We start from the raw sequence: 48311 nt of genomic DNA, 5'->3' as shown, positions 1-48311 counted from the left end.
GGTCCCAAGGTTTTCAAAAAAGCGGTCGGCGCGCAGGTGCGCCGACCGCCGATATATGGGGTCTGATATTTTCTACCAGCTAGGGCCTCTTACTCGTCTAGGAGATCCTCTGGCATGTCGTTGCCGTCGCCTAGGTCGACTGGGGCCTCTTCGGCGTCGGTTGCGGCCTCGGCGCCTTCGCCTTCGGGCTTCTCCTTGGCGGCCGTCATGCGGGCTACGGCGCAGATGCGGTCGTTGTCGTCGACGGTCATCATCTTGACGCCCTGGGTAGCGCGGCCAGTCTGGCTGATCTCGTCGGTCTTGACGCGAATGACCGTCGCGCCCTCCGTCACGATGAACAACTCGTGCTGCGGGCCCACCGTCTTCATGGCCGCGAGGTTGCCCTTACGCTCGGTCATTTGGATGGTGTAGACGCCCTGGCCGCCGCGATTCTGCTCCGGGTAGTCCGCGACCGGCGTGCGCTTGCCGTAGCCGCGCTCGGTGATGACGAATAGATCGCCGTTGCCGTTAGTGACTTCCATGCCCAGAACGCTCACGCCGTCCTTCATACCGATACCGCGAACGCCGCTAGTATCGCGGCCGGTGGCGCGCACCTGCTCCTCGGAGAACATGATCGCCTTGCCCGCGGTGGTGGCCAGGATAATCTTGTCGCCCTCGCGCACGCGGCGCACGTTCAGCAGCGCGTCGTCGTCACGCAGGTTGATAGCGATCAGGCCGTCGCGGCGGCTGCGGTCATATGCGCTCATTACGGTCTTCTTGACCATGCCGCTCTTGGTGGCAAACATCAGGTACTCGTCGGCAGGGAACTCGCGGCAGCTGATGACGCTCGCGATCTTCTCGCCCTCCTCGAAGGGCAGCAGGTTGACGATTGCGGTACCGCGCGCCTGGCGCGTACCCACCGGCAGCTCGTGCACCTTCAGGCGATAGACCTTACCCTTGCTCGAGAAGAACAGCACGTACTCGTGCGTGGACGCGATGAACATCTCGTCGATGACGTCGTCCTCTTTGAGGTTGACGCCCGACACGCCCTTGCCGCCGCGCTTCTGGGCGCGGTAGGCGGCCACCGGGATGCGCTTGACATAGCCGGTGTGGGTGATGGTCACGACCATGTCCTCATCGGCAATGAGGTCCTCGACGTCCAGGTCCTTCTCGACATGGCTGATCTCGGTGCGGCGCTTATCGCCGAACTTCTTGGAGATCTCGCGCATCTCTTCCTTAATGACGCCCAGGATCTTCTCCTCGTGCGCCAGCAGGTCCTCGTAGTAGGCGATGGCGCGGCGCAGGCCGTCCAGCTCTTCCTGGATCTTGTCGCGCTCCAGGCCGGTCAGGCGGCGCAGCTTCATCTCGAGAATGGCCGTGGTCTGCTCGGGCGTAAAGCCAAAACGCTCGATCAGGCGGCTGCTGGCCTCAGAATCGGTCTGCGAGGAGCGGATGATGCTGATGACCTCGTCGATATGGTCGAGAGCCATCAGATAGCCCTCGAGGATATGGGCACGCGCCTGGGCCTTCTTGAGGTCAAAGCGGGTGCGGCGGGTGACGACGTCGACCTGGTGGTCGATGTAGTGCTGCAGCATCTCGCGCAGGCTCAGGCATTTGGGAACGCCGTTGACAAGCGCCAGGTTGTTGGCGCCAAAGGTCGTCTGCAGCGAGGTGTACTTGTACAGGTTGTTGAGCACGACCTGCGGGATGACGCCCTTCTTGAGTTCGATGACCAGACGGATACCCTTCTGGTTGGACTCATCGCGCATATCCGAGATGCCCTCGATGCGCTTATCGTTGACGAGCTGGGCGATCTTCTCCTGCAGGGTGCCCTTGTTGACCATGTAGGGAATCTCGGTAAAGACCAAGCGGCTGCGACCGGTCTTGGTGGACTCCACATGAGCCTTGGCGCGCACGGTAATGGAACCGCGGCCGGTCTCGTAGCTCTGCTTAATGCCGGCACTGCCCATGATGGTGGCACCGGTGGGGAAGTCCGGACCGGGCATGATCTGCATGAGCTCGTCGACGGTGGCGTCGGGGTTGTCGATCAGGTAGCACGTGGCTTCGATCGCCTCGGTAAGGTTGTGCGGGGCGATGTTGGTGGCCATGCCGACGGCGATGCCCTGGCTGCCGTTGACCAGTAGGTTGGGGAAACGCGCGGGCAGCGCCTGGGGCTCGGCGAGCGACTCGTCGTAGTTGGGCTGCCAGTCGACGGTGTCCTTCTGCAGGTCGCGCAGGAGCTCCATGGCGGGCTTTGCCAGGCGGCTCTCGGTGTAACGCATGGCGGCGGCGCCGTCGCCGTCGATATTGCCGAAGTTGCCGTGACCGTCAATGAGCGGCGTGCGCATGGAGAACCACTGCGCCAGGCGGACCATGGCCTCGTAGACCGCGAAGTCACCGTGCGGATGGTACTTACCGATAACTTCGCCGACCGTCCAGGCCGACTTCTTGTGCGGACGGTTGGGGTAGATGCCGCTCTCGTTCATCGCGTACAGGATGCGACGGTGCACCGGCTTTAAGCCATCGCGCACGTCCGGCAGGGCGCGCGCCGTGATGACCGACATCGAGTACTCGATGAACGACTGCTTCATCTCGCGGCCGAACTCCGAAATCTGGAGCTGACCGCCGTTGATATCCTCGCCGGCCGAGGCGCCACGGTCGACTTCGCCAAAGCTCTCCTCGAGCTCGGCGTCGTCGTCCTCTTCCTCATCATCGGCATCGGGGTTATAGGCGTCCGGATCGCCGTCCTCGCCCTGCTCAGCACGGGCAAGCAGGCGCTTCAGATCATCGGGCATGCCGGCGTCGCCGGCCTCGTCCATACCCTCGTTATTGTTGATATCGTCTGCCACGTTACCTCCTCATGGTTTGCGTGGTCCAAATCAGATAGTCCCCGTCCCCGTCACTAGGACGGAGACGGCTTTTCCAGGTGCCGCAGATTCGCTCGAAAGAGGAGGGAAGCGTACTTGGGTACGCGACCGACGATTGAGAGCGGAGGTGCGATGGCTGGGAAAGCCGAACAGGTTAGGCATCTAAGAATCGTGCATCATGCGCGTGCTTCTCGATGTACTCGCGGCGATAGCCGACCTCGGAACCCATCAGCTCGCGCACGGCGCGGTCTGCCACCACGGCATCCTCGATCGACACGCGCTGCAGGATGCGGGTCTTGGGATCCATCGTCGTCGAGGCGAGCTGCTTGGGGTCCATCTCGCCCAGACCCTTGTAGCGCTGGACGGTATAGCCCTTGCGCTTCTTGGTGATCTTGCCATCCTTGGCCTTGCCGTCTTCGTCGTTATCGTCGGGGTTCAGGCCCAGACTCTGGATGGTGTCGCGCAGGATCTCGTCTTCGGGCTGGCGGCCGTTGGGATACACGTAGTGGATCTTGTTGCGCACCTTAATGCCAAAGATGGGCGGGCAGGCAACATAGACGTAGCCGGCATCGATCAGCGGACGCATGTACTTGTAGAAGAACGTCAGCAGCAGGATGCGGATATGCGCACCGTCGACGTCTGCATCGGTCATGATGATGATCTTGTGGTAGCGCGCCTTGGTGATATCGAAGTCGCCGCCGTCGCCGGCACTCGTCGTGACGCCGCAGCCGATCGCGGTAATCAGCGACTGGATGGTGTCGCTCGAGAACGCGCGATGGTCACCAACGCGTTCGACGTTCAGAATCTTGCCGCGCAGGGGCAGAATCGCCTGGATGTCTCGGCGACGGCCGTCCTTGGCCGAACCGCCTGCCGAGTCGCCCTCTACGATGAAGAGCTCGGTCAGCTCGGCATCGCGCACTGAGCAGTCAGCGAGCTTACCGGGCAGGGACGCCGTCTCGAGCAGGCTCTTGCGGCGGGTCGCCTCGCGCGCCTTGCGGGCGGCGTTGCGCGCCTTGCAGGCCTGTTGCGCCTTCTTGACGATCTCGCGGGCGGGCTTGGGATGCTCCTCCAAGTAATCGGCGAGGCCGTCGGTCACGATCTTGAGCGTGAGCGCGCGCATATAGGAGCTACCGAGCTTGGCCTTGGTCTGCCCCTCAAACTGCGGATCGGGCAGCTTGACCGAGATAACGGCCGAAAGGCCCTCGCGCACATCGTCGCCGGTCAGGTTGGCGTCTTTTTCCTTGAGCAGGTTCTGTTTGCGCGCGTAGTCGTTGATCACGCGGGTGAGCGCGGTGCGGAAGCCCTCAAGGTGCATGCCGCCCTCGGGAGTGTAGATGTCGTTGGCAAACGACATGACGTTCTCGCCGTAGCCGCTATTCCACTGCAGGGAAACCTCGACCTCGCCCATCTTGGCCACGGGAGCGTCCGGGTCCGATTTGCCCTCGATGTAGATGGGCTCCTTAAAGGCCTCGGGGACGTCCTTGCCCTCGTTGAGGAACTTGACGAAGTCGATGATGCCGCCCTCGTAGCAAAACTCCTCCACGTGGGGAGTCGCCTCGCGCTCGTCGGTCAGCACGATCTTGAGGTTCTTATTGAGGAACGCTGTCTCCTGCAGACGGTTGTGCAGCGTATCGAAATCGTAGATGCAGGTCTCGAAGATCTCGTCGTCGGGCCAGAAGGTGACGGTGGTGCCCGTCGAATCCGAGGTGCCCACGACCTCCATCTTCTTGACGGTCTTGCCGCGCGAGAACTCCATCTCGTAGGTGTTGCCATCGCGACGAACCTGAACGACCACGCGCTTGGACAGTGCGTTGACGACGGAGATGCCTACGCCGTGCAGGCCGCCCGAGACCTTATAGGCCGAGTTATCGAACTTACCGCCGGCGTGCAAGATCGTCATAACGACCTCGAGCGTCGGGATCTTTTTAACAGGGTGCTCGTCGACGGGGATGCCGCGCCCGTTGTCGACGACCGTGATGGAGTTGTCGGCGTGGACCGTCACCTGGATCTCGGTGCAGAAACCGGCCATGGCCTCGTCGACGGAGTTGTCAACGATCTCCCACACCAGGTGATGCAGACCGCTGGCGCTCGTCGAGCCGATATACATGCCCGGGCGCTTACGAACGGCCTCGAGACCTTCGAGAATCTTAATCTCGCCGCCATCGTAATCGTTTTCGTTTGCCACACGTCCTCCTTCAGTCAAGAAAATGTGTACAGCCTTACTAGTTTATCGTAAAAAAATACCCTCGGGACCGAGGGTATTTGGCTCTACAAGGCCACCAGATGCGATTTAAGGCTCTTTTTTGCTTTGCACGCCCTTGGCCCACTCGGCACTGGCTCTCATGGCATTCTCGAGGGCCTCGCGCAGTTTTTGGTCTTCGATGGGCGCCACCTGGCGCTCGATCTCGGTGCACTCGGCCTCACTTAGGTCGGCGTGCGGGGCCGGCGGGCGCTCGGTCGTCGCCGGGCGCAGGCGCTCCTTGGCGGCGGGCGGCGTGTGACCGGGCGCGGTGGTTTTGAACACCAGGCCGTCCACATGCGCACCGGCGCGCTCCATGCGCGCGCGGATGATCTCGCGCAACAACGTCATTTCCTGCGTCCACGAGGGCGAGTCGAGATACACCAGCAGCTCATTGGACTCGGGCAGGTAGCGCAGTCCCGTCACATGCCGCCCCTCGCGCGTGCCCGAGCACACCGCGTTCCATGCGCGATAGACCGTGCGCGACTCCTCGGCGGCCTCCATCTGCGCACGGCGCTTAGGCGTTGCAGCCGCCAGGATGCGCTGGCGCTCTGCGTTCAAAAACCCGCTGAAGGCGACTGTCTCGCTCTCGCGCTCGTAATTAGCACGTCTCACCCATGCTCACCACCTTGGCTCGATCAAGCAGGTCATCGGTAAAGTACCCCAGGTTGGTCGTAGTTATGACCGTCTGGATATCATCGCCAATCAGCCGCAGGAAAGCGCCGCGACGCTCGCCGTCGAGCTCGCTCATCACGTCGTCCAAAAGCAGCAGTGGGGCGGTGCCCAGGACATCGCGAGCCACGGCAACCTCGGCCACCTTCCAGGACAGCACCAGCGTGCGCTGCTGTCCTTGGCTGGCAAATGAACGGGCGGAGCGACCCGCCACGGTAAACTCGATCTCGTCGCGATGCGGTCCCACCAACGTCACGCCGCGGCGAATTTCCTCGTCGGCATGCTCGTCAAGGGCGGCCAGCATGCGCTCGTACGCCCAACCCTTCAGCTCTTCGCGATCCTCGACCTGGGGCAAAGCCCCCAGCGTGGACGCATAGGTCACGTTGGCGGCCTCACCTGACGCTACTTGCCCGTAGGCAGTGTGCACATGGCCCGCCAGCCGGTCGAGCAGAGCCAACCGGTGCACGAGCAGGGCCGAGCCCGCGCGGGCAATCGAATCGTTCCACGCGCCGAGCATCTCGCGGCAGCACCAGGTCTCCTTGAGCAAGGCGTTACGCTGGGTCACGCAGCGCCCATAGGTGCTCGCAAGATCGGCATAGCGTGCGCTCAGTTGCATGCCAAAGTCATCAAGGGCGGCGCGGCGCACACTGGCGCCACGCTTAACCATGTCCAGATGGTCGGGGCAAAACAGCACGCTCGGAAGAACCCCGCGCACACCGGCGGCAGAGCATCTCTTGCCGTTGCGGCTAAACGAGCGCTTACCGTCCTCCGCGCTCAATCCCATATCAAGCACGCGGCCGTCGCCCTCGAGCCTCAGCTCGATCTTGCACGAGCCCACGCCGTCATGGACGAGCTCGGCTGCGGTCGGATGCCTAAACGAGGCGCCGCTCGTCAGCAGCTGCAGCGCCTCTATGAGATTGGTCTTTCCCGCCGCGTTGGGTCCCGCAAGTATCGTCACGCCCTCGTCCAGGGCAAGGTGATAGCTATCGAAGCTGCGGTAGTGCGCGACGGAAAGATCGCGGGCGAACATGGTCATGGCGCAGCGCTAGATGCGGACCGGCATGACCAGGTACAGGTAGTTGATCTTGTCGTAGGACTTAAAGATGCCCGCCTGCGAGTAGCTCTTGAGCTCCAGCGTGATCTCCTTCTCCTTGGACAGGGCATTGAGGCAGCCGAAGATGTAGTGGTAGTTGAAGGCGATGGTACCCGACTCGCCCTCGGCCTCGACATCGATCGTCTCCTGCGCAAGGTCCTGGTCATTGGAAATGGAGGACAGGCCCATCTGCCCGTTCTCGACATCGATCTCGAACTTGACGGCGGGGTTGGCGCTCGCGATAACGGCCACGCGCTTGAGGGCGGCGTTAAAGGCGGCGACGTCGATCTTGACGCTCGTCACGCAAGAATCGGGGATGAGCTGCTTGTAGTTGGGGTACACGCCCTCGATGCGGCGCGAAACGTAGGTGGTGTTGCCGGCCTCGAAGACGACCTGGGTGTCGGTAGCCCCGATCATGATGGTCGCCTGGCTGGCCATGATGTTCAGCGCGTCGTTAAAGGCGTCAGCCGGAACGTTGAGCTCAAAGGATCCCTCGAGGGTCGAGGTCTCGACCTGCGTGTCGCACACGGCCAAGCGGAAGGAATCGGTCGCCACCAGGCGTACGGTGTTGTTCTCGACCTTCATGTGCACGCCGCCCAGGATGGGGCGAGCCTTGTCGGTCGAGGTGACGCGCCACACGCGGCCGACCATTTCGGACAAGACATCGGTCGGCAGCTCCACGGCACTCTCGATGGCATAGGCCGGAAACTCGGGGAAGTCATTGGCATCGAGCGTGTTCAGCCTAAAAGAGCTCTTCTCGCAACCAATCAGCACCTGGCGCTCGGACAGCTCAAAGGTGACCGGGGCATCGGGGAGGGTCTTGGTGATATTGGAGAGCATCTTACAGGGGATAACCATCTCGCCCTCTTCTTCGACATGCGCCGCGATGCGATGACGGATCGAGATGGTGTAGTTAGAGGTCTGGAATTCCAAGATGCCGTCTTGGGCCTTAACGAGCACGCCCGACAGGATGGGGAGGGTGGATGCCGAAGCGACACCCTTCATAACGACGCCGATGGCTTGTGTAAGCGAGCTCTGGCTGACGGTGAACTTCATCTTTTAATACCTTTCTATAGATATAAATATCTTAATAATAGTAATAGCACTGACGAAACTGTTGATTACTCCCAAAGACGCAGGTCAGACCCAGAAAGAGAATCGACAGCAACCTGTGTGCAACAGGGGTGGTTTTCCACGTTCAAAACCTGCGCAAAACTTTTCATCACCGCGGGTTGGGTTTTAGACACCTTATGCCCGTGGTTTCGACAAGTTTTCAACAGGTGTCTCTATTTCCCTACGAGCGCAGTGTAATTTTATCGCGCAGCGACTTGAGGTCTTCGGTGACGGTGCGGTCTTCCTGGATCATCTTCTGGACCTTTTTGTAGCTCGTGCTGACGGTCGAGTGGTTGCGGTTGCCAAATTCGGCGCCCACCGCCGTGGTCGTCATCTCGCACATCTCGATGGCCAGATAGATGGCAATATGGCGTGCCTTGGCGATATTGGCGTTGCGACGCGGGCCGATGAGCTCCTCGTGCGTCACGCCGTACTGCTCTTCGATGACGGACTGAACCGTCTGGACGTTGATCTTTTTGGCCGATGTGTCGAAGTACTGGCTGGCGATGGCGTCGATATCGTCAAAGGTGAGCTCCCCGCCCTCGCGCTCGCGGTCGCCCGCCTCGCCGGCGCAGCGCTCGCAAAAGCTCTCGAGTTCGCGGATGTTGGTGCCCGAGACCTCGGCCATGTGTTTAAAGTGGTCGTCGGTCAGGTGCCCGCTGTCGCCCCCATAGGCCGCCAGCAGCGAGTCGTCGCCTGCCTCGGGAGCGGCGACGATGGTGTTCTCGTAATAGCGCTGCAAGATCTTGTATTTCATCTCGTAGCTGGGCTCTGCGACCAGGCAGAGCATGCCGGCGTTGAAGCGGCTGGTCAGACGCTCGTCCATGCTCAGGTCCTTGGGGGCGCGGTCTGCCGCGATGACGACCTTCTTGTTGTTGCGGATGAACTCGTCCATGAGCTGGAAAAAGTAGTCCACGCTCGCGCGCTTGCCGATGATGTTTTGGATGTCATCGATGATGAGCACGTCCACGCCGTGGTATGCCTGCATGATAGGGGCGTTGCTCTTCTTTTGGCGGTCGAACTCGGTCATCAGGTCGTCCAGATATGCCTGGGAGTTGGCATACTTGACCTTGATCTCGGGCGACTTCTCGGCGAGCTCGTTTTTGATGGCAAGCAGCAGGTGCGTCTTGCCCAGGCCCGATTTGCCGTAGATGAACAGCGATGTGCACGTGCCGCGCTCGTCCGCGAGGGCGGCAAACTTGAGTGCCGAGCGATAGGCATGGCTGTTCTCGGGGCCGTAGACAAAGTTCTCAAAGGTAAATTTTGAGTTCGCGGCGAGTGGGGCTCCATCCGTATTCTGCTCGGCCGGCACGGTCGGTGCTGGCATGGGTGAAGCGGGGGTCGCGGCTTGCGTGGACTTAGTCGGCGCTCCGCCCTTCATCTGGTTCATCATGCGACGAAAATCATCGGCCGAGAGCGTGTTCTTGATTGCAATGCCCGAATCCGCGCCCGCCGCTGCGTCATGAGCGATGGGCATGTGCGTGACGGGTGCGTTCGTTGACGTCGCAGCGGCGGTCGGCAACGGTGCCATGGTTTCACGGGAAACATCGCTGTGCTGGTGCTCGATTGTCGGCACGTCGCCTGCGGAGGCTGGCGCCGCAGGGGAAGCAGCGGGAGCCGTGGCGGGCGCCGTCGCGGCAGCGGATTCGGCCGTTGCGCCTTGCGGTGCCACGATGTCGAGCGCGATCGGAGCAAAGGCGATTTCTTCCAGATAGGCCTCAATAGTCGGCTGATGCTTTTTGAGCTGCGCGATGGCAAAGCGCGAGGGGGCCTCGATCGTGAGCGTATCTTCGGTCAGGCTTATGGCGCGCGATTGCCCCAGCATGTTGATGAGGCGTGCATCTTGGCCGTCGCGCTGGCAAAAGGCGATGGCATCCCCCAGGATGATGCTTGCTTCCTCGTCCACTGTCTCTCCCGTTCTTTAGCTCTGAGCTCGCACACGAGCGGCGCCGAGTTCGGTCAGATGGTATTTCTGGCCATGCTTGATGACCAAGCCGGCCTGCGCCAAGTCATTGAGCGTGCGTGACCAAGTGGGGGCCGAGTTTCCAAACGCCCTCGCCAGATCGGTTGCACCGCACGCTTGATTTTGCGCCAGATAGCCCAGCGCGGCGTTGCCGCGATCGCTTACGAACACGTCCGGCTGTGGCTGCGCATACTGATTTGCTGCATTAGGATACATCATTTGAGCTGCTGGTTGTTGAGAACTCTGCATCGGCGGCATTTGCTGTTGAAAACTTTGAGGCCACTGTTGGTAAGGCTGCGGAGTCATCTGCTGGGCCCAGGGGTTGTACTGCTGCTGCGGCATCTGCTGGTACGGCTGCTGATATCCCTGCTGGTACTGCTGCGGGAACTGCTGGCCATACCCCAGTGGCGGCATCTGCTGATATGGATATCCCTGTTGGTACGGCTGATAGCCCATTTGCTGGCCACCCGGTGCCCCCGTCGCCTGCTGCATTGCTGCTGCATCCTGATCCGCCAGCGGCATGGCCTCTGGCGCGTTTGGCGGCATCGACATCGATGCCGCCTGGGGCTCTTGTGTAGGAAGCATTCCGGGCTGCTGCATCTGTCCCACGGGGGGCTGCATCTGTTGCGTTGCCATGGGCTGCTGCGCAAAAGCTCCCGGCAGGGGATATGCGGGCTGCTCCGTCTCGGGCCGCACGGCAGCACCGCGCCCGCCGGCGCGTTCGATTTCCTGCACGCGTTTAGGGTCCAGGCTTACCGTAACCACGGTGCCGTTGCCCATATTGTCCTCGATGGACACGGCCCCGCCGGCGTTTTCCAAATACTCCTGCACCATGGGAAACCCTGCTCCTGTTCCACGGATATAGCGCTTCATCTTGCTGTTTGCGCTGGTAACGCCAAAGTCGAAAGCGCGCTCCTTGTCGTCGATGCCGGGTCCTTGATCAGCAAAGCGGATGGTGTCTCCGCCGTCCAGAATCGAGATGATGGGCTCGGCAAAGTGTGCGTGGATAAAGTTTTCGACAATCTCGCGGATGACCATGAGCGAGATGTGGCCACCTTGCTCTTTCATACACTGGTAGACGGTGTTGGTCGTCTCTTCCAAATACGTGCGGACATCTTGCGGATCAATGACGATCACACGCGGTGTCGACAGCATGTCGTCATAGACGGCGATGCGCGCGGCGTACATGGCTTTTGGCGCCTGCGTGGTCGTCTGCTCGCCTTCCTTACGCTCTTCGCGCACGCCGGTGATGTGCTCGTTGTCGGGTGCCGGGTCTCCGGAATCGACCATGGTGTAAAAGTCGTCAGACATGCCGCTCGCAATCTTTCAAAAGGTTTCGAACAAATAGTAGCTCACCGTGCAATGTTTCTCATCTTTCGACAACTTTTCAAAACCTGTTGAAAACTTTGGAAAACGGACGAAAAGTTCTCAACATTGCCAACATGACCTGTTGAAAACTCGATGAAATATCGTGAAAAGTTGCCATGTACCGCTAAATCGAGCTCGGCTTATGGGGGAACCGTGTGAACTGCGCAACCTTTTACCTTTGATTTCTTGACATTTGAACATTGATTTCCCTACAATCTTCAAGCTCACGTGTCTATATCTGCGTCCGCGCCCCCGCGGACACTCGAAATGCAGCAGGAGGAACTTAAGATGAAGCGTACGTATCAGCCTAATAAGCGTAAGCGTGCCAAGACCCATGGCTTCCGTGCCCGTATGGCCACCAAGGGTGGTCGTGCCGTGCTCGCCCGTCGTCGCGCCAAGGGCCGCAAGCGTCTCACTGTCTAGCAGCGATACACACATCTCGCATGAAGACTATTAAGTCTCGGCAAGATTTCGAGCATGTGTTCAGTCAGGGGCGTCGTTTCAATCACCCTCTGATTCGAATGACCATATGTGAATCGGTTGGCGAAGGCGACTCCGGAAGGGTCGCCTTCGTTGGTGCTAAACGGCTCGGTTGTGCTGTCGTGCGCAACCGTTCTAAGCGTGTGATGCGCGAGGCCGCCCGCAGCTGTGGATTTCCCGTTGCGGGTTATGACATCATCTTGTTCGCAACTCCCAAGACGAGGGTTTCCTCGCCGCAGGAGATGGACAATGCATTGCGTTCGCTTATGAAACGCGCCGGCGTTGCCGGGGAGGAGCGATGAGCAATCACGTTTTGCGACGTGTTGCCATCGCTCCTATTCGCATATATCAACAGGTTATTTCGCCCTTATTGCCTGACGCCTGCATTTATTACCCAACGTGCTCGCAATACGCCGTCCAGGCGATTGAGAAGTACGGTGTTTTGAGAGGCTGCTGGCTTGCCGTGAGGCGCATCGCTCGCTGCAATCCCCTGCACGTCGGCGGTTATGACCCTGTGCCCTAGCGGGCACTCGCTATCGGAGGAAAACTTACATGTGGGATTGGATCGTTAACATCCTTTTCGAGCTGCTCAAGCTCATCCAGACCTTTGCGGTCGACTGGGGCCTGTCCATTATCATCCTGGTGGTCATCATCCGTCTGCTGCTGACGCCGCTTATGCTCAAGTCGACTAAGTCGACGGCACGCATGCAGGTGCTGCAGCCCAAGATGCTCGAGATCCAGGAGCGCTATGCCGACGATCCCCAGCGTCAGGCCGAGGAAATGCAGAAGTTCTACAGCGAGAACAAGTTCAACCCGATGGCTGGTTGTCTGCCGCTGTTGATTCAGATGCCTGTCCTGTTCGCCCTATTTACGCTGCTGCGTAACCTGCCGGACTACTTTAACGACGGCACGTTCTCGTTCTTTAATATTCTGCCCGACCTGACCACCACGCCGAGTGCCTCCTTTGCCGATGGCTTTATGGTCGCGCTGCCTGCGCTGGTCTGCCTGATCCTGTTCGCTGTCCTGACCCTGATTCCGCAGCTCTATATGTCGCGCAACCAGACCGGCCAGCAGGCTCAGAGCATGCGTATGATGGCCGTTGTCATGACGGTCATGATGCTTTGGATGGGCTGGAGCCTTCCCGTTGGTGTTCTGCTGTACTACGACGTCTCGTCTGCTTGGCAGGTTATCCAGCAGATTTTTGTGACGCAGAAGGTCATCGACAAGGCGAAGGCCGATGAGGAGGAGCGCCTTAAGAACGCGCCGCTGCAGGTTGAGGTCACTCGTCGCGAGAAGAAGCCGCGCCCGCACAAGAAGAAGTAGTGGGATATCAATCTTATTTAGGTACCTAACTTTTGGAGTACGTTATGTCTGAAGAGATCATCGAGGATATGCTTGAGGAGGTTGCCCCGCAGGTCGCGGGCGATTATCCCGAGATTGCACAGCGCTACAAGGCTGGTGAAGAGCTGACTGATGAGGAACTCGACACCATTGCCGATGTTGCGATTTCTATTCTGCGTTCCATCCTTTCGCACTTCGATGCCGCCAACTCTCCTATCGATGAATATGAAGGCGATGAGGGCGAGTTGATTCTGGATGTAACTGCTCCTGATCTTGCTGTTCTCATTGGTCGCCATGGACGTACGCTTGATGCCCTTCAGGTTATGTTCTCTCTGCTGGTTAGCCGTAAGCTCGGCTTTAGGTATCCGGTTGTAGTGGACGTCGAGGGATACAAGAGCCGCCGTCAGGACAAGGTTGCCTCCATGGCTCAGTCTGCTGCCGAGCGTGCCATCCGCACTCATAAGAGTGTTTCGCTTCCGCCCATGAATGCCTACGAGCGCCGACTGGTTCACATTGCACTTCGTGGCAATGACGCCGTCGATACTCATTCTGAGGGTTCTGACCCCGATCGCCATGTGGTAATTGTTGCTCGTTAATCCACTCGAGCTTATGCTAAGGGGACGTGGTTTCCACGTCCCCTTTTTTTGTCAAAAGTTCTCGATACACTGATTTTTGTCAGAAAGGAGCTTTCGTTGTTAGTACTTACTGATCAGCAGGCTGACAAGATGTTGAGTCGTCTAACTTCCTATTGCAAAGAGTATTCCTTGAGCGTAACTGATACTGAGCTGAGGAAATGTATTCAACATTTGGATTTGGTTCTGGAAACAAATAAGACAACCAATCTCACCCGTATTCTTAACATAGAAGATGCTGCGGTACTTCATATCCTCGACTCACTTGTTTTGCTCCCCTATATCAATAAGGCTCCTGAGGGAGCTTTGCTCGATATGGGAACAGGTGCGGGCTTCCCTGGTATTCCGTTAACCATAACCACGCATCGTAAAGCTACTTATATTGACTCTGTTGGTAAGAAGGTTGATGCTGTCAATTCTTTTGTTGATGTTCTTGGATTGAAACATGCTCATGCGGTTCATGATCGCCTTGAAGAATATGCTCGAAGCCATAAGAAGCAGTTTTCTGTCGTAACCGCCCGCGCACTTGCCCCTCTACCGATTCTTGTTGAGTATGCTGCTCCGTTCCTCAAAGACGGAGGGCTATTTGTTATCACCAAGGGTAATCCTTCCGATGAGGAGCTTGCTTCCGGCATGTCAGCAGCTAAGATTTGCGGCTTCACTTTGCTTCTGAATGACGCAATCGATTTGCCTGAGGGCTTGGGCCACAGGGAGTTCATTGTTCTTAAAAAGAGTCATCCGGCATCCGTTTCATTGCCTCGTGCAAATGGCATGGCAAAGAAGAATCCGCTTGCCTAGATGTTTCACGTGAAACATAATGGATACTAACAACATGCAGTGTTTCACGTGAAACATGGCGGTTGATATCGAATCGGAATGTTTCACGTGAAACATCCTCCGTTTGACAGCTTTAATACACACCAGGAGGGACCGTGGGATTTCGCGACGTTAAGCGTTCTAAGAGCGCAAAAGACACGCGTATCATTGCAATCATCAATCAAAAAGGCGGCGTCGGTAAGTCAACGACGGCTGTGAACCTTGCAGCAGCACTGGGTGAGCAGGGTCGTAAGACACTGATTGTCGATTTTGATCCGCAGGGAAACAGCACCAGTGGATTTGGAATTGAAAAAGAAGACCTTGATCGCTGCATCTATGATGCATTGTTGAATGATGTGCCGGCAGAATCGCTTGTTCTTGATACAAATTGCAAAAAGGTATTCGTAATTCCAGCTACGATTCAGCTTGCAGGTGCCGAAATTGAGCTCGTAAGCGCAATTGCTCGTGAAACCCGCCTCAAAGATTTGCTTGAGCCGATTCAGGACGAGTTCGATTTTATTTTCATTGACTGTCCTCCTTCACTCGGCCTGCTTACTATCAATGCCTTGACCGCAGCAGACAGCGTTTTGATTCCGATCCAGTGCGAGTACTACGCACTCGAGGGCGTTACGAAGCTGCTAGAGTCAATGAAGATGGTCAAATCACGTCTGAACAAGGGCTTAGACACCTATGGTGTGCTTATGACCATGTATGACTCGCGTACTTCTCTATCGAATCAGGTTGTTGAGGAGGTTCAATCGTACTTTGGTGATAAGGCATTTAAGACGCTAATCCCCCGTACGGTTAAAATCTCCGAAGCTCCGTCTTTTGGAGAACCGGTAATTACCTATGCACCTCAAAATAAGGGTGCAAAAGCGTATATGAACCTTGCAAAAGAGGTGATCAAGCGTGCCTAGTGTAAAGAAACGTGGCGGATTGGGACGTGGACTCAATGCTTTGGTCTCAGAGGCCGAGTATGAGACCGGTGGTTCTGCTGTATCTGCTTCAAATGCCGCATCTGTAACAAAACTACCTATTGAGGATATCGTTCCCAACCCTAATCAACCGCGAATTCATTTTAATGAAACTGAACTTCGCGAGTTGAGCGAGTCAATCCAAGAGCATGGCGTTTTGCAGCCGCTCTTGGTTCGCAAGCATGGAAACGGCTATGAGATCATCGCTGGTGAGCGTCGGTATCAGGCATCAAAGCTTGCTGGTCTTGAGGAACTGCCTGTCATCATTAAAGATGTTAATGATGAAGAGATGCTGGCTCTTGCTCTTATCGAAAACCTTCAGCGTTCTGATCTGAATCCCGTCGAAGAGGCTAAGGGCTATCGCCAGCTTATCGATGCCAGCGGTATGACCCAGGAGGCATTGTCGAAAGCAGTAAGCAAGTCACGCTCTGCAATTACAAACTCGCTGCGCCTTCTCGATCTCCCCGAAGTAGTTCAGCAGATGATTTTTGAGGGTAAACTTACTGCTGGACATGCACGTGCGATTCTTGCAGTTCCCTATGAGGACGCGCGAATTCGACTTGCAGAGAAGGTTGTTGCGGAGGGCCTTTCCGTAAGAGCGACAGAAAATCTTGCTCCATTGTTTTCTGCCGGAGAGACAACTAAGACGCCACGGCCTGCAACGCCTCAGTCTTTTAAAAAGGCTGCGCGTGTACTTCGTCAGGTATTTAATACCAACGTTCGTGTGAAGAGCTCGCGTGGAAAGAATAAGATTGAGATTGAGTTTAAAGACGAGGAAGAGCTCTCTCGTATTCTTGGTGAAATGATTCAGTTTGATCAAGGAGGCCAAGATGAGGAATAAGATTTTTACTGCGATTGCATTGGCGACGACTGTCGCGGCTGGTGCCTTTGCTGGCTATAAGATCGCGACAGACGATGAACTTCGAGGTCGTTTGCTTCGTGGCGCGCAAGATATCGTTGATACGTCAAAGAAGAAAATGGATGTTATGACAGAAGATGTTGCCATGCGCACTGCTCAGGTAACGAAAAATCCTAAGATTAATCAAGGTTGGGTTAGCAACCAATGGGAAAATGTAGGCTATTAGGTACCTAACAATTACCCTGCATATTTTAAGGGGTCCTTGTCTGATTCATGAGACAAGGGCCCCTTATTTTGTCCGTAAATAATGGGAAAGGTAGCAGCTGGTCCAAAATTGATGTCAATAATGAAACGGCCCCGGTTGCATATCCTGCAACCGGGGCCGTTCGATGTTTCACATGAAACGTTTTGGAGTAAGACTCCCCTATGCGTTCTTCTGAACTTTGAAGCGCTGTTTCAGCTGTCCGCAAGCGGCGTCAATATCGTTACCACGGGAGTTACGAATCGTGGTCTCGATGCCACGGGACTCAAGACGACGCTGAAGATCCTCAACCTTATGAATCGGCGACGGCTTGAGCGGGCTGCCCTCGATGTCGTTTAGTTGAATCAGGTTAACGTGGCACAGCGTTCCCTCGCAGAAGTCGCAGAGTGCCTGCATCTCGGGATTCGTATCGTTGACGCCTTCGATCATGGCATACTCATAGGTCGGGCGGCGGCCAGTCTTCTCGGTGTAGAGCTGAAGCGCTTCGTGAAGGCGAAGCAGCGTGTACTTCTTAACACCGGGCATGAGCTTATTGCGCGTCGACTGGATGGCGGAATGCAGGGAAACGGCAAGCGTGAACTGCTCGGGGATGTCGGCAAATTTGCGAATACCGGGAATAACGCCGCTGGTAGAGACGGTGAGGTGACGAGCGCCGATACCGATACCATCGGGGTCGTTGAGGATACGCAATGCCTTGAGAACCTCGTCGTAGTTGGCAAACGGCTCGCCCTGGCCCATGAAGACAACGCTTGTGGCACGCTCGCCAAAGTCGTTGGATACATGAAGCACCTGGTCGACGATCTCTTGAGCGGTCAGAGAGCGCTTGAGGCCGTTGAGACCGGTAGCGCAAAACGCGCAGCCCATGCCGCAGCCTGCCTGGGTGGAAACGCAGACGGAAAGTTTGTTACGACGGGGCATGCCGACAGTCTCGACGGAAATGCCATCGTGGTACTCGAGCAGATACTTGCGCGAGCCATCTTTGGAAACCTGCTTGGTGAGTTCAGTCGGCGTATCAAAGGCAAAAGCCTCTTTAAGCTGCTCACGGAAAGCCTTGGGAAGGTTGGTCATATCGTCAAACGAACAAACGTTCTTCTCAAAGACCCATTCGATGAGCTGCTTCGCGCGGAAGGCGGGCTGGCCAAGTTCGGCCACGAGCTCGCGAATATCGTTTTGGCTCAAGTCGCGAATGTCCTGAGATTTAGTCTTGGGATTCATGGAAGCCTTTCGATTTTGGGGAAACGTAGAGGGTATCGCTACAATATGGTATCAGCTGCAGAAATTATAGAGGAGGAGTCTGCCCATGCCGGGTAAAAGCCTAGAGAACATGCACGTAGCGGTCTTGGCGGGCGGTCATTCCGCCGAGCGCGAGATCTCGCTCGATTCGGGAAAGAACGTTGTGGTGGCACTGAAGGAAGCCGGCTACACCTCGGTGGAGCTGCTTGACACGGCCGCTGATGACTTTATGGTAACCATGGCGACCGGCGGATTCGATGTGGCATTTATCGCCATGCACGGCGCCGGCGGTGAGGATGGCGCCATGCAGGGTGCCATGGAGACCATGGGTATCCCCTACACGGCCTCGGGCGTACTTGCCAGCGCCTGCGGTGCCGACAAGGAGGTCTCTAAGCTCCTATACGCCAAGGCGGGCATTCCCATTGCCCCCGGCCTTGCGCTCGAGGTGGGCGACGAAGTCGATATCGATCATATCGTCGAGGTTTGTGGCGAGCGCTGCTTTGTGAAGCCGGCCGTCAACGGTTCCAGCTATGGCATTTCCCTGGTCCATGAGCCCTCCGAGCTGCCCGCGGCAATCGCCAAGGCGTTTGAGTACGGCGACAAAGTGCTGGTCGAGAAGTGCATCGAGGGTACCGAGGTCACCGTCGGCGTATACGGCGAAGATGACGTGCGCGCCCTGCCGATTGTCGAGATTCGTAAGCCCGAGGACTGCGAGTTCTACGATCTGGACGTGAAGTATGTCGACCCTACGGATATCCATCGCATTCCGGCGCAGATTTCACCCGAGAATTACGCTCGCGCTCAGGAACTTGCCTGTGCCGCTCACAAGGCCCTCGGTTGCCTGGGTATCTCGCGCAGCGACTTTATTGTGAGCGAGGACGGCCCCGTTATCCTCGAGACCAATACCATTCCCGGCATGACCGATACGTCGCTGTATCCGGATGAGATCCGCCACACCGACGACATGACGTTCCCGCAGGTCTGTGACAGCCTGATCCGTATGGGCCTTCGTCGAGCGGGCATTGCATGCTAATCGAGGACGCGGTTTCGTCAGGAACGCCGCAGTTTGTCATCGACTCCTATGCCACGCTTGCCGACCGCGCCAAAACGCAGTCCTTCGGCCTTATCGAGGAAGATGTGATTATCCTCGATACCGAGACCACGGGTCTTTCGGTGCAGGACAACGAGCTGATCGAGATCTCGGCGGCCCGTCTTTCGGGCCGCGAGGTCGTCGACCGCTTCGATACCTTCGTGCATCCCAGGCAGCTGATTCCCGCCGAGATTACCGAGCTCACGAGCATTACAAATGCCGATGTTGCAGATGCCCCGTCGGCGGTTGAGGCCGTCGCCGCTCTCGCCGATTTTGTCGGTGGCTGCCCGGTGATCGCACACAACGCCACGTTCGACCGCTCGTTTATCGAGTCGGTCAAAGGCGGCGTCAACGTGAGCGATATTTGGATCGATTCGCTGGCGCTGTCGCGCATCGCGCTTCCGCGCCTGGCCTCGCACAAGCTGTCTTTTATGGCCGATCTGTTTGGCTGCGACTCGGTATCACACCGTGCCAATGCCGACGTCGACGCCCTGTGTGGCGTATGGCGCGTGTTGCTCGTGGCGCTCACCGACTTGCCCCAGGGCCTCATGGCGCGCCTAGCCGACATGCATCCGGACGTGCCTTGGTCCTATCGTCCTATCTTCTCATTCTTGGCAGGGCAGAACCCTGGTTCCATCTTCTCTCTCAGCGCCGCTCGTGCTGACGTTCTCAAGGCCGATCGCGCCGACGATCGGGTGGACGCCGATGAACTGCCGGTTCTCAAGATGCCGAGTCGTGAGGAGATCGAGGCAGACTATGCGCCAGGTGGCCTGGTCAATCGCATGTATCCCACCTACGAGCCGCGTGATGAGCAGATCGCGATGGCGCTCGAGGTCCGCGATGCGCTGGTCACGGGCACTCATCGAGTAATTGAGGCAGGCACCGGCGTCGGCAAATCGATGGCCTATCTGGTGCCTTTTGCCGAGGCAGCACGCCGTAACAACATCACGGTTGGTATTGCGACCAAATCGAACAATCTTGCCGACCAGCTCATGTACCATGAGCTGCCAAAACTTGCGGAGCAACTGGACGGTGGTCTGTCATTTTGCGCTCTCAAGGGGTATGACCACTATCCGTGCCTGCGCAAGCTTGAGCGCATGAGCCGCGGCCAGGTCGAGATTACCACCAAGCGCGATCCGGCGGACACGCTCACGGCGGTCGCGGTCATTATGGCGTACGTCTGCCAATCAGCCGATGGCGACCTCGACTCGCTCGGCATTCGGTGGCGCAGCGTCAACCGTCCCGACTTTACGACGGCCTCGCGCGAGTGTGCTCGTCGCCTCTGCCCGTTTTTCCCTGATAAATGTTTGGTCCACGGCGCTCGCCGTCGTGCGGCGCATGCCGATGTGGTGGTCACCAACCATTCCCTGCTGTTCCGCAACGTCGCGGCCGAGGGCAGGATTTTGCCGCCGATTCGTCATTGGGTAATCGACGAGGCCCATTCCATCGAGCGCGAGGCGCGCCGTCAGTGGGCGCGCGTGGTGTCGGCGGACGAATCACGCGTCCTGTTCGAGCGCCTGGGTGGCTCGAGCACCGGCGCGCTAAGCCAGGTTTCCCGTGATTTGGCAACCTCCGAGGGCTCTACGCTCTATCTGGGCCTTACTGCCAAGGCGACGTCGACGGTTGCCCGCGCGAGCATGGCAATCGCCGACGTGTTCGATGGCGTTCGCGAGCTCGGCCGCCGTGCGCGTGGGGGTTATGACAATGCCAATCTATGGATTGGCCCCGAGCTGCGCGAATCAGACGACTGGCATGATTTCTTACAGTCGGCCTACACTGGCATCGACGCATTGGAACAAGCTGACAAGAGCGTCGACGCGCTGGTGCAAGCCGTCGCCGCCGACAAGCCCGAGGTTGTTGTCGACCTGGGTGATATCTCGCGCCGCCTGCACGAGCTGGCCGAGAACCTCAAACTCATCATTGATGGCACCGATGAGCACTACGTGTATTCGCTGCAGGTCAATCGCAGACTTCGTGCCGGCGGAGAGTCGATGACCGCAGAGCGCATCGACATTGGCGAGGCTTTGGCAACCGAGTGGCTACCCGAGGTTCACACGGCTATCTTTGCCTCGGCGACCATGACGGTGTCCAAAAGCTTTGAGCACTTTAACCATGCGGTCGGCCTTGATCGCATCGGTGCTTCAACGTCGTCATCGCTGCACTTGGATTCGAGCTACGACTTCGATTCGAACATGGCTGTAGTCGTTGCGGGCGATATCCCCGATCCGCGCGATCGTGAGAGCTATCTTACGGCGCTCGAGCGCGTACTGGTCGACGCCCATCTTGCCATGGGCGGATCGGTGCTCACGTTGTTCACCAATCGGCGCGACATGGAGGACCTATACGCCCGCGTTGAGCCCAAGATGGCCCGTGCGGGTCTGGAGCTCAACTGCCAGCAGCGCAACTCATCTCCTCGTCGCCTGCGCGACCGGTTTATCAACGAACCGACCTCGTCGCTTTTTGCGCTCAAGGCCTTCTGGGAGGGGTTTGATGCCAGCGGCGAGACGCTGCGCTGCGTCATCATTCCCAAGTTGCCGTTCTCGAGCCCCACGGACCCGCTCTCGTGCGAGCGCAACCTGCGCGAAGACCGCGCATGGGCGCGCTATTCGCTGCCCGAGGCGGTGCTCGAGGTTAAGCAGGCCGCGGGGCGTTTGATTCGCTCGTCGACCGATAGCGGCGTGCTGATCTTGGCGGATCCTCGCCTGGTGACGAAGGGCTATGGCAAGAAGTTCTTAACGTCGCTGCCCACGAGCTCCTACCAGCGCATCGAATCGGCGCAGATCGGGCACTATCTACAGCTGTGGCGTGCACGCCACGAGCGGCGGCGCTAAAGCGGACAGACGAGGGTTTTTGCCATATCGCACAGACGCTTTGACAGGGCGGGGTCATCCAAGATGCGGATGGCTCCGCCCGCTGCGATTATCTGGCTCAGCAGCCAACGCTCGGAGCCGTAATGTACGGTTACCGTTGCCATGTCTGTCCCGCTGCGTTCGATTAGGGTGATGCCGGCCCAGTCCAGATGCTCCGCCATATCGAATGGCATCAAGAGCTTTGCGCTACGCTGCGTCCGGGCAAGGGAATCGTGGAGGGATGCAACGTCCGGTGCGTGAGGCACGACGGAGTCTTCCGTCAAGGCGAGTCCCTCGATTTTATCCATGCGATAGGTGCGCTGCTCATCGACCGCGATGTCCCAGGCAATCAGATATGTTTGGTCGCCGTTTGCTGTAATGCGCAAGGGGTCGACCAGACGCTCGCGTGGCCGCGCATCGTCCATCGAGCGATACGAGATACGACAGCGAACGCCGTCCTGAATGGCGCAGCTCAGCTGCTGCCAGTGCGACCCGTGGTTGACGGTGTCAAAGACGTGCTGGTTATAGCCGAGCTCTTCGGGTAGAAGAGCATGTCGAATTCGAGCCGCCGCCTGGGGCTCGATCCCCAACGATTCAAGTTCGTGGTTGAGCACAGCGCCCTCGGCGGCACTCAGGCGCAGCGGTAGTACACGCCCGGCGTCACCGGTGAGGACCACGCGCTCGCCGTGGCATTCGCAGATGATACGCGCACCCGATTCTCGGTCCGCGAGCGTCGAGACGATCTCGAGAATCTCGTCGAGCGACGCCCCCGTGATGTCAAAGCGACTGCAAATCTCGGTTCGTGTCATGCCGCTCTCGCCGGCGGCGTAGAGGGCCTCCATGATGTCGATGGCGCGCGAGAGCCTCTGCTCGCTGGTGAGTTTACGCACGGGCATGCTCGTGCACCGTCCTTTCAATGAGGTGGTTCCACGCCTGCTTGAGCGATTTGGGGGCCATGGGCCTCATGCCGTCCATGGCGTGGGCCATGCAAAATGAGGCGGCGGCTTCAAGATCTCGCACGTCAACGGTCCAAGTCCATCCCGAATCGGTGTGTGCGAGCTCACCTCGCCCGCGCGTGAGGCCGTTGATCATATCGATCTGCGTCTGCGGGGCGAACGAGAACGTAGCCGCAACGGGCGGGCGGTCGGCAAAATCGAATTCAAAGAACAGGTAGTCGCTGAGGTTGAAGTCCGCAGGGATAACGTAGGCCTTCGAAGGACGCCAGGCGCGAACGATACGGTCGCAGCGGAATGTCCTGATGTCGTCGGTGACATTGTCGAGGCCGCAGAAGTACGCCATGCCCTCGCGCTCGAACATGCCGTAGACGCAGACGGTACGTTCTTTCTGCTCGCCGCGTCCGTTCTGATATAAAAATCGCAGCGCGCACCGCTCGGCAAAGGCGCTCCATACCGCATCGACGGTGGGAGAGCGCCAGACCGGCGCATCGTCCACCGCCGACATGCCGGTGAGGTAGGCAATCTTGGAGCGAATATCGGCAAGCGGCGCGGCAAAGGTGGATGAGCCGGCCGCTAACGTCTGGTCGATGGCGTTGAGCAGGATATCGGCGTCGTCTGCGGTGATGAGGCCGCCTGCAGCAAACGTGTGCTCGCGGTCGATTGTCCACGAGCTTTCCTCGGTCTCCTGCGCACCGGCGGGGCGAACCTCCTTGATTAAGATGCCACGCTCGAGCAGTTTGTCACGATCGCGCCGAAACTTGCGCTTATCCGAGTCAATGTTGCCCGAGCCATATCCCAGGTCAGAATCCAAGACGATCTGCTCGGTCGTCAGCGGTTCGGGGGAGCTGCTGAGCACAAAGAAAAGATTGAGGATACGCTGAGCCGTTTTATCGAAACTTGGCTCCGAATTTCCCTTTTTAATTGTCGCGGTCGCGTCGCTTGCCGTCATAGAGTCCTCGCATGGGAAGGTGGTTTGCTGCCATGATTTTAGTCCGATATGGAGATTAGGCTATATCCTTGTCCGCTCGGGGCGTTAAGATGGCCCGAATTCGGTCGTTTGCGCTCGCTCGGGGTATACTTTCGACTATATACGGTTCTAATGTGCAAGCATTGGGCCTATTTGTCGGATTATGGATGTGGAGCGCACATGGCGAACACCCAGAACTATATTAACCACCTGCTGCAGAACACCGGCATTACGCCGGCATGCAGCGAAGAAGAGCGCCTGGCTGCCGAGGATATCGCTCAGATCTTCCGCAACCACGGCTTTGATCCCGAGGTTCAGGAGTTCAATGCCCCGGCGCCCAGTAGATTGGCATTTGCCGTTACTGGCATCCTTGCGTTTGCCGGCGCCCTGCTGATGGGCATCGGCGGCGGTATCGGCTTGGTCGGCACCTTACTGGCCATTGTCGGTGCCGTGCTCTACGTGCTCGAGCGCACGGGCCACCCCGTGGTTTCGCGCCTGGGCAAGACGGGCGTGAGCCAAAATGTCATCGCCTACCACAAGGCCTCGGGCCCGCTTGCGTCTCCGCGCAACCGCCCGGTGGTCGTTGTCGCACACTACGACTCTCCCCGTGCTGAGCTGCTCGCCCGCGAGCCTTATGCTTCGTATCGTGCGCTCATTGCCAAGCTGTTGCCCGTTGCCACGGTTGCCCCCGCTGCCGTTGCCATCCTGCGTATCCTGCCGCTCCCCGGCGCGCTCAAGGTTCTGCTGTGGATTGTCGCGATCCTCGCTTCCCTCGTTGCACTTGTCAACGCGGCAAACATCATCTCTAACCGCCACATTCTTCCCTATACGTCCGGCGCGGTGTGCAACAAGTCTTCTGTCGCCGCTATGCTCGGCGTTATGGACAACGTTGCTCCCTTCCAAGGCGAAAACGAGTTTCCCGACGATGTTCCGTTCGATACCTATTTTGGGGAGCAGAAGCGTCGTGCCGAGGAAATGGCGCGCGCGGCGGCGGAGTATGCCGCGGCCCAGCAGCAAAACGACTACGGCAACACCATCGAGTATGAAGAGCCTACCTACGCCGAGGACGAGTTCGGTCAGCCGATTGCTCCCGACGCTCCGGCCGAGCCCGAACAGGGTGAGGCTTTCGACGAGCAGATCGAGGGCTTTGAGGGTGCGTCTGCCGACGAGACGCTGATTGGCGCCATTGTGCCCGAGGATCAGAATCAGGCTGTCCAGGCCGAAGAGTTCAATGACGAGGTTCCCGCTGCCGAGCCGGCGGAGGAGCCTGTCGCGGCCGAGCCCGAGCTCAAGCTCTATCGCAATGCCGCCGGCAACATCCGCTTTGGTTCGGATGCCATCCGTGCGCTCGGAATGCTTCCCGAGTCCTGCACGCTCGATTACGAGGAGGGCGAGGAGCCGACGTTTGAGGCCGAGCCTGCTCCCGTCGTGACGGCGCCTGCGCCCGTTGCCACCGTGGATGATGAGTCTGCCGTGGTTACCGCTGCCGTTGCCGAGCCCGAGGCAGTGTCCGCGATCGATCCCGCGGCAGGACTGGACATTTTGGCTCCCGCCGCGCCGGCGCAAGACGTTGCGGACGAGTCTGACGACGATTACGTTGAACAGCCGAGGCGTGCGTCTTACGAGAGCGATACTGATTTCTCGGCCGAGATTCCCGCGGCAACGCCCCATGCCGATATTGCATCCGCGTTCTCTTCGATTGGCGCCGGCGCTTCCAACTTCTTTAAGGGTGCGCTTGCAAAGGGCAGGAAATTTGTCGACGATTTCGAGGAGAAGCGCGCTGCCGCACGCGAGGCTGCCGAGCAGGAGGCTATCGCTCAGCAGCAGGCAGCCGAGGCGGCACGTGAGCGCGCGGCGCAAGAGTTCGAGCAGGACGAGGCTATGCAGTCCGTGCCCGTCGACGCTGCCGAAGCTACGACGTCCTTTGAGTCCCAGCAACCGGCGTCCGCGGATGTTGTTGAGGCAACAACGTCTTTCGAGGCTCAGCAGCACGTCGATAGCACCATGTCGTTTGATGCCGCGAAGTTCGATTCCACGATAACGTTTGAAAAGCAAGGCACCGCGATTGCCGAGCCCCTTCCTCCTTCCGATGAGCAGGACGACGCGGCAGACGATGACGAGCCCATTGATGCTGCCGCAATCCAAGATGCCGCCGAGGACGAGCCCGTCGAGGCCAACTCTGACGAAGAGCAATACGCAACAGCCGAGCAAGATGATTCGACCGAGGTCGAGCAGGAGGAAGTGCCTGCGGTTTCCGAGGCTCCCGAGACAGATGAGTCGAGGCCTTACTCCACGCAGATTTTCACCATGCCGACCCCGAGTGGTTCCGGTGCCACGGTTGCCGATGTTGCTCCCACCCAGGACGAAACGGTCGATTCCCTTATGGCCCAGATTTCCTCCCAGGCATCGCCGCGTCCGCAGATGAATGTTCCCGATCCGGCGTCAGCTCCGTCGCCTGCACCTTCCTCGTCTCCGCTGGCTTCGGTCCCCGATCCGTCGCTGCCGTCGATGAAGCAGGCAAACGTTGCGTCTCGCACGTCGCTGTTCGACCTTCCCGACCCCTCCGCACAGGTCAACGACCCCTTTGCTACCGCTCAGGGTCCCGAACCCACATCGGCACCCGTTGCGCCTCCTATGCCCGTTGCGTCGGGCGCTCAGCCGATCGAGACCATTTCGGCTCCCGCCCCGGCGGCACCCAAGTCTCGCAAGCGCGGCCTGGGCGGCCTGTTCGGTCGTAAAAAGAAAAACGAACAGGACAGCATGAGTGATTGGCTGGGCGTCGAAGACGATTACGATGCCAAGAAGTCCGGTCGCGGCATCGGTTCGTGGGATAATTTCGAGGACGATAACGATGGCTGGAAGGGCGGCGCTACGTCTTCCGACGGCGCTTCTTCCGAAGATATGCTTTCGGCTGTCGCCTCTATGGGTGACGATGAGCTGCTCGGTCACGATATCTGGTTTGTGGCAACGGGCGCCTCGGATTGTGATGGCGCCGGCATGAAGGCCTTCTTGGCTTCGCATCGCGATAAGCTCCGCGGCGTATTCTTCATCAATCTTGAATCCGTCGGCGCCGGTAGGCTTTCGGTGGTGACGGTTGAGGGCGAACGGCAGCTGCTCAAGGGCGATCGCCGCATCATGAACCTGGTCAGCAAGGTGTGCAAGTCGTTCCATGTCGATTGTGGCGCGCTCGAGATGCCCTATGCCAAGACCGATGCCTACGCCGCGCTCGAGGCGAGCCGCCGAGCCCTCACCATCGCCGGCGTGGACGGCACGCGCCTGGCTTGTGCTCGTACCGAGGACGACCTGCCCCACAATGTCAACCCGACGAACATTGCCACGGTATCCGAGGTCGTGACCGAGGTTATCCGCCGTTCGTAGACGGAGCTCTAAGGAGTCAACGTGTTTTCGTATATTAAGCGCCATTGGCCTGTCTACGTGATTTTGACCTTGATTGCCATTGCGTTGGGGTTTGGAGCCGCCTATATCGTGGGCGCGAAGGGCTCGACCCCCGCCTCCGCAATCAGCGAAGAGGTGGAGCAAGAACAGAGCACGGGTGCCGATGGGATTCATGAGTCCGAGCAAGCAATCGTTGATGGTGGATCTTCGTCTGCAGAGTAGATACGGCGATTTAAATGATTGAAAGCGGGCGAGCCGGGGGACTGGCTCGCCCGCTTTTTCATCGCGCTAGCGCTTCTTTGGGATTGACCTAAGGCGAGCGAACCATAGGGCTGCGGCACCCGAGGTCAGGAGCGCGGTGATGCAAGCGGCGATGGGGGCTGATCCTGTTGCCGGTAGGTCCTGCGGTAGGGTACAGCGTTGAATGACACTGTCCTCGTCATGTGACTCAAGTTTATCGCCGCCGCCGTTGCGGCAAAGATCGACGCGTGCGCTGTTGGTGAGTGCAGTTTGGGGTGTATAAGCCGACGTTGCCTGCATGTGCACGACTGCGCCCCGAGCGTCTGTGCCAAGGATTGCTCTGGCATCGTCAAGGTCGTCGTGCTCATCTTTGAGATCATCGCGGGTCCAAGAATCCGTATCGCTTCGAGTCGTAAAGTCGGCGGCTACCGCACCGTATTCAATGCGAATGCCCGTCACGACGGTATTGGATGCAAGGTCGAGTTCTTTCGCCTCGAGTGTGGCGGATTCCGTGGTCGAGACATCCGCCTTCCAGAGGTGCCAGTCGTCGTAATCGACGAGGCGGCAATCTTCACCCAGACTCTCTTTTACTTCGTCGGACTCAAGCCAAGGATTTTCGTGCCCATCGTCAAGCGTCGCGTTTGCCGGCTCATCGACGTCTGTCGAGTCCAACGGCGTCGTGCGATACCACACGTTGCACAGACCGTTGAGGTCGCCGATGGCGACGGGGGTTTCGATTGAGACGAATCTCGCCGTGCCGTCTTTGGCGCACTCAAGATCATCGGTAATCGTAAACTCATCAACCCAAGTAGCGGAATCGTTTCGAGCATCGATGGTATAGGAGAAAAGCCCATCCGTATTGGTTTGCATCGCGGCGCGGTTTTTTCCATCGCCGTTAGCCAACAGACCCTTCCCGATAGGTTGGACAAGTTCCTGACGCTTGTCGACCTGTCCTTTGATCTCGATGGGCGCATCCTTCATCGCGACGGATTGGACTTCTCCCGTATCCTTTATTTCAAACGTTATCTCCTCGGCAAGGTCATAGGTCCGCGGAGACATCGTTTCGCGCAACGAGTAGGTGCCGGGTGCAAGATGTTCGATGCGGTGTGGCTTGTCGGATGAGGTCCAGGAGTCTATTTCGGTTTTATCGGGACCATATAAGGTGAGCTGTGCACCTTTCACTTCCTGCTCTCCGCTTGCATCGACCTTGGAGATATCAACCTTGGTGTAATCGTCGGATACGTTAAGCCGTGCTTCCACAACGGGTGTTTTCTGGTCGGCATAGGTAAGGTCGACGATATGGTGCGTCCGGTCGAGTAAGAAGCCGGTCGGCGCTTGAGTCTCGACAACCTCGTAGCGTGCGGTGCCAGATCCCAGCGGGAGGTCGTCCGCGCGTGCCTCTCCAGTTTCATCCGTCGCGACGGTCGCGACGGTCTCACCGTCGAGCGCGGCAATGCTACCATCGGGGCGCACGATATCACCCGAGGCACGGATCTCAAATATGGCGCCCGCGAGGCTGCTGCCGTCTACGGCATCGGTTTTAACGATCCTGATGTTTCCGGTCGCGGCGTGGTCATAATACGAGGCGATTGCAAAGGGCGTTAGGTTCATGTCGGCGGGTATGTTTACCTCGATCTCTTCACCGACAAGATAGGGCTCTTTGGCCGAGGTTTCGCGTACATAATAGGTGCCCGGCACGAGCGATTCGGGCAGTGTGACGGTGCCGGTCGCGTCAGTCGTAAAGGTGTCCATTACATTATGTGCTGGATACCAGCATGTTTGTGAGACAGGTTTGTGATTGCTGTCGAGGAGTTGGAAGGTGAATCCGGCTAGCGGAACAGAAGCGCCTGTTTGGGCATCGCGTTTTACAATCTGGAGATGCGTCGACAGAGCGTGGTTGTCCACGATATATTGAAGCTCGGCGCCGTCGGAAATCTGATTGGCCCCGACGGTCCATTCCCCTGCACGTTTAAAACCCTCGGGGACGGTTTCCGGAACCTCGCGAACGGTGTAGCCGGCGCGGTCGTATGGGATGGCTCCGTGGACACCGGCGGGTCGCTTGCCTGCGCCGAACCATGCTTCTGGCTGATCTTTGGTGGAGGCAAAGCCATAGATGTTTGTGGTCAGTGTGCCAACAACCTGCTGAGAGCTGTTGCTGACAACCTCAAAGACAACACCTCCTGCCGGCTGCTCCAGGCCGGATTGATCGCTATCGCCGTAGTCCTTGAATTTGGAAATCTCAAGGTCAAACGCAATGGGGATATCGGAAACGCGCGATTCGATCTCGACCACGCCTGAATCACCGAGATGGTCGGCTCCAACGGTATAGGACCAGCTGTCGTTGGCTGGCAGGTAGCCCTCGGGGGCTTTTGACTCGTAGATGGTAAAGGTTCCTAGGGGGACATCGGTGAGGGTAGCTCGACCGTTTTCATCGGTTGTGAGGGTTTGCGCCCATCCGGGGGTGGATTGCGACACGCACGTGAACTCTGCTCCTGCGAGTGAAGATCCCACCTGGGGTCCGGCATTCGTCGCGGCATCGAGTTTTACGACATGCAGGGTGATGGCGCCGGGTTGTTCATCAACGGCGACCTGTTCACCGTCATTCCCCGTGGTAAAGGCGATGCGATCACGACGGGGGACATAGCCGGCCGGCGCCTTTGTTTCAACTAGGTAGTATGCCGTGTTGGGCAGAAGTGCTGCCTGCGCTCGACCGTTGCTGTCCATCTGGATGGTGCCGACACGCGCGCCGCTGGCGCTCTCAAAAACATCGAATGTTGCCCCGTCAAACTGATAAGTATTGTTTCCGCTGGTAATGGCAGCGTTTGCAGACTGCTTTTGGAAGGAAACAGAGACCGCCGGCAGTACATAGAGCATGTCTTGACGTTTGCTGCCGCCCGATACGGCTCCTAGATAGCGCCGCGCGCGGTGCGGAGCGGCTTTGATGCTTCCTGATTTTGCTCTGTCGTGGAGCCATCGCGCAGCCGCCACGACTTCATTGTCGGCGGTAAAGTGTCCACTCTTGGTTTTGCCCTGAGCGGTCGTGTAGGAGTAGGTGCCGTCGACATGGGTAGTGCCGTTGAGCATCCATACGGCAAGTTGGGTGGCGGCGCGGGCGCGATCTGGTGAAAGATGGTAACCGCCAAACGACGTGGCGGTAGGATATCCGTGACAAACGATTGCCGCGAACTCGTCGTCGAGCCACACCCAGCCTTGATCAAAGTTGAGCCATGGGCCGCCCGGCTTGGTGGGGCCGGGGCGCTCCTGGTTCATGCAGTAGGCAATCGAGGCGTCTTGAGCTTCATACTTGCCGATGAAGAAGGGCCCACAATCATCGCTAATGGTGCGGAAGCCGAGCTGATCGTAGCCATCGACGGCAAATGCGGCTCCCGGTGCCAGGCAGCCGAAAAGCAGGAAGAGGAGCAGGAGCAGCGGACCTGTTGCGATTGCGCTGTGGACAGAGTGCGTGGGTGCGTTGGACATGGCTGCTCCTTATCCCTCGTGCGCCGCACGGGGAGGCCGCGGCGCTTGGGATGAGGCTACCGCCATGGTTCATGCGGGTAAGTACCAGAAGCTGACCAAAAGCTTGCCCGATTTCTGACAAAGCGAACTCAAATACAACAATCAGATAAAAGTACAGGTAGAAGATGGTAAGAAAAGAAAGACAAAGGTCCTCATCTCCACAATTGACGCGATTTTCAAACGAATCTCCACAGCTAAAACAAGCATCACCACCCTTGTATCGAACAAGACAACCGCGTTATACTAGCCAACACAAGCGGGCATCGCCAAGTGGTAAGGCATCAGCTTCCCAAGCTGACACTCGCGGGTTCGAGTCCCGTTGCCCGCTCCAGTTAAGAGCACAAGCACGGCACCATCACGGTGCCGTGCTTTTTTCAATAAAGTGCCGGGACTCGAACCCGACAGGGTGCGAGCGTTAAATAAACGCGAAGCGTTTATAGCGAGCAGGCAAGGTCGCCGATAGGCGACCGCAGCCGGTGCGTATTTGCGAAGCAAATACGCGGACGTCCCGTTGCCCGCTCCATCAGCCAAGGGGGATGCTGGGACACTCGGTTCGATCCGGTCTCCTTCGGCGGCTTTGCGGACCGGGGCATGCTGACCACAGCCGGTGTGCGTCCGCGACGCGGGCGCGCGGACGTCCCGTTGCCCGCTCCTGCTTCAAAATGTTAGGTTCATGCCTGCTGCCCATACTTGCACCCGCGCACGGTACAATGGTTGGGTTACGACCAACGTGCCAATAACCAAAAAGGAGCCGCTATGATCGATCGCTATACCCGCCCGGAGATGGGACACATCTTCTCCCTCGAGAACAAGTACGCCATTTGGCAGGAGATCGAGGTCCTGGCCTGCGAGGCCCAGGCGGAGCTCGGCAAGATCGGCATTTCTAAAGACGAAGCCCAATGGATCCGCGACCACGCCAACTTTGAGAAGGCAAAGGTCGACGAGATCGAGGAAGTCACGCGCCACGACGTTATTGCCTTCCTGACCAACATGAAGGAGTACATCGACGCTGATGTTCCCGAGGGCGACCCCAAGCCCAGCCGCTGGGTTCACTATGGCATGACCAGCTCCGATCTGGGCGATACGGCTCTGTGCTACCAGCTCACCCAGGCCTGCGATCTGATCATCGAGGACGTCAAAAAGCTCGGCGAGATCTGCAAGCGCCGCGCCTTCGAGGAGCGCAACACGCTTTGCGCTGGCCGCACCCATGGCATCCATGCCGAGCCGATGACCTTCGGCATGAAGTTTGGCTCTTGGGCCTGGGAGCTCAAGCGCGATCTGGATCGTCTTGAGGATGCCCGCAAGAACGTTGCCTTCGGTGCCATCTCGGGCGCGGTCGGCACGTACAGCTCCATCGAGCCGTTTGTCGAGGAGTACGTCTGCGAGCACCTGGGTCTGGTCCACGACCCGCTGTCCACGCAGGTCATCTCCCGCGACCATCATGCCTATCTCGCCGGAGTCCTCGCCACCACGGCGGCCACCTGCGAGCGCATCGCTACCGAGGTTCGCAATCTGCAGAAGACCGATACGCTTGAGGCCGAGGAGCCGTTCCGCAAGGGTCAAAAGGGCAGCTCCGCCATGCCGCACAAGCGCAACCCGATCACCATGGAGAAGGTCTGCGGCCTGTCGCGCATCGTGAAGTCCAACGCCCAGGTCGCCTTCGACAATGTCGCCCTGTGGCACGAGCGCGACATTTCGCACTCCTCTGCCGAGCGCGTCGCCCAGGCCGATAGCTTCATCGCGCTCGACCACATGTTCCAGTGTCTCATTCGCGTTATCGACGGCCTGCAGCTGTATCCGGCTCGCATGATGGCCAACCTCAACAAGACTCGCGGCCTCATCTTCTCCTCCAAGGTCCTGCTGGCCCTCGTCGATACGGGCATCACCCGCGAGGATGCCTATGCGATCGTGCAGGAAAACGCCATGGCTACCTGGCACGAGGTGCAGGACTGCGCCGCCGGCCCCACCTTTAAGGAGCGTCTCGAGGCCGATCCGCGCTGCACCGTCAGCCAGGAGAAGCTCGACGAGATCTTTGATCCGTGGGACTTCCTCACCCGCATCGACACGGTCTTCGATCGCCTGGAGCAGCTCGAGTTCTAACTGATCGATTGGGGACGAAGTCAAACCGATCAGTTTACTTTCGGCCTCCGTTGAAGCTCGGCCTTTCAGCCCAAGCCCCGTTGGTAACGCGTTTATCAACGGGGCTTTTGCGTGGGAGCGTCGGGAAAGTCACACTTCAGCGGATGATGGTATATTGCAGAAATGTCGCTTGCCGTTAATTTGCCCCTTCTGGCAAACATTAGCTTGCAAGTGCTCGTTGGGGGGGGGTATCCTTAAGCCAATTTTAAGGTGTGGGAGAATGCTGCGTTTTTTCACGAGAGATTGGACTTAGGGGAATGAGAAAAGGGTTTCGGAGGATAGCCGCAGGCATCTGCGTTGCTTTAACGGCGGCAACGTTTGGGCTGACGGTGGCCGCCCCGCATGCGGATGCTGTCATGCTGGAGTCGCAGGATGGTTCCATGGGTGCATCGTTTCTCCCATACGATTCGTCTACAGGCGATGTGTGGTCAGAATTTGATGTCGCTGTTGGACAGACGGTGAAAGGAAGGCTTTCCTTTTTTAATAAAAATCACGAATGGGCGCCCATTGACCCTAGTGATATCGATATCACATCGTCTGATGAGGATATCGCTAAAGTGAGCTATAAATCACGTGATTGGGTGTTGACAATTAGTCCCACCAAAGTCGGCACAACGACTATAACCATGAAGAGCAGGGCTGACGAGAGTTTAAACGGTTCTCTTAAGATTAAGAGCGTGGCTAATCTCAATCCAATTAAGGTGAGTTTCGTATCCTATGACCAATCCGGTGCGACGACAACGACTGCAACGCTGGGTTACACGGATGATTGTCCGCAAAAATGCGGGAACACGCACTATGCATTGCTAGAGGGGACAGTTTACGTTCACCCCAAGGACGAGACCCGTGCGGCTACATATTTTGAAATAAAGGAAGATCCCTCAAAGGATTCCAAAGTTCAGGCAAGGGTGAATTCGAATTATTATTCATATGGAACTTCTGAGCTAAGCGCTTCTTTGCAACTCGAGGCGTTGGCGAAAGATGCAAAAGAGGCCAAGGTTCTTGTCGACTATTGCAACGGCGAGACCGAGACGAAGAAGCTATGTGATGTTGTAACCGAGAATCAGGAGCCTGGATTCAATGAGCGTGGGAACAAAAAACAAAAGATGCTGGTTGGGGACAGCTCTTATCTTTCTGCCATTCTCAACGTTTCCCCAAATGAAGCACTGAAGGCATGCCAGCGTGCACATTGGGATGCGCTCGTTAGCTCTGTAACCTATTCTCTAGAAAGCAGCGATGTTGTTGAGCTTACCGATGGTGAAAACTCGTTTAAGGCAATAAAGCCCGGCACCGTTAAGGCTCATGCTCGTGATGGCCTTGGCAATGACCATCCCTTTGAGATAGAGGTTGTCGACCCTGCGGAAGTGAGCCTTTCGAAGGCTAAGTTTGTGTCGAGCGATTATACATTTCCCTGTGAGGTCAGTTCAGATAGTATATCCAAAGATTGGCTTTGGCTGGAATGTGACAGGGGGTTTGAATATCCAAAGGGCGTGCTGAGCAAAAGCGCTGAGGAATTGATGGACTCCTATGCCGGCGCAAAGTATTCTTTCACTTCAGATAATCCCGATGTCCTCGAGGTAAAAGGACCGATGTTTAATGGTGGCAGTTACTTGGGGTATTTAGTGCCTCATAGTTACGGCGATGCAACGGTTTCAATGTACTTGGGTGGTCGTCTCTGCGACACTATGACCGTTCACGTCGTCAAGCCGGGCGAGGAACCTGCAAAAACTACGGTCTCCATTACGGATGGTTACTCAACATCTATGGACAAGGGCACGACTCAGCAGTTGAAGGCAAAGGTTTCCCCTGACGATAAGGCCAGTAAGGTTGTCTGGTCCTCTTCTAACGAGAACGTCCTTACCGTCGATGGCAACGGTCTTGTTATCGCTGTCGGTGACGGTAATGCCACGATCACGGCAACAGTTGATGGAGTCTCTGCAACCACGGATACAATTACGGTAACCACTCCGGTAGTAAGGATCTCGAGCGTCAGTCTCAGCGCGTCGAATCTTAAGCTTGCTGTGGGCGGCGAGCCCTCGACGTTGACCGCAACGGTTGAGCCCAACAATGCAACGAATAAGAATGTGTCCTGGTCTTCGAGCGACCCGGAGGTCGCCACGGTTGCGGACGGCGTCGTGACCCCGGTCAAGGCCGGTGCTGCCACGATCACCGTTACCACTGAGGACGGCGAGTATAGCGCCACGTGCAAGGTGACGGTTATTCAACCTGCAACGGGTATCACACTCGATAAGCAGAAGGTCACGCTTGTGGGCGCTGCAACCGAGCAGCTTAAGGCAACGGTCGTTCCCGCGGAGGCTGACCAGACGGTTGTCTGGAAGTCCAGTAACGACAGCGTCGCTACGGTCGATCAAACCGGCAAAGTGACGTCTGTTTCCAAGGGCGCCGCAACCATCACTGCTTCGACCGAAGATGGCACCTATTCTCAGGATTGCGCGGTGACTGTTTCCAACCCCGCAACGAACCTTACGGTCGACCAGACCGCTCTTAACCTCAAGAAGGGCGAAGAGCGCACCGTGAAGATTTCTCTTGTTGGAGCCCTTGCGGGCGAGGTCGACGAGACCAAGCTTGCTCTGGATAACACGGGCGCTTCTAAGGCGTTTGAGGTTGTCGACAACGGCGATGGCTCCTACACCGTTACCGCCCTCAAGACCGGTTCTGGCTCATTTGTCATTACTGCAGAATCGCTCTCCCAAACCGTCTCGGTGACCGTGACCAACCCCGTCCAGAAAGTCGAGCTCGACAAGACGAGCCTGTCCTTTACCGTCGGTGATGCCTCCGTAAAGCTCTCCGCAACGGTGAGTCCTGTCGATGCAGACGATACGACGGTGAGCTGGGCCTCCAGCGACTCGTCGATCGCTACGGTCAAAGACGGCGTCGTGACGCCGCTTAAGGCCGGTACCGCCACGATCACCGCCACCTGTGGTGACAAAACAACGACCTGTACCGTTACTGTAGCGGCGAGGACCATTGCGGGCGTTGCAGGTAGCGACGGAACGGACGTTAGCGTAAGCGCCGAGAACAATGCCGCTGCCGGCATTGCCCAGAACAACAGCATCTCTCTTGTGGTCGAGGAACCGACAAATCTTACCGACGCCGCCAATGCTACAATTTCCGGCCTTGAGCAGGGGAGTACCAAGGTTGCCGATAAGCTCGATATCAAGCTTCTCAAGGACGGCGAGGTTATCGAGGACTACGAAGGCATGTCCTTCATCGTCCGTGTCAAGATGACTGCCGCCATGAAGGCGCTCACCAATCTCAAGGTGCTCTACGTTGCTGAGGATGGTTCCACCCAGGCTATGGATACGTGGATCGAGGGGGACTACCTCTGCTTCCGCACGAGCCACTTCTCGACGTACGTGGTGACGGGCGAGGAGGCCAATGGGGAGCCGGCTCAGCCTACGCAGCCCGTGACGCCGTCCCAGCCTGGTCAGCAGACGACGACCAGGGTGACCAAAAAGTCTACTAAGACTACTAAGGGTGCGCTCGCCAATACGGGCGATCAGGCCCCTGCCGTCGCCTTTATTATGGCCGTTGCCGGCGCTTCGTTGATTGCCTTCGCGCTTATGCGCAAACGTCTCGAGCGTTAGGGCGCCCCTCTCGTTTAAGCGCGACCTTTCAGTCCAAGCCCTGTTGGTAACTCGTCTTACTAACGGGGCTTTTCCGTTAAAGACTTCAGCCCGTGTGTCGCGTGCAGTGCGGCGCGTCGGAAACCGCCAGATACGCGGTCGGCGCCAACGGCCTGAACGAGGCGGCGGTCGGGGGTGCATTCGGGAGCAGTTGAGCTTCGAGTAGGGTTAAACTAATTCGACCGCTTGCGGTTGCATTTGGACCATTGGCGCCTTGCCCGTCTTGGGCGAGGCGCTTTTTTTATTGCCGCATCAGCCCCGGGTATAAAATGAAATCCGACTGCTGTTTCGATGAAGGGAGGCGCGTGCCCGGACGTATCAAGCGAGTCACCATTGTCTCGTTTACGCTCATGCTCCTTGTTGCTGCCTGTGTGGTCGCCCTGACGTATACCGTTCGAAGCAGCTCTTCCTCCTCGAATGAAGCCGACAAAGATCTCCCAGTACTCAAAATCGGCGTTACGGATAACGACCCCTATGTGTATATCGATACCACGGGCGATTACGTCGGTATCGATATCGACATCGCCCGCGAGGCCTGCAAGCGTGCGGGGCTCAAGCCACAGTTTGTCGATATTGACTGGAACGATCGCGACCGGCTGCTCAAAAACGGTGATATCGATTGCCTGTGGTGTGATTATTCTCCCTGTTATCGCGAGGATAAGTATTACTGGACCGAGCCGTATCTAACCGCGACGGTCTCGGTTGCCGCCAAGAAAACGAGCGGCATCAAGTCCTTGGCGCATCTCGATGGAAGCAAGACCATCGCGGTGATTGCGGGCTCGGTGAGCGAACGCCGATTGCTCGCAGGGGATCTGGAAATCTCGCCGGACGTGCAAATCAAATCGTACGGTTCTGCCGAGCTCTGCAAAGCCGCCCTCGCCAAAGGGTATGTCGACTGTTGGATGGCGGACGTTCAGCCGCTTGATCGACTTGTCGCCCAGTATCCCGGCCTTTACCGCGTGTTCGCTGACAACGTTATGACGGTTGACCTTGGCGTCGCGTTTAAGGACGGCTATGAGGGGGAGTACGTCAAAAACCTCAATACCGTGCTGTTCGAGATGGATCGAGATGGCACGATTGAGCGCATTGTGGGCAAGTACAAGGCAGGGGCGACGACGGACGGGCAAGGAGCGGAATCATGACAAATGATGAGCGCCGCTTGCGCCGAAAGGCATTAGTCACCGCGGCTATCTGCGTTGTGGTCAGCGCTGTTCTGTTGGGTCTGCTGTATATGGTCGGCACGCATCGCTGTCTCGATAAAACGCTTGGGTTTGGTCAGGAAACCATGGTGTTTTTAAAAAACGCCTGCGAAAAATATGACCGATATGAACAGGGAAGAAAAACCGAAGCGACGCACAATTTGGATGCCGTGCTCGAGTCGTTTTCGACGTTCTTGCCGTCTGATCACGTTGAAGTCAACGATGACCTCGTCGAGGAGTACGTCCATACCGAGCACCTTTCGGGAATGTTGGTCATGGACGCCGACGGCCATATGGCCGCTCATTACGATATTGATGGTCGCGATCCGCTGATGCTGTGGCGAGAGGAGCTGGCCTGTTCGTCGGTCGCATCGATGTATCGAGGATCCAAGGTGTCCTACTCGACGGTCGTTGAGCGTCGCGATGTCGATTTTGCCGTGAGTGTTGTTCCGTACGGTGATGGCGTAGCGCTGGGGTATCGATCGCTTGCGCTCGAGCCCGCCGATGATTATTCGTATACGATCGCCGACGTGCTCGTGAACAACACATTCCATCAGAGCCCAACGGTGCTCGTGATGCGCGATATGCAGATCGTTTCCTCAAACGATTCGAATGTCGATCTAACCCTTGCCCGGCTTCTTGCCGATAGCGGAATTGATTGGAAAGACGAAGGCTTAACACGTATCGAATATCGGGGAAGTACCTGGTATGCCGTGCGTGCGGCGTATGAGGACTATCGCCTGTTTGCGCTTTATCCCAAATCTGAGGTCATGTCGGGCAGGATTTCATTTATCGCTGCCGGCGTGCTGGTGCTCTTGGCGTTTTGGGTTGTAGTGCTGTTGGCGCGCAACATTGCCGATCGTCGCAATTTGGCCGAAAAGGACAAGCAACTCGGCATCATCAATGCTATCAGTTCCATATATGAGTCGACCTTCCTGCTGCATCTCGATACGCTCGAGATCGAGGGAATTAACATGTCGCCATCGGTGGCGAAGATATTTGCCGAGCACGCCGAGGCATATGACTTTTTTGCAACGGTTTGCCGAGACATTGTGAGTCCCGAAAGTCGCGAGGCGGTCATGGAGCTCTTAGATATAAAGACACTTCGGGATCGTATGGAGGGCGTGCCGTACTTGGATGCCGAGGTGCGAGATTGCCGAGGTACGTGGTATTCGCTGCAGGTTGTTCCACAGCGCCGCGATGAGCGGGGTCGACTGGAATCGGTCGTCGTGGCGACGCATAACATCTCGATGACAAAGCGCGCCGAGGAGCTCTCTTTCCAGGACAAGCTGACGGGACTTCGCAATAGAAATTACCTTGAGTCCCTTGGCGACGATCTGGTGAACGAGTCCCTGCCCGTGAGTGTGATCATGATGGACTGCAATTTCCTCAAGCATACCAACGATCTCTACGGTCACGAAATGGGCGATGAGCTGCTACGGCGTACGGCGTCTGTATTGAGGCGGGCGGCAGGCGAGAAGTTTGTGCCTATGCGCATTGGTGGCGACGAGTTCTTGTTGATTTGCCCTCACACCGATCGCGAATCCGCATGTGAAGTAGTGCAAGATCTTCGCCTCAGCCTTGCTGCTGCGAGCGATGAGGTGCTGACAGTCAGTGCGTCGTTTGGTGTCGCGACGGCAGAGACACCCGGATGTACACTGACCGAGATGTACCACATCGCTGACCACAACATGTATCAAGAGAAACGAAAAGTCCACGCTCGGGAAGCAGATTGCTAGTATTGCTGCCGCCGGTTTGCGCATTGGGGAATGTTGAATCGGTGCCCGCGATACTTTATCGGTTCGGACGGGGATAATAGACGTCTGAAATTGCTTTACGAGAGGGGAACGCAATGATTAGTTTTGATTACAAGCCTCAGGGCGTATGCGCTCGCAATATCCACCTTGACCTGTCCGATGACGGCAACAAGGTGGTGGGCGTCGAGTTTACCGGTGGCTGCAACGGCAATCTCAAGGCTATCTCCAAGTTAGTCGAGGGTGCTCCTGCCGATCGCGTAATCGAGGTTCTCGCCGGTAATACCTGCGGTATGAAAAAGACCTCTTGCGCCGATCAGCTTACGCGCGCTATCGAGGCCGCTCGCGCCGAGATCGCCTAATGGGTATCGCCGACCACATCAAGAATGGAATATCGCGCCGTGGCTTTGTGCTCGGCGGTGCTGCCGCGGGCGCTGCCACGGTGCTTGCCGGTTGCTCGAAAAAAACGGGCACCAGCGACGATGCCGCCGGCGAGCCGCAGGTTATCAAGGACGATTCGAAGATTGTCTCGATCACTGATGAGTACGAAGCTGTTGATATCGATCTTGAGCCGGCGGCGTCGTGGACGCTGCCGCTGGGCACGCTGCTGTACTACTGCGATGGCGACTACGCCGCCGCGATGATGGCGCCTGCTTCTGCTCTGCATGCCAATACGCTTGGTGTGCTCAACCTGGGCGATGGCTCGCTTACCACATTAATCGAGGATCCTATCGAGGGCACGGGATATGCTTTTTACGATGTCCGTGCCGGCGATGGCGTGTTTGCGTGGGTTGAGATGAACTTTGCCAATTCATCGTGGAAGCTCTACGCTCAAAATCTGTCGGGCGCTTCGCTCTCTGGCGACGTGGCTGAGCTCGATCGAGGTGGCAAGGACTATGATCCGCCCCTGTTTACGGCGTTCGGGTCATCGGTCATCTGGTATAAAATGCCTTCGGCAGGCGGCAATAAAACGAGTAGTGATTCGTTTTGCTATCGTCGCTCGCTTGATGAATCCAAGGCCGAGGTAATTTGGAAATCGATGGGCCGCTTTGCATCGGCCCCGCGCGCGAGCGACGGCATTTTGACCATCTCGCCGCGTGTCCGCAACGACGAAGGCGTCTACTATGGCATAACGGCAATCGATCTGACCGATGGCAACAACACCAAACGTGCCCAGCTAGTCCTTCCCTCGTCAGTCTCGCCTTTCGAGGCCGTATATATGGGCGATACCTTCGTGTTTTCTATCGAGGCGACCTATAGTGACGTGGGCAGCCTGGGCAACATGGGCACGTATATCGGTAATGAGGGAGGGCCATACCTCTTTCTGTCCCGCGAGCCGCTCGCATGTGCTGCCGGCAAGAAGAATAAATATCTCGTTAAGGTACAGGCATCGCATTTTCTCATCGACACCTCTGCCAAGACCTATGGCTCGCTGTTGTCGCCCGACCGCGCTTTGGAATATGGCGATTATCCAGCTACGGCGGGAAAATCGGACTCATTCCTTACGTACGCCACGGTGCGCAACAGCCAGGGTATACCCGAGACGGTCACCGCACGCCTATTCTCTCTTTAAGCTTAGAGGGGTTAAAAAGGCGCCAACAGGGGAATAAACGCGTTGTAATTGTGAGTACCGCCCGCCGAGCTGCCGCGTCATAGTGGCATCCGGCGGGCTCAGGTGCGTTAAAATGGGCTTGTTCTTAGCTGATTGAGACAGGGGGGCCGTGTTATGGCTTCAGATGCAAAAAAGATTCTGCTGGTCGAGGATGAGAAGGCAATCCGTGACGCCGTCGCTGCCTATCTCGAGCGCGAAGGCTACTGGGTTGTGGGTGTCGGCGACGGCCAGTCCGCGATCGAGGAGTTCGAGAAGCATCAGTTTGACCTGGTCGTGCTCGACCTTATGCTCCCCAAGATCCCCGGCGAGCGCGTTTGCCGCACCATTCGCGATACCTCGGATGTCCCCATCATCATGCTGACTGCCAAGGGCGAGATCGAGGACCGTATTATCGGTCTTGAGCTCGGCGCCGACGACTATCTGATTAAGCCGTTCTCGCCGCGCGAGCTTGTCGCGCGCGTACGCGCCTTGTTCCGCCGTGCCCATCAGGCCGACGAGCCAGCCGTCGAGGTACTCGACTTCGGCGATCTGGTCATCGATATCTCGGGCCACAAGATTTTGGTCGAGGGCAAGGAAGTCGACCTGACGGCTTCCGAGTTTAAGCTGCTCACCACGCTTGCCCGTCACCCCGGTCGCGTCTACAACCGCATGGAGCTGGTCGAGAAGGTGCTCGGCTACGACTTTGAGGGCTATGAGCGCACCATCGATAGCCACGTGAAGAACCTTCGCGCCAAGCTGGGCGATGATCCCAAGAAGCCCAAGTGGCTCTACACCGTCCACGGTGTCGGCTATCGCTTCGAGGCTCCGGCCAAGACCGATAAGTCGGACGAGAAATAGGGAAATCACATATGACACCTGCGCGCTTTGAAATCGGACAAAAGCACAAGCAGGAGAGCGAGGCGGGTTCCAAGGCTAGTTGGAACACGCCTCGTTCCGATTCACGGCCAACGATGAGCTATCCCTCGCGCATGGCACTTGCTTTTGCTCTGACATCGCTCATGACGGTATTGGTGCTGGTGGGCGTGGTCTCTGTTGTGTGGGGCACGGTCTTTTCGGATTACACGCGCTCCAATATCGTCGAGATCGCCAATTCTGCTGCCGAAAAGCTTGCGACGTCGTATGAGGAAAACGGCAACTGGACTGCGGGCGAGCTGCGCACGGTCGCGACATCGAGTTTGGTATCCGACGACCTGAGTATGCAGGTCGTCAACAAGAAGGGCGTTGTCGTCTATGACGACTCATGGCCTTCGGCAAGCGCGACCGCCGATGTGCGCGAGAGCGAATCGGCGTCGAGCAGCTCGAGCGGTAAAAAAGCATCGCATAGCCCGGTCTCGTCTGCTCCAACCGACTCCGATAGCGTTGCCAACGTCGAAATCATAACGTCTTCGGGCGAGCATGTCGGACAGGTAAAGCTATGGGCCATCGGCTCCGATGCCTTGCTCACCAAGGCGGATTCTGCATTTAGGGAGAAGACCTTTAACGCCATGGCCCTCGCCGCGGTTGTTGCAATCTGCATTTCGGTCGTTATCGGATCGCTCGTGTCGCGCATGCTCACCAAGCCGATTCATCGTATTACGAGCACGGCCAAGCAAATTCGCGATGGCGATCTGTCCGCTCGTACTGGTTTGCGCGGTGATGACGAGATTGATCAGCTGGGTGAGACCTTCGATGAGATGGCCACTTCGCTCGAGAAGGATATGAAACACGAGAAGCGCCTGACCTCAGACGTGGCTCACGAACTTCGTACTCCGCTTATGGCCATGCTCGCGACAGTCGAAGCCATGCAGGATGGGGTGTATCCCACCGACGACGAGCATCTGGAAACCGTTGCTTCCGAGACGCGTCGCCTGGCTCGTCTGGTGCAGCAGATGCTCGACCTGTCGCGCATGGAAAACAGCACGGCTCCGCTCAACCTTGAGCCGGTGGACATGGTTCCTTTCGTGCGTTCCATCGTCAATGCCCAGGAGCGCCTGTTTGTCGACCGCGATCTGCGCTTGCGCTTTGCTGACGAGACGCAAGGTCACGACGATGTCGTCGAAGCCGATCCCGACATGATCACACAATGCGTCATCAATCTCATGAGCAACGCCATGCGCTATACCCCCGAGGGCGGTTGGGTCGTGGTGTCGGTGCTCAGTGACCGCAAACACGTCAGCGTCGCCGTTTCTGATACCGGCATCGGTATTGCCAAGGATGACTTGTCGCGCATCTTCGGCCGTTTTTGGCGCGCCGATGCTAGCCGTGCCCGTGAGGCGGGCGGTCTGGGCGTGGGCCTCGCCGTGACTAAACAGATCGTCGAGCGACATCATGGCTACATTTCCGTGGAGTCGGAGCTTGGAAAGGGTACGACTTTTACGATTCATCTGCCTCGCGAGCACACGGCGGACGCGGCATCTACTACAATGGAGCACTAGCTTTTCGCTATTCGGTGAAGGAGGGGTTTCGTCCCTGCCGCTCCGAGTTTGCGAAAACGTGCGGGAAAGAACCCGCATTACTGTCGTATTTTGGTAAGGAGTGACTCACGTGACAACGATGGAGCGTCGTCCGGATTCCCGTGGCAAGGTTCGTGATATCTACGATGCCGGTGAAAACCTGCTGATGGTCGCCACCGACCGCATTTCTGCGTTCGACTTCATTCTTCCCGACGAGATTCCGTTTAAGGGAGAGGTGCTCAATCGCATCTCGGCATTCTGGTTTGATAAGTTTGCCGACATCGTCCCCAACCATCTCGTTTCCATCGACCCGGCGGATTTCCCCGAGGAGTTTGCTGAGTATCGTGACTACCTCGCTGGCCGCGCCATGCTGGTTAAGAAGGCCCAGACGATTCCTATCGAGTGCATCGTCCGCGGCTATCTGACCGGTTCGGGCAAGAAGACCTACGACGAGAACGGCACCGTCTGCGGCATCCAGCTGCCTGAGGGCCTGACCGAGGCTTCCAAGCTTCCCGAGCCGCTGTTCACGCCGTCCACGAAGGCCGAGATTGGTGACCACGACGAGAACATCTCGTTCGAGCGTTGCTGCGAGATCGTGGGCGAGGATATCGCCACGCAGATTCGTGACCTTTCCCTCAAGATCTACAAGGCCGCTGCCGAGTACGCCGCGACCCGTGGCATCATCATTGCCGACACCAAGTTCGAGTTTGGAGTTATTGATGGCAAGGTCACGCTGATCGACGAGTGCCTCACGCCCGATTCCAGCCGTTTCTGGCCTGCTGCCAGCTACGAGGAGGGCAAGATCCAGCCTAGCTACGACAAGCAATTCGTCCGCAATTGGCTCAAGGCCAACTGGGATATGACGGGGGAGACCCCGCACCTGCCCGCCGAGGTCATCGATGGCACGTCCGAGCGCTATCGCGAGGCCTTCCAGATCATCACGGGCTCCCAGTTCACAAGCATGAAGGAGAACGCATAAGTGAGTACCCGTAGCGCCACGAACAAGCGCACGCAATCCCACGAGGTTACCGGGGTTGCGCGCAAGTCCGCCGCATCTGCTAAGCCTGCCCGTCAGGCAGCGAGCTCTGTCCGCGTCGTGCCAGCTTCGTCTAAAGCTCGCCGCAAAGAGCTCGAGAAGGGCGAGAACCTCGAGGGCCTCTCTAAAGAGGAGAAGCGCGCCCGCAAGGCTAAGCAGCGCGCCAAGGAGGACCGCATCTACACGGTGTCGAATATCCTTCTCAAGCAGGATGAAGACTACACCAAGCGCCGTCGTATCTGGTGGGCCGTGCTCGCCATCGGCATGGTACTCGTCGTGGCAATTTGGGCTTCGCTCTACTTCGCTCCCGGCGGCACGGTGTCCAGCCCCGTCCAGATGGTCGGCATCGTTTTGTCCTATGTCATCATTCTGGGTGACTTTATCTACGACTTCGTTCGTATTCGTCCCCTGCGCAACATGTACCGCACGCAGGCCGAGGGCATGTCCGAGAACAAGCTCAACGCTCTTATCGAGCGCTCGGCTGCCGAGGAGGATAAGAAGGACTCCAAGAAGAAGTAGCGTTTGCATACATACTTATCGCTAAGATATAAGGCGCGTCGTTTTTGCGGCGCGCCTTTTTACTGTTCTATAGATAGATGGAGTGGCACATGATTCGAGCTGCCCTGACGGTCGAAGAGGCTCTGGAGGGCATGAAGGCCCTGGAGCCCAAGATTAAAAACTATGCGCGCTTGGTTGTCCGCAAGGGCGTAAACGTCAAGCCCGGCCAGGAGGTTGTCGTTCAGTCTCCGGTCGAGTGCGCATCCTTTGCCCGCGTGGTGGTCGCGGAGGCTTATGCCGCCGGCGCTGGCCACGTGACGGTCATTTGGGCCGATGATGCCGTGACGAGGCTCACGTACGAGCATGTCGAGAAAAGCTATTTTGAGCAGACACCCGAGTGGAAGCGCATGCAGCTGGATTCCCTGGCCCAGGATGGTGCCTGCTTTGTCTTTATCGAGGGGGCGGATCCTGCGGCCCTCAAGGGCATCGATCCAGCCAAGCCTGCTGCAGCTTCTAAGGCAAGGAATACGCAGTGCAAGGTCTTCCGCCGCGGACTGGACTACAACATCAATCCGTGGTGCATCGCCGGCGCTCCGGTCGTGGCTTGGGCGCACGAGGTGTTCCCGGGAGACGCCGATGAGGTTGCAATCTATAAGCTGTGGAATGCGATTCTGCACACCGCGCGCGCCGATGGCCAGGACCCAGAGAGCGACTGGGAACTCCATGACGCCGCATTCGAAAAGAACCTGCGTTTCCTGAACGACAATCGTTTCGACTACCTGCATTACACCTCGGCAAATGGAACCGATCTGACGATTGGCATGACGAAAGGTCACGAGTGGGCCGGCGGCAAGGGCAAGACGCCCGATGGGCACCCCTTCTTCCCCAACATTCCCACCGAGGAAGTCTTCACCTCGCCTGATCGTATGCGTGCCGACGGTATCGTGTATTCGGCTATGCCGCTCATTCACCACGGTAACAAGGTTGACGATTTTTGGATTAAGTTCGAGGCGGGCCGCGTAGTGGACTACGATGCCCGCGTGGGTAAGGCGACGCTTGCGAGCATTATTGACACCGATGAAGGTGCCGCTCATCTGGGTGAGATCGCGCTTATCTCCAAGAACACGCCGATCCGTGAAAGTGGTGTTCTGTTCTATGACACGCTCTATGATGAGAACGCTAGCTGCCATCTCGCGCTAGGTGTCGGTTTCCCCGAATGCATCGAGGGTGGGTATGACATGTCCAAGGAGGAGCTCCTGGAGCATGGCGTAAACGTCTCGAGCACGCACGTCGATTTTATGATCGGCACGGACGATATCGATATTACGGGCATTACGCCTGATGGACGTGAAGTTGTGATTTTCCAGAACGGCCAATGGAGTTGGGAATAGTCCCAGACCGTGGTACAATGCCACCCGCGGGCCGTTAGCTCAGCTGGCAGAGCAGGGGACTTTTAATCCCAAGGTCCAGGGTTCGAACCCCTGACGGCCCACCCAAAGATTGTTGAGACGGTCTACTTCGGTTGGCCGTCTTTTTTGTCGCCCTTTCATGGGTTCGAACCCGTCGGGGCGCGGAGCTGAGTAAACGCGTGAGCGTTTGCCAGCGCAGCGCGCAAGGCGCGAAAGCGCCGCAGCGGCAGCCTGCGGAGCAGGCTGAACCCCTGACGGCCCACCCAAAGAAAGGAAAACGAAATGAAAACAGATAGATACGGAATTAACGGCAGCACATTAAAGATAATAGCAGCCATTTCGATGGTTCTCGATCATGTAAGCAGGATCGTCCTGACCAATGGAATTATGACTCACGCATCGTACAGTCAGATATCAGACGAACAGTGGGCGATTCTAAGCGAGGCTTCGGATGTGCTTCATGTTCTTGGCAGAATTGCATTTCCCATATTTTGCTTTTTGATAGTTGAGGGATTTTTGCATACTCATGACATAAAGAAGTACCTGCGAAATATGCTTGTCTTCGCAATCATTGCGGAGCCCATATACGATTTCGTTCAAACCGGGCAACTATTCGACCTTCGGCAACAAAATGTTATGTGTGAGCTCCTGCTTTCCTTGGTCTTTTTGATTGTTCTGGAAAAGATACAAAGTCTTTCAAAACGGAAAAGATACATCGCAGAAACTGCTCTGATTGTTTTGACAGCACTGGCAGCTGAATACACTAAACTAGATGGCGGTGTGTATGGCATTATGCTTGTGGCTGCATTCTATTTATTCCACGACAGCAAGGCCAAGATGTTCTTTGCTGCAGTATGTGCAGTGCTCCTTTCGTCATGCCATATAGTTGGCGGCGGATTTGAGTTTGCTACAGCTAGTGTATTTAATCCTGATGTTGCTGCCGCGGTCGTTTCGTTGCTGCTTATCAATCTTTATAATGGTAAGCGAGGGCTGAAGCTCAAATATTTCTTCTACATTTTCTATCCGGCACATCTTGCTCTGCTTTATGGTGTCTCACTTATTGTTTTGAACTGTCTTTAAAAACTCTCAAACAAGTCTCTGAAAACGGAAACAAATTGACCCTAAGACTGCTTGTGAATTTCCGGAAGACCTGAGAGATGCGAGGATAGGCAACGAGGGCTGCAGAGAGATGCTTCTCAGTTCTCTGGCGGATCGCACGTATCTGTATGAGGATCACTTCCACACACTCATTAATAACAGTGATAAACACGGCAGATCCTCAAAACATGAGGCTGTGGAGGTCGAACGATGCTTCGAAAGCATGAATGGCAGCGAGAAAATGAGTTCGGAAGCGCCCTCTGGATGATCCAGCATAGAATAGAAAGCGATCGGCTCCGGCTGGTCGCTTTTTTGTTGCCGGTGCACGGGTTCGAACCCGAACTTCTCTATATATAAGAACGCTTGGCGAACAAAACCTGCCTTTTACCGACGGGAAACAAATAGCTGATGCTTTTGGAGTAAAGTGGCGCTCCAGAGATGACTGATGCCTTAACACCTATAAACCAGCTGGTCATCGCCAATATCAGAAGCCAATGCTTCAGTTTTAACCTCAGTGATGCGACTGAGGGACTTATTCATTTGTGAACAAAATATGGAGTGCGCGATTCCCGCCCCCGG

36 protein-coding genes and 2 tRNA genes are annotated in these 48311 nt (G+C 57.3%); 27 read left to right on the top strand and 11 right to left on the bottom strand.

All coding sequences use genetic code 11. The features are described from left to right. Positions 1-89 precede the first annotated feature (89 nt). From gyrA to DW925_RS08455, 7 genes are all read right to left on the bottom strand, one after another. Positions 90-2798, bottom strand: a complete 2709-nt coding sequence (gene gyrA, locus DW925_RS08485) for a DNA gyrase subunit A (protein ID WP_117790809.1) — start codon at positions 2796-2798, stop codon at positions 90-92. Positions 2799-3000: 202 nt separating this feature from the next. Beyond that, on the bottom strand, positions 3001-5031 hold the full coding sequence (gene gyrB, locus DW925_RS08480) for a DNA topoisomerase (ATP-hydrolyzing) subunit B (RefSeq protein WP_117769723.1): 2031 nt from the start codon (positions 5029-5031) through the stop codon (positions 3001-3003). A 105-nt stretch (positions 5032-5136) separates the two neighbouring features. Next, complete coding sequence (locus DW925_RS08475) at positions 5137-5700, bottom strand: DciA family protein (RefSeq protein WP_117584032.1); 564 nt, start codon at positions 5698-5700, stop codon at positions 5137-5139. After that, positions 5687-6793: a DNA replication/repair protein RecF gene (locus DW925_RS08470; RefSeq protein ID WP_117584031.1), complete on the bottom strand. Its 1107-nt coding sequence runs from the start codon at positions 6791-6793 to the stop codon at positions 5687-5689. Before DW925_RS08470 ends, DW925_RS08475 begins: the two co-directional genes overlap by 14 nt. Before the next feature lie 9 nt (positions 6794-6802). Next, entirely contained in the window at positions 6803-7906 is a 1104-nt protein-coding gene (gene dnaN / locus DW925_RS08465; RefSeq protein ID WP_099432409.1) for a DNA polymerase III subunit beta, read from the bottom strand. A 238-nt stretch (positions 7907-8144) separates the two neighbouring features. Further along, positions 8145-9869: a DnaA ATPase domain-containing protein gene (locus DW925_RS08460; RefSeq protein ID WP_117790808.1), complete on the bottom strand. Its 1725-nt coding sequence runs from the start codon at positions 9867-9869 to the stop codon at positions 8145-8147. Between the two features lie 15 nt (positions 9870-9884). Further along, the gene (locus DW925_RS08455) at positions 9885-11237 is read right to left on the bottom strand and encodes an ATP-binding protein (RefSeq protein ID WP_117790807.1); all 1353 of its coding nucleotides are present in this window, start codon (positions 11235-11237) and stop codon (positions 9885-9887) included. A gap of 345 nt (positions 11238-11582) precedes the next feature. On the opposite strand from DW925_RS08455, the gene rpmH reads away from it, so the two are divergent. From rpmH to DW925_RS08410, 9 genes are all read left to right on the top strand, one after another. Further along, positions 11583-11717 carry a 50S ribosomal protein L34 gene (rpmH, locus tag DW925_RS08450; protein ID WP_019127408.1) on the top strand — a complete coding sequence of 45 codons (135 nt, stop codon included), beginning with the start codon at positions 11583-11585 and terminating at the stop codon, positions 11715-11717. 20 nt (positions 11718-11737) lie between these two features. After that, positions 11738-12076 carry a ribonuclease P protein component gene (rnpA, locus tag DW925_RS08445; protein ID WP_082435526.1) on the top strand — a complete coding sequence of 113 codons (339 nt, stop codon included), beginning with the start codon at positions 11738-11740 and terminating at the stop codon, positions 12074-12076. Continuing rightward, positions 12073-12297 carry a membrane protein insertion efficiency factor YidD gene (yidD, locus tag DW925_RS08440; RefSeq protein ID WP_022093804.1) on the top strand — a complete coding sequence of 75 codons (225 nt, stop codon included), beginning with the start codon at positions 12073-12075 and terminating at the stop codon, positions 12295-12297. The genes rnpA and yidD overlap by 4 nt, the downstream gene beginning before the upstream one ends. 29 nt (positions 12298-12326) lie before the next feature. Beyond that, entirely contained in the window at positions 12327-13097 is a 771-nt protein-coding gene (locus DW925_RS08435) for a YidC/Oxa1 family membrane protein insertase (RefSeq protein WP_055251326.1), read from the top strand. 44 nt (positions 13098-13141) lie between these two features. Then, entirely contained in the window at positions 13142-13711 is a 570-nt protein-coding gene (locus tag DW925_RS08430) for a R3H domain-containing nucleic acid-binding protein (protein WP_022093802.1), read from the top strand. A 168-nt stretch (positions 13712-13879) separates the two neighbouring features. Next, positions 13880-14545: a 16S rRNA (guanine(527)-N(7))-methyltransferase RsmG gene (gene rsmG / locus DW925_RS08425; RefSeq protein ID WP_233502312.1), complete on the top strand. Its 666-nt coding sequence runs from the start codon at positions 13880-13882 to the stop codon at positions 14543-14545. A 134-nt stretch (positions 14546-14679) separates the two neighbouring features. Beyond that, positions 14680-15480, top strand: coding sequence for a ParA family protein (locus tag DW925_RS08420; protein ID WP_117584022.1), 801 nt, complete (start codon positions 14680-14682; stop codon positions 15478-15480). Next, entirely contained in the window at positions 15473-16378 is a 906-nt protein-coding gene (locus tag DW925_RS08415; RefSeq protein WP_199408909.1) for a ParB/RepB/Spo0J family partition protein, read from the top strand. The genes DW925_RS08420 and DW925_RS08415 overlap by 8 nt, the downstream gene beginning before the upstream one ends. Then, positions 16368-16622 carry a hypothetical protein gene (locus tag DW925_RS08410; protein ID WP_099432405.1) on the top strand — a complete coding sequence of 85 codons (255 nt, stop codon included), beginning with the start codon at positions 16368-16370 and terminating at the stop codon, positions 16620-16622. The genes DW925_RS08415 and DW925_RS08410 overlap by 11 nt, the downstream gene beginning before the upstream one ends. 198 nt (positions 16623-16820) lie before the next feature. Here DW925_RS08410 and rlmN read toward each other — a convergent pair whose 3' ends face one another. Beyond that, positions 16821-17873, bottom strand: a complete 1053-nt coding sequence (gene rlmN / locus DW925_RS08405; protein ID WP_117634727.1) for a 23S rRNA (adenine(2503)-C(2))-methyltransferase RlmN — start codon at positions 17871-17873, stop codon at positions 16821-16823. Between the two features lie 85 nt (positions 17874-17958). Here rlmN and DW925_RS08400 point away from each other — a divergent pair, with 85 nt between their 5' ends. Then, positions 17959-18924, top strand: coding sequence for a D-alanine--D-alanine ligase (locus DW925_RS08400; RefSeq protein ID WP_117790805.1), 966 nt, complete (start codon positions 17959-17961; stop codon positions 18922-18924). Beyond that, positions 18918-21812, top strand: coding sequence for a helicase C-terminal domain-containing protein (locus tag DW925_RS08395; protein WP_117790804.1), 2895 nt, complete (start codon positions 18918-18920; stop codon positions 21810-21812). Before DW925_RS08400 ends, DW925_RS08395 begins: the two co-directional genes overlap by 7 nt. Here the strand turns inward: DW925_RS08395 and DW925_RS08390 are convergent. Together DW925_RS08390 and DW925_RS08385 are read right to left on the bottom strand one after the other, a co-directional pair. Next, the gene (locus DW925_RS08390; protein ID WP_117716220.1) at positions 21809-22726 is read right to left on the bottom strand and encodes a YafY family protein; all 918 of its coding nucleotides are present in this window, start codon (positions 22724-22726) and stop codon (positions 21809-21811) included. The genes DW925_RS08395 and DW925_RS08390 overlap by 4 nt on opposite strands. Then, a complete protein-coding gene (locus tag DW925_RS08385) occupies positions 22713-23735 on the bottom strand; it encodes a YafY family protein (RefSeq protein ID WP_117790803.1) in 1023 nt (340 codons plus the stop codon). Before DW925_RS08385 ends, DW925_RS08390 begins: the two co-directional genes overlap by 14 nt. A gap of 198 nt (positions 23736-23933) precedes the next feature. On the opposite strand from DW925_RS08385, the gene DW925_RS08380 reads away from it, so the two are divergent. Beyond that, positions 23934-27131: a hypothetical protein gene (locus DW925_RS08380; protein WP_117790802.1), complete on the top strand. Its 3198-nt coding sequence runs from the start codon at positions 23934-23936 to the stop codon at positions 27129-27131. A 21-nt stretch (positions 27132-27152) separates the two neighbouring features. Next, on the top strand, positions 27153-27371 hold the full coding sequence (locus DW925_RS08375) for a hypothetical protein (RefSeq protein ID WP_117584015.1): 219 nt from the start codon (positions 27153-27155) through the stop codon (positions 27369-27371). A gap of 66 nt (positions 27372-27437) precedes the next feature. On the opposite strand, the gene DW925_RS08370 is transcribed toward DW925_RS08375, so the two are convergent. After that, positions 27438-30869, bottom strand: coding sequence for a SpaA isopeptide-forming pilin-related protein (locus DW925_RS08370; RefSeq protein WP_117584014.1), 3432 nt, complete (start codon positions 30867-30869; stop codon positions 27438-27440). A gap of 295 nt (positions 30870-31164) precedes the next feature. On the opposite strand from DW925_RS08370, the gene DW925_RS08365 reads away from it, so the two are divergent. The 14 genes from DW925_RS08365 to DW925_RS08300 all read left to right on the top strand — a co-directional run bounded on the left by DW925_RS08365 (position 31165) and on the right by DW925_RS08300 (position 47714). Next, positions 31165-31239 (top strand) — tRNA-Gly (locus tag DW925_RS08365). Positions 31240-31664: 425 nt separating this feature from the next. Next, positions 31665-33008, top strand: a complete 1344-nt coding sequence (purB, locus tag DW925_RS08360; RefSeq protein WP_117584013.1) for an adenylosuccinate lyase — start codon at positions 31665-31667, stop codon at positions 33006-33008. 1724 nt (positions 33009-34732) lie between these two features. After that, positions 34733-36655, top strand: a complete 1923-nt coding sequence (locus DW925_RS10140; protein ID WP_158556509.1) for an Ig-like domain-containing protein — start codon at positions 34733-34735, stop codon at positions 36653-36655. 344 nt (positions 36656-36999) lie between these two features. After that, positions 37000-37836, top strand: coding sequence for an ABC transporter substrate-binding protein (locus DW925_RS08350; protein WP_158565761.1), 837 nt, complete (start codon positions 37000-37002; stop codon positions 37834-37836). Then, a complete protein-coding gene (locus DW925_RS08345) occupies positions 37833-39632 on the top strand; it encodes a diguanylate cyclase (RefSeq protein ID WP_117584010.1) in 1800 nt (599 codons plus the stop codon). Before DW925_RS08350 ends, DW925_RS08345 begins: the two co-directional genes overlap by 4 nt. Before the next feature lie 113 nt (positions 39633-39745). Continuing rightward, positions 39746-40009 (top strand): TIGR03905 family TSCPD domain-containing protein, encoded by a 264-nt coding sequence (locus DW925_RS08340; protein ID WP_117629999.1) that lies wholly within the window; start codon positions 39746-39748, stop codon positions 40007-40009. Continuing rightward, positions 40009-41220: a twin-arginine translocation signal domain-containing protein gene (locus DW925_RS08335; RefSeq protein ID WP_117786702.1), complete on the top strand. Its 1212-nt coding sequence runs from the start codon at positions 40009-40011 to the stop codon at positions 41218-41220. The genes DW925_RS08340 and DW925_RS08335 overlap by 1 nt, the downstream gene beginning before the upstream one ends. 153 nt (positions 41221-41373) lie before the next feature. Further along, the gene (locus DW925_RS08330) at positions 41374-42096 is read left to right on the top strand and encodes a response regulator transcription factor (protein ID WP_006236208.1); all 723 of its coding nucleotides are present in this window, start codon (positions 41374-41376) and stop codon (positions 42094-42096) included. 11 nt (positions 42097-42107) lie between these two features. Then, positions 42108-43673 (top strand): cell wall metabolism sensor histidine kinase WalK, encoded by a 1566-nt coding sequence (locus tag DW925_RS08325; protein WP_117786700.1) that lies wholly within the window; start codon positions 42108-42110, stop codon positions 43671-43673. Positions 43674-43791: 118 nt separating this feature from the next. After that, complete coding sequence (locus tag DW925_RS08320) at positions 43792-44670, top strand: phosphoribosylaminoimidazolesuccinocarboxamide synthase (RefSeq protein WP_035136481.1); 879 nt, start codon at positions 43792-43794, stop codon at positions 44668-44670. After that, on the top strand, positions 44671-45246 hold the full coding sequence (locus DW925_RS08315; protein ID WP_117790800.1) for a hypothetical protein: 576 nt from the start codon (positions 44671-44673) through the stop codon (positions 45244-45246). A gap of 89 nt (positions 45247-45335) precedes the next feature. After that, positions 45336-46616, top strand: coding sequence for an aminopeptidase (locus DW925_RS08310; RefSeq protein ID WP_117790799.1), 1281 nt, complete (start codon positions 45336-45338; stop codon positions 46614-46616). Between the two features lie 28 nt (positions 46617-46644). Continuing rightward, positions 46645-46717 (top strand) — tRNA-Lys (locus DW925_RS08305). A gap of 199 nt (positions 46718-46916) precedes the next feature. Then, entirely contained in the window at positions 46917-47714 is a 798-nt protein-coding gene (locus DW925_RS08300; protein ID WP_117790798.1) for a TraX family protein, read from the top strand. The last annotated feature ends 597 nt before the right edge of the window (positions 47715-48311 follow it).

The organism is Collinsella sp. AM43-1, assembly GCF_003467925.1.
Lineage (GTDB): Bacteria > Actinomycetota > Coriobacteriia > Coriobacteriales > Coriobacteriaceae > Collinsella.
The sequence above is the reverse complement of the archived record's forward strand: the minus strand, read 5'-3'. Positions and strand labels throughout refer to the sequence as shown.

Excerpts from the sequence above, each read along its gene's own strand:
- yidD (WP_022093804.1), top strand. The coding sequence starts at position 12,073 with ATGAGCAATCACGTTTTGCGACGTGTTGCCATCGCTCCTATTCGCATA.
- DW925_RS08470 (WP_117584031.1), bottom strand. The coding sequence starts at position 6,793 with ATGACCATGTTCGCCCGCGATCTTTCCGTCGCGCACTACCGCAGCTTC.
- DW925_RS08310 (WP_117790799.1), top strand. The coding sequence starts at position 45,336 with ATGATTCGAGCTGCCCTGACGGTCGAAGAGGCTCTGGAGGGCATGAAG.
- DW925_RS08385 (WP_117790803.1), bottom strand. The coding sequence starts at position 23,735 with ATGACGGCAAGCGACGCGACCGCGACAATTAAAAAGGGAAATTCGGAG.
- DW925_RS08345 (WP_117584010.1), top strand. The coding sequence starts at position 37,833 with ATGACAAATGATGAGCGCCGCTTGCGCCGAAAGGCATTAGTCACCGCG.
- DW925_RS08395 (WP_117790804.1), top strand. The coding sequence starts at position 18,918 with ATGCTAATCGAGGACGCGGTTTCGTCAGGAACGCCGCAGTTTGTCATC.
- DW925_RS08455 (WP_117790807.1), bottom strand. The coding sequence starts at position 11,237 with ATGTCTGACGACTTTTACACCATGGTCGATTCCGGAGACCCGGCACCC.
- DW925_RS10140 (WP_158556509.1), top strand. The coding sequence starts at position 34,733 with ATGACCGTTCACGTCGTCAAGCCGGGCGAGGAACCTGCAAAAACTACG.
- DW925_RS08410 (WP_099432405.1), top strand. The coding sequence starts at position 16,368 with ATGAGGAATAAGATTTTTACTGCGATTGCATTGGCGACGACTGTCGCG.
- purB (WP_117584013.1), top strand. The coding sequence starts at position 31,665 with ATGATCGATCGCTATACCCGCCCGGAGATGGGACACATCTTCTCCCTC.
- rlmN (WP_117634727.1), bottom strand. The coding sequence starts at position 17,873 with ATGAATCCCAAGACTAAATCTCAGGACATTCGCGACTTGAGCCAAAAC.
- DW925_RS08390 (WP_117716220.1), bottom strand. The coding sequence starts at position 22,726 with ATGCCCGTGCGTAAACTCACCAGCGAGCAGAGGCTCTCGCGCGCCATC.
- rpmH (WP_019127408.1), top strand. The coding sequence starts at position 11,583 with ATGAAGCGTACGTATCAGCCTAATAAGCGTAAGCGTGCCAAGACCCAT.
- DW925_RS08320 (WP_035136481.1), top strand. The coding sequence starts at position 43,792 with ATGGAGCGTCGTCCGGATTCCCGTGGCAAGGTTCGTGATATCTACGAT.
- DW925_RS08380 (WP_117790802.1), top strand. The coding sequence starts at position 23,934 with ATGGCGAACACCCAGAACTATATTAACCACCTGCTGCAGAACACCGGC.
- DW925_RS08340 (WP_117629999.1), top strand. The coding sequence starts at position 39,746 with ATGATTAGTTTTGATTACAAGCCTCAGGGCGTATGCGCTCGCAATATC.
- DW925_RS08370 (WP_117584014.1), bottom strand. The coding sequence starts at position 30,869 with ATGTCCAACGCACCCACGCACTCTGTCCACAGCGCAATCGCAACAGGT.
- DW925_RS08300 (WP_117790798.1), top strand. The coding sequence starts at position 46,917 with ATGAAAACAGATAGATACGGAATTAACGGCAGCACATTAAAGATAATA.
- DW925_RS08325 (WP_117786700.1), top strand. The coding sequence starts at position 42,108 with ATGACACCTGCGCGCTTTGAAATCGGACAAAAGCACAAGCAGGAGAGC.
- DW925_RS08330 (WP_006236208.1), top strand. The coding sequence starts at position 41,374 with ATGGCTTCAGATGCAAAAAAGATTCTGCTGGTCGAGGATGAGAAGGCA.
- rnpA (WP_082435526.1), top strand. The coding sequence starts at position 11,738 with ATGAAGACTATTAAGTCTCGGCAAGATTTCGAGCATGTGTTCAGTCAG.
- DW925_RS08430 (WP_022093802.1), top strand. The coding sequence starts at position 13,142 with ATGTCTGAAGAGATCATCGAGGATATGCTTGAGGAGGTTGCCCCGCAG.
- DW925_RS08435 (WP_055251326.1), top strand. The coding sequence starts at position 12,327 with ATGTGGGATTGGATCGTTAACATCCTTTTCGAGCTGCTCAAGCTCATC.
- gyrA (WP_117790809.1), bottom strand. The coding sequence starts at position 2,798 with ATGGACGAGGCCGGCGACGCCGGCATGCCCGATGATCTGAAGCGCCTG.
- dnaN (WP_099432409.1), bottom strand. The coding sequence starts at position 7,906 with ATGAAGTTCACCGTCAGCCAGAGCTCGCTTACACAAGCCATCGGCGTC.
- DW925_RS08400 (WP_117790805.1), top strand. The coding sequence starts at position 17,959 with ATGCCGGGTAAAAGCCTAGAGAACATGCACGTAGCGGTCTTGGCGGGC.
- DW925_RS08335 (WP_117786702.1), top strand. The coding sequence starts at position 40,009 with ATGGGTATCGCCGACCACATCAAGAATGGAATATCGCGCCGTGGCTTT.